The organism is Bradyrhizobium sp. SZCCHNR1051 (assembly GCF_032489615.1).
GTDB lineage: Bacteria > Pseudomonadota > Alphaproteobacteria > Rhizobiales > Xanthobacteraceae > Bradyrhizobium.
Window position 1 is genome coordinate 1 of sequence record NZ_JAUEYJ010000023.1, and the last position, 57,020, is coordinate 57,020.

At 65.6% G+C, this 57,020-nt stretch carries 51 protein-coding genes, 1 tRNA gene and 3 pseudogenes (1 of these 55 running past the window's edge); 32 read left to right on the plus strand and 23 right to left on the minus strand.

Translation table 11 applies throughout. The annotated features are described in order from the left end of the window. Window positions 1–547 precede the first annotated feature (547 nt). Entirely contained in the window at window positions 548–943 is a 396-nt protein-coding gene (locus QW868_RS25755; protein WP_316231838.1) for a GFA family protein, read from the minus strand. Window positions 944–1,302: 359 nt separating this feature from the next. Between QW868_RS25755 and QW868_RS25760 the strand changes: the two genes are divergently transcribed. Further along, a complete protein-coding gene (locus tag QW868_RS25760) occupies window positions 1,303–1,866 on the plus strand; it encodes a hypothetical protein (protein WP_315734861.1) in 564 nt (187 codons plus the stop codon). Window positions 1,867–1,977: 111 nt separating this feature from the next. Here QW868_RS25760 and QW868_RS25765 read toward each other — a convergent pair whose 3' ends face one another. Then, window positions 1,978–2,565 (minus strand): LysE family transporter, encoded by a 588-nt coding sequence (locus tag QW868_RS25765; RefSeq protein WP_315772663.1) that lies wholly within the window; start codon window positions 2,563–2,565, stop codon window positions 1,978–1,980. A gap of 282 nt (window positions 2,566–2,847) precedes the next feature. Here QW868_RS25765 and QW868_RS25770 point away from each other — a divergent pair, with 282 nt between their 5' ends. From QW868_RS25770 to QW868_RS25795, 6 genes are all read left to right on the plus strand, one after another. Beyond that, window positions 2,848–4,323, plus strand: coding sequence for an amidase (locus tag QW868_RS25770; protein WP_316231839.1), 1,476 nt, complete (start codon window positions 2,848–2,850; stop codon window positions 4,321–4,323). Window positions 4,324–4,427: 104 nt separating this feature from the next. Beyond that, window positions 4,428–5,177 carry an aspartate/glutamate racemase family protein gene (locus QW868_RS25775; protein ID WP_316177387.1) on the plus strand — a complete coding sequence of 250 codons (750 nt, stop codon included), beginning with the start codon at window positions 4,428–4,430 and terminating at the stop codon, window positions 5,175–5,177. A gap of 228 nt (window positions 5,178–5,405) precedes the next feature. Continuing rightward, the gene (locus tag QW868_RS25780) at window positions 5,406–6,491 is read left to right on the plus strand and encodes an ABC transporter ATP-binding protein (protein WP_315734869.1); all 1,086 of its coding nucleotides are present in this window, start codon (window positions 5,406–5,408) and stop codon (window positions 6,489–6,491) included. Window positions 6,492–6,516: 25 nt separating this feature from the next. Then, window positions 6,517–7,563 carry an ABC transporter substrate-binding protein gene (locus QW868_RS25785; RefSeq protein ID WP_315772671.1) on the plus strand — a complete coding sequence of 349 codons (1,047 nt, stop codon included), beginning with the start codon at window positions 6,517–6,519 and terminating at the stop codon, window positions 7,561–7,563. Between the two features lie 2 nt (window positions 7,564–7,565). Beyond that, window positions 7,566–8,435, plus strand: a complete 870-nt coding sequence (locus QW868_RS25790) for an ABC transporter permease (RefSeq protein ID WP_316231840.1) — start codon at window positions 7,566–7,568, stop codon at window positions 8,433–8,435. Continuing rightward, complete coding sequence (locus tag QW868_RS25795; RefSeq protein WP_316231841.1) at window positions 8,432–9,247, plus strand: ABC transporter permease; 816 nt, start codon at window positions 8,432–8,434, stop codon at window positions 9,245–9,247. Before QW868_RS25790 ends, QW868_RS25795 begins: the two co-directional genes overlap by 4 nt. A gap of 213 nt (window positions 9,248–9,460) precedes the next feature. Here the strand turns inward: QW868_RS25795 and uraH (QW868_RS25800) are convergent, their stop codons facing one another. Next, entirely contained in the window at window positions 9,461–9,802 is a 342-nt protein-coding gene (uraH, locus tag QW868_RS25800) for a hydroxyisourate hydrolase (protein ID WP_315753966.1), read from the minus strand. Between the two features lie 29 nt (window positions 9,803–9,831). Here uraH (QW868_RS25800) and QW868_RS25805 point away from each other — a divergent pair, with 29 nt between their 5' ends. Next, window positions 9,832–11,025, plus strand: a complete 1,194-nt coding sequence (locus tag QW868_RS25805) for an MFS transporter (protein WP_316231842.1) — start codon at window positions 9,832–9,834, stop codon at window positions 11,023–11,025. Then, the gene (locus QW868_RS25810; RefSeq protein ID WP_316231843.1) at window positions 11,012–12,364 is read left to right on the plus strand and encodes an amidase; all 1,353 of its coding nucleotides are present in this window, start codon (window positions 11,012–11,014) and stop codon (window positions 12,362–12,364) included. Before QW868_RS25805 ends, QW868_RS25810 begins: the two co-directional genes overlap by 14 nt. On the opposite strand, the gene puuE is transcribed toward QW868_RS25810, so the two are convergent. The 3 genes from puuE to QW868_RS25825 form a co-directional block, all read right to left on the minus strand. Beyond that, the gene (gene puuE / locus QW868_RS25815) at window positions 12,355–13,782 is read right to left on the minus strand and encodes an allantoinase PuuE (protein WP_316231844.1); all 1,428 of its coding nucleotides are present in this window, start codon (window positions 13,780–13,782) and stop codon (window positions 12,355–12,357) included. The two genes, QW868_RS25810 and puuE, sit on opposite strands and share 10 nt — an antisense overlap. A gap of 5 nt (window positions 13,783–13,787) precedes the next feature. Then, entirely contained in the window at window positions 13,788–14,144 is a 357-nt protein-coding gene (uraH, locus tag QW868_RS25820) for a hydroxyisourate hydrolase (RefSeq protein WP_315783850.1), read from the minus strand. A gap of 83 nt (window positions 14,145–14,227) precedes the next feature. Further along, a complete protein-coding gene (locus QW868_RS25825; RefSeq protein ID WP_315783852.1) occupies window positions 14,228–15,133 on the minus strand; it encodes a LysR family transcriptional regulator in 906 nt (301 codons plus the stop codon). A 131-nt stretch (window positions 15,134–15,264) separates the two neighbouring features. Here QW868_RS25825 and QW868_RS25830 point away from each other — a divergent pair, with 131 nt between their 5' ends. The 3 genes and pseudogenes from QW868_RS25830 to QW868_RS25840 all read left to right on the plus strand — a co-directional run bounded on the left by QW868_RS25830 (window position 15,265) and on the right by QW868_RS25840 (window position 18,149). Further along, on the plus strand, window positions 15,265–16,203 hold the full coding sequence (locus tag QW868_RS25830; protein WP_316231845.1) for a ring-cleaving dioxygenase: 939 nt from the start codon (window positions 15,265–15,267) through the stop codon (window positions 16,201–16,203). Continuing rightward, on the plus strand, window positions 16,200–16,832 hold the full coding sequence (locus tag QW868_RS25835) for an alpha/beta hydrolase (RefSeq protein ID WP_315783856.1): 633 nt from the start codon (window positions 16,200–16,202) through the stop codon (window positions 16,830–16,832). The genes QW868_RS25830 and QW868_RS25835 overlap by 4 nt, the downstream gene beginning before the upstream one ends. A 112-nt stretch (window positions 16,833–16,944) precedes the next feature. Then, window positions 16,945–18,149: pseudogene (locus tag QW868_RS25840) on the plus strand (amidohydrolase family protein). Between the two features lie 7 nt (window positions 18,150–18,156). Here QW868_RS25840 and QW868_RS25845 read toward each other — a convergent pair. From QW868_RS25845 to QW868_RS25865, 5 genes are all read right to left on the minus strand, one after another. Next, window positions 18,157–19,389 (minus strand): carboxylate-amine ligase, encoded by a 1,233-nt coding sequence (locus QW868_RS25845; RefSeq protein ID WP_316231846.1) that lies wholly within the window; start codon window positions 19,387–19,389, stop codon window positions 18,157–18,159. A 20-nt stretch (window positions 19,390–19,409) separates the two neighbouring features. Beyond that, complete coding sequence (locus QW868_RS25850; RefSeq protein WP_316231847.1) at window positions 19,410–21,182, minus strand: N-acetylglutaminylglutamine amidotransferase; 1,773 nt, start codon at window positions 21,180–21,182, stop codon at window positions 19,410–19,412. 25 nt (window positions 21,183–21,207) lie between these two features. Continuing rightward, a complete protein-coding gene (locus tag QW868_RS25855; protein ID WP_315753968.1) occupies window positions 21,208–22,035 on the minus strand; it encodes a class II glutamine amidotransferase in 828 nt (275 codons plus the stop codon). 121 nt (window positions 22,036–22,156) lie between these two features. Then, window positions 22,157–22,369, minus strand: coding sequence for a hypothetical protein (locus tag QW868_RS25860; protein WP_316231848.1), 213 nt, complete (start codon window positions 22,367–22,369; stop codon window positions 22,157–22,159). 238 nt (window positions 22,370–22,607) lie between these two features. Beyond that, window positions 22,608–23,489 carry a LysR family transcriptional regulator gene (locus tag QW868_RS25865; RefSeq protein ID WP_316231849.1) on the minus strand — a complete coding sequence of 294 codons (882 nt, stop codon included), beginning with the start codon at window positions 23,487–23,489 and terminating at the stop codon, window positions 22,608–22,610. Window positions 23,490–23,597: 108 nt separating this feature from the next. Here QW868_RS25865 and QW868_RS25870 point away from each other — a divergent pair, with 108 nt between their 5' ends. After that, a complete protein-coding gene (locus QW868_RS25870; RefSeq protein ID WP_316231850.1) occupies window positions 23,598–24,017 on the plus strand; it encodes a CidA/LrgA family protein in 420 nt (139 codons plus the stop codon). Beyond that, window positions 23,992–24,702 (plus strand): LrgB family protein, encoded by a 711-nt coding sequence (locus QW868_RS25875; protein ID WP_315775576.1) that lies wholly within the window; start codon window positions 23,992–23,994, stop codon window positions 24,700–24,702. Before QW868_RS25870 ends, QW868_RS25875 begins: the two co-directional genes overlap by 26 nt. 11 nt (window positions 24,703–24,713) lie before the next feature. Here QW868_RS25875 and QW868_RS25880 read toward each other — a convergent pair whose 3' ends face one another. From QW868_RS25880 to QW868_RS25895, 4 genes are all read right to left on the minus strand, one after another. Beyond that, complete coding sequence (locus tag QW868_RS25880) at window positions 24,714–25,538, minus strand: type 1 glutamine amidotransferase (RefSeq protein WP_316231851.1); 825 nt, start codon at window positions 25,536–25,538, stop codon at window positions 24,714–24,716. A gap of 23 nt (window positions 25,539–25,561) precedes the next feature. Next, a complete protein-coding gene (locus QW868_RS25885; protein WP_315812580.1) occupies window positions 25,562–26,392 on the minus strand; it encodes a hypothetical protein in 831 nt (276 codons plus the stop codon). A gap of 131 nt (window positions 26,393–26,523) precedes the next feature. Further along, window positions 26,524–26,988, minus strand: coding sequence for a hypothetical protein (locus QW868_RS25890; RefSeq protein ID WP_316231852.1), 465 nt, complete (start codon window positions 26,986–26,988; stop codon window positions 26,524–26,526). Between the two features lie 148 nt (window positions 26,989–27,136). Further along, a complete protein-coding gene (locus QW868_RS25895; RefSeq protein WP_316231853.1) occupies window positions 27,137–27,829 on the minus strand; it encodes an HAD-IA family hydrolase in 693 nt (230 codons plus the stop codon). Window positions 27,830–27,935: 106 nt separating this feature from the next. On the opposite strand from QW868_RS25895, the gene QW868_RS25900 reads away from it, so the two are divergent. Both QW868_RS25900 and QW868_RS25905 read left to right on the plus strand, forming a co-directional pair. Beyond that, window positions 27,936–28,610, plus strand: a complete 675-nt coding sequence (locus QW868_RS25900; protein WP_316231854.1) for a hypothetical protein — start codon at window positions 27,936–27,938, stop codon at window positions 28,608–28,610. Window positions 28,611–28,742: 132 nt separating this feature from the next. After that, the gene (locus tag QW868_RS25905) at window positions 28,743–30,767 is read left to right on the plus strand and encodes a YgiQ family radical SAM protein (RefSeq protein WP_315797147.1); all 2,025 of its coding nucleotides are present in this window, start codon (window positions 28,743–28,745) and stop codon (window positions 30,765–30,767) included. A gap of 902 nt (window positions 30,768–31,669) precedes the next feature. Here QW868_RS25905 and QW868_RS25910 read toward each other — a convergent pair. Beyond that, entirely contained in the window at window positions 31,670–33,100 is a 1,431-nt protein-coding gene (locus QW868_RS25910) for a hypothetical protein (protein WP_316231855.1), read from the minus strand. A gap of 180 nt (window positions 33,101–33,280) precedes the next feature. On the opposite strand from QW868_RS25910, the gene QW868_RS33610 reads away from it, so the two are divergent. Further along, window positions 33,281–34,150: a DUF3800 domain-containing protein gene (locus QW868_RS33610; protein WP_410051325.1), complete on the plus strand. Its 870-nt coding sequence runs from the start codon at window positions 33,281–33,283 to the stop codon at window positions 34,148–34,150. Between the two features lie 251 nt (window positions 34,151–34,401). On the opposite strand, the pseudogene QW868_RS25915 reads toward QW868_RS33610, so the two are convergent. Then, window positions 34,402–34,706: pseudogene (locus tag QW868_RS25915) on the minus strand (HigA family addiction module antitoxin). On the opposite strand from QW868_RS25915, the gene QW868_RS25920 reads away from it, so the two are divergent. The 3 genes from QW868_RS25920 (at window position 34,690) to QW868_RS25930 (ending at window position 36,469) form a co-directional block, all read left to right on the plus strand. After that, complete coding sequence (locus QW868_RS25920) at window positions 34,690–34,857, plus strand: hypothetical protein (RefSeq protein ID WP_316231904.1); 168 nt, start codon at window positions 34,690–34,692, stop codon at window positions 34,855–34,857. The pseudogene QW868_RS25915 and the gene QW868_RS25920 overlap by 17 nt on opposite strands. 174 nt (window positions 34,858–35,031) lie before the next feature. Continuing rightward, entirely contained in the window at window positions 35,032–36,219 is a 1,188-nt protein-coding gene (locus QW868_RS25925) for a TCR/Tet family MFS transporter (RefSeq protein WP_316231856.1), read from the plus strand. A gap of 34 nt (window positions 36,220–36,253) precedes the next feature. After that, entirely contained in the window at window positions 36,254–36,469 is a 216-nt protein-coding gene (locus QW868_RS25930) for a hypothetical protein (protein WP_316231857.1), read from the plus strand. A 216-nt stretch (window positions 36,470–36,685) separates the two neighbouring features. Here the strand turns inward: QW868_RS25930 and QW868_RS25935 are convergent, their stop codons facing one another. Beyond that, complete coding sequence (locus QW868_RS25935; protein WP_316231858.1) at window positions 36,686–37,924, minus strand: NF038122 family metalloprotease; 1,239 nt, start codon at window positions 37,922–37,924, stop codon at window positions 36,686–36,688. A gap of 250 nt (window positions 37,925–38,174) precedes the next feature. On the opposite strand from QW868_RS25935, the gene QW868_RS25940 reads away from it, so the two are divergent. Next, complete coding sequence (locus tag QW868_RS25940; RefSeq protein ID WP_316231859.1) at window positions 38,175–39,125, plus strand: aldo/keto reductase; 951 nt, start codon at window positions 38,175–38,177, stop codon at window positions 39,123–39,125. A 292-nt stretch (window positions 39,126–39,417) separates the two neighbouring features. Further along, window positions 39,418–40,581: a hypothetical protein gene (locus tag QW868_RS25945; protein WP_316231860.1), complete on the plus strand. Its 1,164-nt coding sequence runs from the start codon at window positions 39,418–39,420 to the stop codon at window positions 40,579–40,581. Window positions 40,582–40,623: 42 nt separating this feature from the next. Here the strand turns inward: QW868_RS25945 and QW868_RS25950 are convergent, their stop codons facing one another. Then, a complete protein-coding gene (locus QW868_RS25950) occupies window positions 40,624–42,075 on the minus strand; it encodes a HAMP domain-containing sensor histidine kinase (protein ID WP_315797150.1) in 1,452 nt (483 codons plus the stop codon). A 5-nt stretch (window positions 42,076–42,080) separates the two neighbouring features. Next, window positions 42,081–42,752 (minus strand): response regulator transcription factor, encoded by a 672-nt coding sequence (locus QW868_RS25955; RefSeq protein ID WP_315734907.1) that lies wholly within the window; start codon window positions 42,750–42,752, stop codon window positions 42,081–42,083. Between the two features lie 468 nt (window positions 42,753–43,220). On the opposite strand from QW868_RS25955, the gene QW868_RS25960 reads away from it, so the two are divergent. Beyond that, window positions 43,221–44,777, plus strand: coding sequence for a glycosyltransferase family 39 protein (locus QW868_RS25960; RefSeq protein WP_315812532.1), 1,557 nt, complete (start codon window positions 43,221–43,223; stop codon window positions 44,775–44,777). A 101-nt stretch (window positions 44,778–44,878) separates the two neighbouring features. On the opposite strand, the gene QW868_RS25965 is transcribed toward QW868_RS25960, so the two are convergent. Further along, a complete protein-coding gene (locus tag QW868_RS25965; RefSeq protein WP_315812533.1) occupies window positions 44,879–45,202 on the minus strand; it encodes a hypothetical protein in 324 nt (107 codons plus the stop codon). 781 nt (window positions 45,203–45,983) lie between these two features. Here QW868_RS25965 and QW868_RS25970 point away from each other — a divergent pair. Beyond that, entirely contained in the window at window positions 45,984–46,808 is an 825-nt protein-coding gene (locus QW868_RS25970; protein WP_316231861.1) for an NAD(+)--dinitrogen-reductase ADP-D-ribosyltransferase, read from the plus strand. Between the two features lie 12 nt (window positions 46,809–46,820). After that, window positions 46,821–47,711 (plus strand): ADP-ribosyl-[dinitrogen reductase] hydrolase, encoded by an 891-nt coding sequence (gene draG, locus QW868_RS25975; protein ID WP_316231862.1) that lies wholly within the window; start codon window positions 46,821–46,823, stop codon window positions 47,709–47,711. Window positions 47,712–47,798: 87 nt separating this feature from the next. On the opposite strand, the gene hisC is transcribed toward draG, so the two are convergent. Continuing rightward, entirely contained in the window at window positions 47,799–48,866 is a 1,068-nt protein-coding gene (gene hisC, locus QW868_RS25980) for a histidinol-phosphate transaminase (protein WP_316231863.1), read from the minus strand. Between the two features lie 93 nt (window positions 48,867–48,959). Next, window positions 48,960–49,028: transfer RNA gene (locus QW868_RS25985), tRNA-Arg, on the minus strand. 154 nt (window positions 49,029–49,182) lie between these two features. Here QW868_RS25985 and QW868_RS25990 point away from each other — a divergent pair. From QW868_RS25990 to QW868_RS26020, 7 genes and pseudogenes are all read left to right on the plus strand, one after another. Next, a pseudogene (locus QW868_RS25990) lies at window positions 49,183–50,539 on the plus strand (tyrosine-type recombinase/integrase). A 454-nt stretch (window positions 50,540–50,993) separates the two neighbouring features. Further along, window positions 50,994–51,287: a helix-turn-helix domain-containing protein gene (locus QW868_RS25995; RefSeq protein ID WP_315773686.1), complete on the plus strand. Its 294-nt coding sequence runs from the start codon at window positions 50,994–50,996 to the stop codon at window positions 51,285–51,287. A gap of 12 nt (window positions 51,288–51,299) precedes the next feature. Next, complete coding sequence (gene hyfB / locus QW868_RS26000; RefSeq protein WP_316231864.1) at window positions 51,300–53,315, plus strand: hydrogenase 4 subunit B; 2,016 nt, start codon at window positions 51,300–51,302, stop codon at window positions 53,313–53,315. Continuing rightward, window positions 53,306–54,259, plus strand: coding sequence for a respiratory chain complex I subunit 1 family protein (locus tag QW868_RS26005; RefSeq protein ID WP_316231865.1), 954 nt, complete (start codon window positions 53,306–53,308; stop codon window positions 54,257–54,259). Before hyfB ends, QW868_RS26005 begins: the two co-directional genes overlap by 10 nt. 2 nt (window positions 54,260–54,261) lie before the next feature. After that, complete coding sequence (locus tag QW868_RS26010) at window positions 54,262–54,927, plus strand: hydrogenase-4 component E (RefSeq protein ID WP_315734917.1); 666 nt, start codon at window positions 54,262–54,264, stop codon at window positions 54,925–54,927. Then, on the plus strand, window positions 54,927–56,375 hold the full coding sequence (locus QW868_RS26015; protein WP_315735705.1) for a hydrogenase 4 subunit F: 1,449 nt from the start codon (window positions 54,927–54,929) through the stop codon (window positions 56,373–56,375). The genes QW868_RS26010 and QW868_RS26015 overlap by 1 nt, the downstream gene beginning before the upstream one ends. A 5-nt stretch (window positions 56,376–56,380) precedes the next feature. After that, a protein-coding gene (locus QW868_RS26020) for an NADH-quinone oxidoreductase subunit C (RefSeq protein WP_316231866.1) crosses the window boundary here: on the plus strand, window positions 56,381–57,020 show its 5' end (the start). 872 nt of this gene lie beyond the right edge of the window; the window shows 640 of its 1,512 coding nt (coding positions 1–640); its start codon is at window positions 56,381–56,383; its stop codon lies off the right edge, out of view.

The following is a 57,020-nucleotide window of genomic DNA, read 5'->3' on the forward strand; positions in this document are numbered from 1 at the left end:
AACTCCAGCAGAGGCGCTTGACGAGCTGCTGTCACGAATGAAAACACTGGGTGTTGCGACCACCGCTTGAGCCCGCCTCCGGCCCTCCCTGCGCGATGGCTTTAACGGCCGCTTCGCATTCTCCCCGGTGCGCCGGGCTTTCTGGTCACCGTCACCCACGCGGCGCCGTTGGCGCCGGCGCAGGCTTGATACTGGCATCGGAGTATCAGGACCACGCGACTTGACCGTGCGAGCCGATGTTGTTCGTCCGCGCGAATGACCACGCTGCAAACCGGCCCGCCCATCACATCCCACCTCCACGCTTCGTGACGACCGCGCAGCGCCCCTCGTCGATGAGGCGGGACAGCGACGAACAATCATGATTTTCCGAAATCGACAAGCGGGATATTTTTTCTGGCGGGACTGGACAGCCCAAATCAGCCTGAACTTGCACGTGAAATCGGGCTCCAGACGCAGCGTCGATCGAGCGGATCTGAAGCCTCGACAGGCTTGTCCGATCTCCGCACGAGGGACATGAGTCGCCCGACGAGCGGCATTCTTGATCTCGTCAGTCCTCGGCGCGCAGCCCATCACCATCGACGTACCAGTCGGCGCGTGACGCCCAATGCACGTGGCGATCGGGAACGGCGCCGAGCGGCTCATCGAAGCCTCCGGCGGGAATGATCGCCTCGGGGCCGCTGCGCGTCAGATGTGGCATCGGACTGCCGCAAGTGCTGCAGAAGGCGGTGGCGAAGCTGCACGCCCGGGGCAAGTCGAACCGCGTGACGTTCGCCTCGCCGCGCAGCCAGCGAAGCGCCGACGCCTTGACGATGACCTCACAGGAGTGCGCCGTGCCGCTGGCCTTGCGACAGCGCGAGCAATGGCAATTGAGGAATTTGTCGAACGGCCCGTCGACCTCGAAGCCGACCTGGCCGCAGAGGCAGCTGCCGCGGAACGTGGTCATGACGATCTCCTGTCGTGGTCTGGAATGGAATGTCCAAGAGCGCCGCACGCGTGGAGGATGTTACTTGTCCTGATTGCTTATCCTGATTGCATCCTTGCAGCTATCAGGACGACTGAAGGCCAGCTGCGGTCGCCGCGCTGTTAGTCGGTAGTCTGACCTTCCCAAAGCGGAACATTCATTTGTTGTGAGTCATCCTCGACGTCGAGAGTCAATCATTCCGAATGATTTGGAACCAGTCTGAGCGGGCAGCGCCGTCCCGCATTTGCATGGCTCAGGGGTGATTCGGTCACCTTGAAGACATGTTTAGACGTTGATTGGCGCGCGGCAGGGGGATTTCACAGCGTACAGGAGTCCTCCGAATGTACCGCGTTGTTATTGTCGTCGCCGCATTGCTGGCTCTCTCCGTTCAAGCCGAGGCGCGTCCTCGTCACCATCATCATCACTACTCGCACCGTCACCACTCCTACATGAACGCGATGGCCTCGATTCCCGGCGAAGGTCGCGTCGTCGGCGGCCGCCCATCGGGATGTCCGCATGCCTTTTGCGGCTGCGAAGCGTCGCTCTACACGTTCGGCCGGGTCGTTCCCGAGCTGAATCTCGCATCGAACTGGCGTCGCTTTCCGCGCGCAGCTCCCGCACCGGGAATGGCTGCCGTCCGGTCCGGCCACGTCATGATCCTGCAGCAGCAGGTCGCCGGCAACATCTGGTATGTGCATGACGGCAATTCCGGCGGCCACGTCACCCGCGAACATCCCCGCTCGATCGCCGGCTACACGATCGTGAACCCGAATGGCGGTTCCGCGATGTTCGGCGCGGCGGCTCGTGTCACGCGCGAGGCCCGTGCGCCGAGCTACCAGCGGCTCGCCCGCAACACGCGGCCGGACGGCTGGATGGCCAGCGCGGCGCCGATGGCCTTCAACTAGGTCCTTGATAGCTTCGCGACGCGGCCTGCGGCATCCGGATCGAATGCTGCAGGCCGCGTCGTCTAGCCTGCGCGCGCGTCCGCTGGCAGCACCAGTAACAAGCGGAACCGTTCACAGCGCGCCAAGGGCGGGCGCCAGGATCACACAGGCCAGCAGCGCCAGGGCCGCAGCGCTACAGCGATAGCCGAGCGACGCCGGCACGACATGCCCGAGGCCGCAGCGCAGCGTCGCGCCGAGCACGATCCAGGCTCCTCCGATCGTCGCAGTCGAGAGTCCGAGCACGACCAAGAACGGCCATAGGCTCGCCGCATCGCCTTCCGGCGGCAGCAAGGTGAAAGCGAAGATGATGGCCTTTGGATTGAACAGCGTCGTGATGAACACGCCGCGCAGGGTGACCGGCGCCGCATCGCTTGCGCTGCTGCTGCTGCCGTGGCGCCAGAGCGCGGCAGCGAGGTGCAGCAGATAGAGCACGACCACGACACGGAGAGCCTGTCCGACCAGCGGCGCGGTCGCGACGAGCGGACCGAGCGTGATGCGCAGCGTCGCGATCGCGAGCAGATAGCCGGCAAGCTCGGCGAGCAGCAGATGAACGGAGGCGCGCACGCCACGACTCGCACCGGCAGTGGCGAGCAGCGTGTTCGTTGGGCCGGGCGTAACGAGCAGCGCTGCGCCCGCCGCACCGAAGGTCAGGATATCCATGACCCCATCAAGCACGCGCGCCATGCGCTGGCCTTGACGAGCGTCAACGTCCGGCGCCGCGGGCTGCGGTCCCGTTTTCCGGAACGGCTCGTATGTCGGCTTCATTGTGGACGGTCGTCGGCCGCGCCGCATGATAGGATCGTATGGCAGCATGCAGGGCGACTGATTGACTTGGCTCTCGTGCAAACTAAGGTTCGCGGCGCCGGAAGTGGAACAGCGCCTGATCATCGCACCGTTCGAACGCGTAGCATCGATGGTCGGCGCGCAAGGATCGGAAGACAGATGACGTTGGCGATGAGCTGGGACGAGTGGGCCCGGCATGATGGCATGGCGCTGGCGGCGCGCGTTCGCAGCGGCGAGCTGACGGCGGCGGAGCTGGCAAGGCAGGCCGCCGAGGCAATCGCAAAAGTCGATCCCGCGCTGTCCGGCGTGGTCGAAGTCTTCGCCGATGCCGTGGAAGATCCGGGCAAGGCCGGCGCCAATCTCGCAGGCCCCTTCGCCGGCCTGCCGTTCCTGATGAAGGATCTCGGGCCGACCATGGCCGGACGGCTGCAGGAGCAGGGCTCGCTGTTCATGCGCGGCAACCGACCCGCCGCCGACACGCACCTGACGGCGAAGATGCGCAAGGCCGGCCTCAATCTGATGGGCCGCACCACGACGCCGGAGTTCGGCGTCTGCAGCTCGGCCGAGAACCCGGCCGTCTACGTCACGCGCAACCCCTGGAATACCGACTATACCACCTGCGGCTCGTCGGCCGGGAGTGCGGCGATGGTCGCCGCCGGCGTCGTGCCGATCGCGCACGCGACCGACGGCGGCGGCTCGATCCGCATTCCCGCCGGCGTCAACGGCAATATCGGGCTGAAGGTCTCGCGCGGCGTGTTTTCGATCGCGCCGCATCTGTCGGATCTAAGCGGCCTGGTCTCGATCCAGGGCTGCCAGTCGCGCAGCGTGCGCGACACCGCGGCGTTCGTCGATCATTGCCGCGGCGGCGCGCCCGGCGAGTTCATGCCGTATTGGACCACGCCGGAGCCCTATGTCGAGCTGATCAAGCGCGATCCCGGCAAGCTCAGGATTGCGCTGTCGCATCAATGGGGCGACTACCGCGCCACGCCGCATATTGCTTCTGAGCTGGAGCGTGTGGGCAAAATCCTCGAGGGCCTCGGCCACCACATCGGCTACGCGCTGCCCGACGTCGATTACCGCCAGGCGTTCGCGGCGCAAACCACCTGCTACATCTCGAACTTCGCGATCGTCATCAACAACCTGCTCGCGGCGCGCAAGCTCGGGCGGCCGCCGGCCGACCTGATCGAGCCGATCAACATCCGGGTCTGGGAAGCGGGCAAGGGCACCAGCTTCGCCGAGCGTGCGGCGATGCAGGCGGTGTTCAATACGACGTCGCGCGCCTTCGGCGCGTTCTTCGAGGACTGGGACATCATCCTGACGCCGATCACGGCACTGCCGACGCCGAAGATCGGTACCACCGAATACCTGACCATCAGCGACAATCCCGACGTGCTCGACTGGTTCGAGAATCTGTGGCGCAACTTCGCCTTCACGCCGCTCGCCAATCTCTGCGGCGTCCCGGCGATCTCGCTGCCGCTCGCCACCAATGAGCACGGCCTGCCGCTCGGCATCCAGGCGATCGGCAAGCAGGCCGACGACGGCCTGCTGCTGCAGCTCGCGGCCCAGATCGAGCGCGCGATCGGCGGTCAATGGAATGGCGGCGCGACGCCGGCCGTGCATGTGACCAGCAAGTGACCGACTCACGCGCCTGATCCTGATGACATGATAGGCTGCGCCGGGCGTGGACAAGGCGCTCGCATTTCCGGCAATCTTGCATTTCCGACCATCAGGCGCGCCCGATGAACATCCTGCTGCTCAATCCCAACATCCGCTCCGACATCACCGACCTGATGCTGCAGGTCGGCCGCGACGCCGCCGCGCCCGGCACGACCCTGATCCCCTGCACCGCGCCGCGCGGTGTGCCCTATATCGCGACCCGCGCGGAGGCGCAGATCGGCGGCGCCGTCGCGCTGGAGATGCTGGCGGAGCGCAACGGCAGCTTCGACGCCGCGATCATCGCCGCGTTCGGCGATCCCGGCCTGTTCGCGGCCCGCGAGCTGTTCGACGTGCCGGTGATCGGGCTTGCCGAGGCGGCGATGCTGACCGCCTGCATGGCCGGACGCCGCTTCGCCATCGTCACCTTCGCGCAGGCGCTGGGTCCCTGGTACGAGGAGTGCGTGCGCATGCACGGCCTGATGGAGCGCTGCGCCGGCATCCGCATGCTCGACGGCAGCTTCAAGCAGATCTCCGACGTGCAGCACGAGAAGGAAGAGCTGCTGGTCGAGCTGGCGCTGCGCGCGGTGGAGGAGAACGAGGCCGACGTGCTGATCTTCGCCGGCGCACCCCTCTCCGGGCTCGCGGCCCGCGTCGCGCACCGCATTCCCGTGCCCGTGGTCGATCAGGTGATCGCCGCGGTGAAGCAGGCGGAGGCGCTGCTGGCGTTGAAGATGCGCAAGGCCACGGCCGGCACCTTCCGCCGCCCGGCCGCGAAGCCGACGACGGGCTTGCCCGAGGCGCTGGCCGCCCGGCTGGAGCATCGCGACGGGTAGTTGGGCCGTGTGAGTCGCAACGCTCTCTCCCCACGTCATTCCGGGACGCTGTCGGCGCGAGCCCGGAATGACGTGGGGAGAGAGCGAGCCAGATCTTGTTAGCTGCGAGCTCGGGCGGAACCCGTCATACTCCCATACCCCCACCTCCTCTTCTGTACACAAGCCGCCTTCGTTGCCTGAAAAGGCGGCACGCTTCTTGCTTTTTCAGATCAGTTGAGCAGGAAGCCCATGGCCAGCGTATCGGAAGCCAAGTCGCTCGTTCTGGATCGGATCACCCACCGCTTCGCCAGCGGCACGATGGCCGTATCCGATATCAATCTCGACGTGAAAGGCGGCGAGATCATCGCCCTGCTTGGGCCCTCGGGCTGCGGCAAGACCACCTTGCTGCGCATCATCGCCGGCTTCATCGGCCAGAGCGAGGGGCGCGTCATCATCGGCAACGACGTCGTCGATGCGCTGCCGCCCAACCGGCGCGCGGTCGGTATCGTGTTCCAGAACTACGCGCTGTTTCCGCATCTCTCGATCACCGAGAATGTCGGCTACGGCCTCGCCGCGCGCGGCGTCGACAAGGCCACGCGCAACAGGGAGGCGCAGCGGCTGCTCGACATGGTGCAGCTCGGCCCGTTCGGTGAGCGGCTGCCGCGGCAATTGTCGGGCGGCCAGCAACAGCGCGTGGCCCTGGCTCGCGCGCTCGCGATCAAACCGTCGATCCTGCTGCTCGACGAGCCGTTCGCCGCGCTCGACAAGAATTTGCGGTTGGACATGCAGATCGAGGTCAAGCGGCTGCAGCGCATGGCCGGGATCACAACTTTGATCGTGACCCACGACCAGGAGGAGGCGCTGTCGATGGCCGACCGCGTCGCCGTGCTGAGTCACGGCCATCTCGAGCAGTTCGGCACGCCCTCCGAGATCTACGATCAGCCACAGACGCTGTTCGTGAACAGCTTCGTCGGCACCGCGAACAAGATGAAGGGGACGGTGATCGCGACCGACGCTGATAGCGTCAAGGTCGGCCTCGAGGCCGGCGGCGAGATCATCGCGCGCGCCCCCACCCCGGTACGTGCCTCAGACAAGGTCACCGTGTGCCTGCGTCCCGAGCATCTCACCTTCGTCAGCGACGACACCGGCTTTGCCGGCGAGATCGGCATGGCGCTGCCGCTCGGCGCGACCGTGGTCCATGAGATCAAGGCCAGCGACGGCTCGAGCATCAAGATTTCGCAGGCCCGCACCGGCGACACGCCACTGCGCGATGCCGGCGCGCCGGTGCGGGTCGCACCGATCGCACCCGGCCTCGCCACCGTCTTCCCGCAATAGACCAACAGACACATCGGAGTGAAACATGATGCTTGATCGCCGCCGGCTCCTGACCAGCGCCTTGACGCTGGGAGCCATGCACGCCTTCCCGGGCCTGAGCCTCGCGCAGGCGCGGCCGCTGGTGTTCGCGACCTTCACCGGCAGTTGGGAGGAGGCGCACAAGGCGGTCCTCGTGCCGGCGTTCCGCAAGGCCAATGCCGATGCCGCCATCGTGCTCGACCCGATGCTGTCGGTCGATCAGATCGCCAAGGTCAATGCGGCCAAGGCCAATCCGCCGATCGACGTCATGCTGCACGATCCGGGTCCGGCGCTGGTCGCGATCGGTCAGGATCTCGTCGATCCGTTCCCGGCCGACAAGAGCGCGTACTTCAAGGACCTGATTCCGGAAGCGCAGGACGCGATGGGCCCGGCGCCGTTCTTCCAGGTCGTCGGCCTGACCTACAATCCAGAGACGGTGAAGACGCCGCCAACCTCCTGGGCCGATCTGTGGAAGCCCGAGTTCAAGGGCAAGGTCGGCATCACCAACCTGAACTCCACGCTCGGCACCGGCTGGCTGGTCGAGATCGCGCGCATGCGCGGCGGCTCCGAGGCCAATGTCGACGAGGGCTTCAAGGCGCTGGAGGAGCTGAAGCCGAACCTCGCCGCGGTCGCCGCCAATCCCGGCGCCCTGGCGACCCTGTTCCAGCAAGGCCAGATCGACATCTCGCCCGGCAATTTCAACGCCATCCAGATCCTGAAAGCGCGTGGCGTGCCGGTCGAGTTCGTGGCGCCCAAGGAAGGCGCCATCGCCTTCAAGACCACGATCCACATCGTCAAGAACTCGCCGAACAAGGAGCTCGCCTTCAAGCTGATCGAGGCGGCGCTGTCGCCGGAGGTGCAGACCACGCTGATGAACTCGCCCTATCTGATCGTGCCGACCAACACCAAGGTCGCCATGACCGGCGAGATCGCCAAGGTGCTGGCCAAGGACACCGCGGAGCTGAAGAAGAAGTTCGTGTTCCAGGACTGGAAGAAGATCAACGAGCAGCGCGCGTCCTGGATCGAGAAGTTCAATCGCGACATCAAGATCTAGCCATGAAGAGCGCCACGACCGCACCGGGAGACGTGACCAGCTTCAGCCTGGGGCTTGCGCTGCCCCTCGCTGCTGCGTTCGCGATCTTCTTCGTGCTGCCGTTGGCGCAACTGCTCTATCTCTCGCTGCACAACGACACCGCCGCGACGGTGTGGGGGCTCGGCCAGTACATCAAGTTCCTGACCGACCCCTTCAGCCTCGCCGTGCTCGGCTCGACCTTGCTGCTCGGCGCCGAGGTGACGCTCGCCTGCCTCGTGCTCGGCTATCCCATCGCCTGGCTGTACCAGCGCTCGGGCAGCCGGGTGCAGACCCTGATCATCATGATCGTGCTGCTGCCGCTGCTCACCAGCGTCGTCGTCCGCACCTTCGCCTGGATCGTGATCCTGGGCCGGCAGGGCATCATCAACTCCGTGCTGCAATCGCTCGGCCTGATCGGCACGCCGCTGCGCATGATCTACACCCAGGGCGGACTGATCGCGGCGCTGGCGCAGGTGCAGATGCCGCTGATGGTGCTACCCCTGATCACCGCGATCGGCCGCATCGATCCCAATCTCTCCGACGCCTCGGCCTCACTCGGCGCCGGTAGCTGGCGCACCTTCGTCAAGGTGATGCTGCCGCTGTCGATGCCCGGCATCATCGCCGGCTGCACCCTGACTTATGCCGCCGCGATCACCGCCTTCATCACGCAGTCCCTGGTCGGCGGCGGGCAGATGCTGTTCATGCCGATGTATCTCTACCAGCAGGCCTCGACCCTGCAAAACTGGCCGTTCGCCGCGGCGATCTCGATCATCTTCCTGTTCGCGGTGCTCGCGATCGTTGCGCTGTTCTCGACCCTCGGGCGGCGTGCCCGCGGCTATGGAGACGCCAGATGAGCCAGCGCCAGCGCAACTGGGAAGCGCTGAGCTTCCAGATCGTGATGACGGTGGTTGCCGTGCTGGCGCTGATCCTGATCGTGTCGCCGTCGCTGGTCGTGGTGATCGTCTCCTTCACGTCCGGCTTCTCGCTGAAATTCCCGCCGCCGGGCTATTCGGCGCGCTGGTACGTCGAATTGTGGAACGCCTGGCAGCTGCAGTTCGCCGCGCGCAACAGCGTCGTTGTCGCGCTGTGGTCGACGGGTCTGTCGATCGTGCTCGGCGTCGCCGCGTCGCTGGCGATCTCGCGCTCGAAGACGCTCACGGCGAAGCTCCTGGACTCGTTGTTCATGTCGCCGCTGGTGCTGCCGGCACTCGCCTTCGGCCTGGCGGCGCTGATGTTCTTCTCGCTGATCGGCCTGCCGGTGTCGCTGCTGACGCTGGTGATCGGCCACACCATCGTCTGCGTGCCTTATGTCGTCCGCAACACCGTTGCCGCGCTGGCGCAGCTCGAGCCGACCCTGCTCGAAAGCTCGGCGATCCTCGGCGCCAGCAGGCTCTATACTTTCCGCCGCATCGTCTTGCCGCTGATCCGTCCCGGCATCATCTCCGGTGCCTTCATCGCCTTCATGTCGTCGTTCGACAACGTGCCGGTGTCGCTGTTCCTGCGCGATGCCGCCACCGACATGCTGCCGATCCGGATGTGGCAGGACCTCGAAGGCAAGCTCGACGTCACCATCGCCGCGCTGTCGAGCGTGCTGATCATCGCCACCATCGCGCTGATGGCGATCATGGAGCGCGCCACCGGCCTGTCGAAGCGGCTGACGGGTTGAGGCTGAGTGCCCCTTCCTGAAATTGGGAGTTCGTGCCCGTCCAACTCCAAGCCGTCATGGCCGGGCTTGTCCCGGCCATCCACGTCGGCTGGCGATCGCGGAGGGACGTGGATGCCCGGGACAAGCCCGGGCATGACCAGCGACTGATTGACGGGCTCGACCGTCGGGGCAACTTATTCGTGGAGTTTACGATATAGCGTCAGACGCGCTTCCCTAAGCGCCGCGGAAGATCGAATAGCCCCAGGGAGTGAATTTGAGCGGCAGGTGAAAGTGCTCCTCGACCTTGTCGATCGCGAAGCGAAACGGCACTGTGGTGAGGAATTTCGTCTGAGCGCCAGCCCCGAAGAACTCGCCGACATGAAACAGCACCTCATACTCGCCGGCGATGACGCCGTCGCCCTTGACGACCGGCGCCTGCAAGGTGCCGTCGGCGCCGAGCTGTCCCTCCGCGAGCAGCGTGCGATCCGGCGTCACGCGCCAGATCGCGACGCGCAGGCCACGCGCGGGGCGCCCGTTCGCCACATCAACCGCATGAACCGAGATTCCACCGGCCATTTCGCGCTCCGCCATCAGGTTGTCGCGGCATGATAGCCGTGAAGCAAGCGTCAGCACCAGCGGCGCCGCTGTGGCCTGCGGTCGCTGCGATGACCGCGCTGCAGGCCCTGGTGTCGCTGGCGCTGATCGCGCCGGGCGTCGTCGCGCCGCGCGCCGGCCTCGGCATCGAGCAGCTGTCGCTGTTCTCCACCGCGGCCTTCACCATCAGCCTCGTCTCCTCGTTCTGGGGCGGCACGCTGGTCCAACGCGTCGGCTCGCTGCGCGTCGCAGCGCTGTGCGCGGTCGCCGTCTGCGCCGGCATGTCGCTGGCCCTGTTCGAGGGTGGATGGGCCCTGCTCGGCGCCGGGCTGATGCTGGGGCTCGCGGTCGGACCGGAGACACCGGCAAGCTCAGCGCTGCTCGGACGTCTCGTGCCGGCCGAGAAGCGCGCGATGGTGTTTTCGATCCGGCAGACCGGCAGCCAGATCGGCGCGGTGGTCGGCTCGCTGCTGCTGCCGCCGATCGCCGTGCTGCTGGCACCGAGCTCCGCCTATGCCGCCGTGATCGTCTGCGCCGCCATCGCCTTCGCCGGCTTCGAGCGTCTGCGGCCGGCCTATGCGATCACGCCGCCGGCCATGCCGCGGCTCGGCCTGTTCGATCGATTGCGACTGATCAGCGCCGACCGCCGCATGGCCGCGCTCGCGGTCGCCTCGATTCCGTTCAGTGGCATGCAGGTCATCCTCAACACCTGCTTCGTCAGCTTCGGCACGTCAGAGCTCGCGCTCAGCCATGTCGAGGCCGGCTGGGTGCTGGCCTCGGCGCAAGGCGCCGGCCTGATGGGACGGCTGGGCTGGGGCGTGGTCGCGACGCGGCTGCGCTCGGCGCGGGCCGTGCTGGTGATGGCAGGCGTCGGCATGGCGGTCTGCGCGCTGCTGCTCGGTCTCTGGGGGCCGCTGCTGAGCCGGTCGATCCTGGTCCTGCTCACGATCGTGTTCGGGCTGACGGCGAGCGGCTGGAACGGCGTGTTCATCGCCGAGATCGCCAATCTCGCCAAGCCCGGACGCGTCGCCGAGGCGACAGGTGCGGTGCTCACCGCCTCGTTTCTCGGCCTCGTCGCCGCGCCGCTGCTCGTCGCCTTGCTGACGCCCCGCGTGGGACTCGGCGGCAGCTTCGTCGCACTCGGATTGACGGCGGCCGCGGGCGCGGCCGTGCTGCTGATGGAGCGATCCCATGCGCGCAAGTGACATCGCACGCGCCGTCATGGCGCGGCAAAGCACCGCCAGAGAGATGGCCGAGCAGGCGCTGGCGCGCATCGCCGCGGCCCGTGACCTCAACGCCGTCGTCACGACAGATCCGGCGCGAACGCGCGCCGAGGCCGATGCCGTCGATACGCGCGTGGCCGCCGGCGAAGCAATGCCGCTCGCCGGCGTGCCGGTCGTGGTCAAGGACAATATCTGGGTCGAGGGCTGGCGCATCACGCAGGGCTCGCGGCTGTTCGCTGATTTCATCGCGCCCGAGGATGCGATCGCGATCGCGCGGCTGCGCCGCGCTGGCGCCGTGATCGTTGGCATCGGCGCAACCTCCGAGTTCGCCTGCAAGGGCGTGACGACCTCGCGGCTGTTCGGACCGACTGTTCATCCGCAGGACCCGCAGCTCACGCCCGGCGGCTCGTCGGGCGGGCCCGCCGTTGCGGTGGCGGCTGGGCTCGTGCCGCTCGCGATCGGCACCGATGCCGGCGGCTCGAGCCGCCGGCCGCCGGCCCATGTCGGCGTGGTCGGCTTCAAGCCGTCGTTCGGTGCCATTCCCTACGGGCCGGGATTCCCCGAGCCATTCTGGCGCATCTCGGTGATCGCGCCGATCGCGACCGATGTCGGCGATGCCAGGCTTGCGTTCGAGATCATGGCCGGCGCCGACCCGCGCGATCCCGATACGTTCGACGTGGCCGTGGCGGATCATGCAACGCCGCTGCGCGTGGCGTTCTCGCCGCGGCTCGGGCTGGACGTCGCGGTCGATGGCGACACCAGCGCTGGCCTGCAGCGGGCGGTCGACCGCCTCCGCGCCGGCGGCATGCCGATTGTCGACAAGGATCCCGTCTGGCCGGCCGGCCTTGCCGAGGACGCGGTGATGCCGCTCCAGCATGCCGGGCTGGCCGCGCTCTACGGCGACGCCTTCCACAATGATCCGGCGCAATTCGATCCCGATATCGCCAAGCAGATCGAGCGCGGGCTCGGCCTTAGCGGCGCCAACGTCGCGCGTGCGCTCGAGGCAAGCGCGCAGATCGCGCGGGCCTTCGCAAGCTTCTTCACGCAGGCCGACGTGCTGCTGGCGCCGACCGTGCCCTGCGTCGCCTGGCCATTCACGCAGCTCGGCCCATCCAAGATCGGCGGCAAGCCGGTGAGCCCGCGCGCGCATGCGGTGTTCACGCCTTACGCCAATCACGCCGGCGTGCCGGCGATCTCGATCCCCTGCGGCACCAACGTTCACGGACTGCCATTCGGTCTGCAACTCATCGCGGCCCGCGGCCGCGACCGCCTGCTGCTCGATGTCGCTGCCGACGCCGAGCGGATCCTCGCTCAGTCCTGATCGAACTTCTTCGCCAACCTCGCCCGCGTGATGTGACCGATCTGGTCGATGGCGTTGGCGATCTCGGTGTCCGGGTCGTTGCCGATGCGACGCTCCATCTCGGCGATGACCGAGGGGCGGTCGGCGTGCAGCGCCAGAGCGACGATCAGCGGCATGCCGAACTTGTCGCGATAGCGGCGGTTGATGTCGGCGACGCGCTCGAACTCGGCGCGCGAGAGCGAGGTGAAGCCGAGCCGACCCTGCTCGCCGATCGAGTCGTTCGTCATCTCACCCGCCAGCGCCTCGCGGCCGGCGAGCTCCGGATGGGCGCGGATCAGCTTCAGCTTCTCGTCGCGGCTCATGGCGCGAACGACGTTCATGAGCGTCGTATGCAGCGCATCCGCGGCGTCGTCGAAGGCGGACAGGCCGGCGCGATAGGCGCGGTCGGCGATTTCAGGCGAATGCTCGAAGATGTCGCCATAGCGCTCCACGAACAGCACGCGCGACATCTGCGACGGCCGCCACACGCCGGCCGGCGGATGCGTCCGGATCCAGTGCCGGGCGATGTCGAGCCGGGTCGCGACCCAGACCTTGTCATGCCCCGTGATATAGTCGAGGAAACGGGCCAGCGCGGCCGCGCGCCCGGGGCGGCCGACCAGCCGGCAGTGCAACCCGATGGACATCATGCGCGGGCTCTCCGCACCCTCTGCGTAGAGCGTATCGAAACTGTCCTTCAGATAGGCGAAGAACTGGTCGCCGGAATTGAAGCCCTGCGGGGTGGCGAAGCGCATGTCGTTGGCATCGAGCGTATAGGGCACGATCAGTTGCGGGCCGTGCGGCCCCGCGATCCAGTACGGCAGCTCATCGGCGTAGGAATCGGCGCTGTAGACGAAGCCCTGCTGATTCAACACGATGTCGAGCGTGCGCTCCGACGTGCGGCCCTGGTAGAAGCCGAGCGGCCGCTCGCCCGTCAGCTCGGTATGGAGCCGAATCGCCTCCTCGATATCGGCGCGCTCGTCGGCCTCGGGGACATCGCGGTAGTCGATCCATTTCAGGCCGTGGGAGGCGATCTCCCAGCCGGCTTCCTTCATCGCGGCCACGGCGTCTGGATTGCGGGCCATCGCGGTGGCGATCGCGAACACCGTCACCGGCAGCTTGCGCGCGGTGAACGTCCGCCACAACCGCCAGAAGCCGGCGCGCGAGCCGAACTCGTAGATCGACTCCATGTTCATGTGGCGCTGGCCCGGCCAGGGCTGGGCGCCGACGATCTCGGACAGGAAGGCTTCGGAGGCGGCGTCACCGTGGAGGATGTTGTTCTCGCCGCCCTCCTCGTAGTTGATCACGAACTGCACGGCGACGCGGGCATCGCCCGGCCAGCGCGGATGCGGCGGCGTGCGGCCGTAGCCGACCATATCGCGGGGATAGACGTCAGCACTCATCCGGCTCAGCTCCCGCGATAGGTCTGGTAGCTCCAGGGCGTCGCGAGCAGCGGCACATGGTAGTGCGCGCCAGCATCGGCGACGGAAAAGCGGAGCGGGATCAGATCGAGAAACAGCGGATCGCCCGAGGCGAGGCCGTGGGTCCTGAAATAGGCGCCCATATGGAAGGTCAGCATGTAGGTGCCGGTGGCGAAGTCATCGTCCGCCAGCATCGGCTGGTCGGTGCGCCCGTCGGCATTGCTCCGGACCTGCTTGACGCGGCGCCAAGAGCCGTCCGGTTCGAGGACATCGAGATCGATCGCGACGCCGGCCGCGGGCTTGCCCCTGACCGTATCCAGAATATGCGTGCTCAGCCGCCCCATGCATCGTTACCTCTCTGCTGCCGGCTCGGAACACTATCAGCGCCCGGTTAAAGGTTCGAGGCGATTTGCGGTTCAGTTGCAGCCTACGGTCTGGTCACGTCGCGCTCCTTGCCGAAGCGCTCGACCAGGAAGTCGATGAACAGCCGCACCTTCACCGAGAGGTGCCGCGTCGGCGGATAGATCGCATAGAGCGCGAGCGGCGGCGCGGCGTAATCGGCGAGGATCGCGGTCAGCGCGCCGCTCTCGAGCGCGTCCGCCGCGATGAAGCGCGGGATCAGCGCAATGCCCTGTCCCTTGATGGCGACGTCGCGCAGCACCTCGGCATTGTTGACGCACAACGACCACGCCGGCTGGACCCAGTGGTCGCCGTCGCGGCCGGTGAGCTTCCACTGATTGCCGGTCAGCAGGAAACCGTAGGTGAGAGAGGTGTGGCGACGCAGCTCCTCCGGGCTGCCAGGCGTGCCGTGCCGCGCGAGATAGGCCGGCGCGGCGCAGATCACGCGCTCCACCGGCATGATCCGCCGCGCCACCAGGCTCGACGATTCCAGCTCGGCGATCCGCAACGTCACGTCGAAGCCGTCCTGCACGGGATCCAGCAGATCGTCGCTCAGCACGATCTGCAACTGCAGCTCGGGATAGCGGGCCATGAAATCGGCGACGACGGGACCGAGCCGCATGGTGCCGAACGACATCGGCGCGTTGACGCGCAAGAGCCCGCGCGGCGCGGCCTGCGACTGACTGACGGCCTGATCGGCGGCGTCGAGCTCCGCGAGGATCGAGACCGCGCGCTCGAAATAGAGCTGGCCGGTCTCGGTCGGGCTGGCATGGCGCGTGGTGCGGACGATCAACTGGACGCCGAGGCTCGCCTCCAGCTCGCCGATATATTTCGAGATCGCCGAGCGCGACAGCCGCAGCTGCCGGCCGGCCTCGGCGAAGCTGCCGCTCTCGACCACCTTCACGAAGGCCCGCAGGCTGCTCAGCTTGTCCATAGGGCCGCCATTGTCGCCAAATCGTAGACAGAGACGTCACAAGAGCACGGATTGTCTCCAAATCAAAGCGAGCCAATATTGCGCCCAGGAATTCAACGGCCCTTTCGGGGGTCCATCGACAGGAGACCCATATGCCCGGACTGCACCACGTGACTGCGATTGCCGGCGATCCGATCCGCAATTTCGGCTTCTACACCCGCGACCTCGGCCTGCGCTTCGTCAAGAAGACAGTCAATTTCGACGATCCCGGCACCTATCATTTCTACTACGGCGATGAGACCGGCCGCCCCGGCACCATCCTGACCTTCTTCCCCTGGGCCGGCGTGCGGCCGGGCCGCCGCGGCGTCGGCGAGACCCACCAGACCGCGTTCCGGGTGCCGCAGCGCTCCCTTGGCTACTGGACGCAGCGCCTCACCGAGAGGGGCATCGCCTATGAGGCGCTGGAGAAGCGCTTTGGTGAATCCGTGCTGCCGTTCACCGATCCGGACGGCATGGCGCTGGCGCTGGTCGGCGTCCCCGGCGCGGAGAACGAGCCCGGCTACAGCAACGGCGACATCCCGGCGGAGCACGCGATCCGCGGCTTCCACGGCGTGACCCTGCTGCTCGACTCCGCGGAAAGGACTGCCGCCGTGCTGACCGACGTGTTCGGCTTCGAAGAGACGGGCCGCGAAGGCTCGGTCATCCGCTTCAAGGCGCCCGGCGACGCCGAGGGCAGCGTGGTCGACATCTACGAGGCCAGGGGCTTTCTGCGTGGCGCGCAGGGCGCCGGGTCGGTGCATCACATCGCCTTCCGCGCCGCCGATGACGCCGCACAGGGCGTGATGGCACAGCGGCTGGTCGATCGTCACGGCCTGCATCCGACCGAGCAGAAGGACCGCAACTACTTCCGCTCGATCTACTTCCGCGAGCCGGGCGGCGTGCTGTTCGAGATCGCAACCGATATCCCGGGCTTCGCGGTCGACGAGCCGGTCGCCGAGCTCGGACGAAACCTCAAGCTGCCCGCTTTCCTCGAATCGCACCGCAAGCAGATCGAAGGCGTGCTGCCCAATCTCGAGGAGGCCGCATCGTGACCGAGGCATTGTCCTTCACCCACCGCTTCCAGCCCGGACACACGCTGGGAGCAGCCCCGCTGCTGCTCCTGCACGGCACCGGCGGCGACGAGAACGATCTGCTGCCGCTCGGCGCTACGCTGTCGCCCGGCGCCGCCCTGCTGTCGCCACGCGGCCAAGTGCTCGAGCATGGCATGCCGCGCTTCTTCCGCCGGCTTGCCGAGGGCGTGTTCGACGAGGACGACGTCCGCCGGCGCGCTCTGGAGCTCGGCGCCTTCATCGACGCGGCGCGGCAGCACTACGGGATCGGAGCGCCGCTCGCGGTCGGCTACTCCAACGGCGCCAACATCGCCGCCGCGCTGCTGCTACTGCAGCCGGAAGCGCTGACCGGTGCAGTGCTGTTCCGCGCCATGGTGCCGCTGGCGCATCCTCCGGCCGCCAGGCTCGCGCGCCGGCCGGTGCTGATGCTGTCCGGGCTCGCTGATCCGATCGTGCCCGCCAGCAATTCGGCGAAGCTGTGCACGCAGCTCACCGAGGCCGGCGCCGACGTGACCCACACGACGCTTCCGGCGGGGCACCAGTTGTCGCAGGCGGATGTGACGCTAGCGCGCGACTGGCTCGCCGGACTGCCGCAGGCGATCGCCGCCTGAAGACGCTTGCGGCTGTCGCGGCTCCTGGCCAAGAATGTGGTCTCATCGGCACCAGCATCGGGCCGCCCCTCCGGCGGCTCCGATGCTGGCGGATGGATGGGAAGGATTGTGCATGGCCGTCGACAAGCTGTTCATCAATGCGCGGCTCGACCGCAGCGCGCGCCATGCGATTACGGTCGACGGCGGCCGCATCAGCGGGCTTCTCGCTGAGACCGAGCGCCCCGAGGCGCGCGAGGTGATCGATCTCGGCGGCGCACTGGTCGTGCCCGGCTTCGTCGAGGGCCACATCCATCTCGACACCAGCTTCTACGGCGATGCCTGGAAGCCGCACAAGCCCTGCACCAACGGCTTCGACGTGCATGAGCGCGTCACGTTCCAGGCGCAGAACATGGCCGCGGCTGCACCGATGGACGTGCGCGCCCGCAACCAGCTCGATCTTTGTATCGGCCACGGCACGACACGGATGCGCAGCCACGTGATGGTGGACGGCTCCGTCGGCCTCACATCGCTGGAAACGATCCTGCGCGTCCGCGACGATTATCGCGAGCTGATCGAGATCCAGCTCGTCGCCTTTCCGCAGAGCGGCATCCTCAAGAGCCCGGGCACACCCGAGCTGCTCGACGAGGCCATCAGGCTCGGCGCCAACCTCGTCGGCGGGCTCGATCCCGCCAGCTTCGACCGCGACGTCGAAAGGCATCTCGACGTCGTGTTCGGCACAGCCCACAAGCACGGCGTCGATGTCGATATCCATCTGCACGATCCGGGCATGCTCGGCCTGTTCGAGCTGGAGCAGATCGCGGCGCGCACGCGCGCCCTCGGCATGCAAGGTCGCGTCGCGGTCAGCCACGCCTACGCCCTCGGCGACGTGCCTGCTGACCCGCTGAAGAAGATTGCCGACGTCCTGGCGGCGTCTGGCGTCGCCATCATGACCAACGCGCCGGGCGCGCGGCCCTTCCCGCCCGTGGCGCTGTTGCGTGCGGCGGGGTCACCGTGTTCAGCGGCAACGACAACATCCGCGACTCCTGGTGGCCCTATGGCGACGGCGATCTGTTGAACCGCGCCATGATGGTCGGCTATCGCTCCGGCTTCTATGTCGATGACGAGCTGCGGATGGCCTTTGACCTCGTCACCGAGGCCGGCGCCAAGGCCTTGAGGCTTGCGGACTACGGCCTGCGCGTCGGTGCGCGGGCCGACTTTGTCACCCTCGATGCCGAGCACGTTCCGCAGGCTGTCGTCGCCGTGCCAAAGGGCCGCTCAGTCTACAAGGACGGCCGCCTCATCGCGCGCGACGGCCATGTGATCAGGCAGCCGACCTAGGCCCGCGTCATTGTGCCGGCTCGACCGGTGCCTGTGAGCGCGGCGGCTCGGCGCGCGACACCGTCGCCGCCTCGATCCAGCGCGTCACGGCCGACAACTGTCCGCCGGACTCGCGATAGGCCTGCAGCTGATAGTCGGCCGAGCTGCCGAACTGCATGATGATGCGGCAGTGCTCGACCTCGGCGAGACATCCCAGAGCCTCCGCATGCGGTGCGACATCCGCGATCATGCGGTTGAGGATCTCCTGGCCCGTCACGGGACCGTCCTCGGTCACGAACAGACAGTCGGTGCCATAGCGCTGCGCCCGCCACTTGTTCTCGACCGCGATCGCGCGCTCGACATTGCCTACGGTCTCCGCAAGATCGGGATTGAGATAGAGGTAGCGTGCCAAAGCGCGATAGAGCGAGGCAATCGCCACGGCGTCATCCACCGACGTGCAGACGTCGGGCGCACGCAACTCCAAGGTCGGATGCCGCAGCGACGGCCGCATCGCCCACCAGACATGACTCTCGTCCGGCATCACGCCGGACTTCGTCAGCGCCGCGACATAGCGATCATATTGCTGCTTCGAGGTGAACAGCTCGGGCAGGCCGCTGCGCGGCAGCTCGTCATAGGCGGCAAGCCGATAGCCCTTCAGGCCCGTCTCGCGCGAATTCCAGAACGGCGAGGACGCAGATAGCGCGACGAACACCGGGATATGCGGGATCATCGCCCGCATGACCGCGAACCGCCGCTCGGGGTCCGGCAATTGGACGTGCACGTGCATGCCGCACAGCATGTTACGCTGGCCGACGATCCGAAGGTCCTCCATCATCTCCGCGTAGCGCGGCTTGGGACTCGGCTGTGAGCTGCGCCACCTCGCGGTCGGATGCGTGGAGCAGGCCAGGATCGTCAGGCCATACTGACTCGCCACGCTGGCAACCTCGCGCCGCAGGAATTTCATCTCCTCGCGCGCGTCGCCGACATCGACATGCACGTTGGTGGCGACCTCGAGCTGCGCCTGCAGCATCTCGCGCATGGCCTGTCCGCCGGTCGACCAGTTGGCGGCCTCGAACAGATCGTCCGGGGTCCGGATCGCGACATCGTGCGTCTGCGCATCGACGAGAAAGTACTCCTCCTCGATGCCGAACGAATATTCCGTGACTTCCTCGCTGCCGCTGGCCGAGCGGATCACCAGACGACGCTCGTCATCGCTCAGGCCGAGCCGCAGCTTCTCCAAGATGCGTGGATCCAATCCCATGTGATCAATCCTGTCAGACGTCAAATGCCGTGAGTCTGCAGCCATGCCTCGAGCAGGGCCGCCTGCCACAGCCGCGAATGTCCCTTGGGGCTCATCTCGGCTTCGGGGTTTTGCAACATGTGGTCGATAAAGTCGCGCTGGTAGAGGCCGCGTGCGCGCGCCTTCTCGTCGTTGAGAACGTCGCGGACATAGTCGAGGAACGGGCCGCGCAGATAGCGCAGCGACGGCACCGGAAAGTATCCCTTGGGACGGTCGATCACCTCCGCCGGCACGCAGCGGCGTGCCGCCTCCTTGAGAATGTGCTTGCCGCCGTTCTTCACCTTCAGCTCGGCGGGCATGCGCGCGGCGAGCTCCACCACGTCGTGATCGAGGAACGGCACGCGGGCCTCCAGCCCGAACGCCATCGTCATGTTGTCGACCCGCTTCACGGGATCGTCGACCAGCATGATCTCGGTATCGATCTGCAGCACCTTGTCCGCCGCCGAGGCGCCGGCATGATTTCCGAAGAAGCGCTCCACGAATGCCAGGCTCACGTCGTCGCCGAGCAACTCCGGCGCCAGCAGCCGCTGCAGATCCGAATGCGTCCAGTCGAAATAGACATTCTGATATTGCTGAACGGGATCGTTGGCCGAGAGGAAGCCTGGATACCAGCTGTAGCCACCGAACACCTCGTCGGCGCCCTGCCCGCTCTGCACCACCTTGACGCGCTTGGCGACCTCCGACGACAAGAGATGGAACGCGACCGCGTCGTGGCTGACCATCGGCTCAGACATGGCGGCGATGGCATCGGGCAAGGCGTCGAGCGCGCGGTTGCCGCCGATCCTGATCTGCTCGTGGTTGGTGCCGAACGTCCGTGCAATGATGTCGGAGTAGTGGAATTCATCGCCGGTGTGCTTGCCCACCGCGTCAAAGCCGATCGAGAAGGTGCGGATGTCCTCGTGTCCCAGCTTGGACAGCAGCGCGACCAGCAGCGACGAATCCAGCCCGCCTGACAACAGCACACCGACGGGCACGTCAGCGACACGGCGACGGTCCACCGCCGATGTCATCGCGTCCAGCAATGCATCCGACCATTCTTCTTGACTCATGGCGCGATCGGTCGGACGCGGCGCGCCGACGCTGAACTGCCAGTAGCGTTCGCGGCGCTGCGCTCCATCGGGCTCGATCGTCAGCAACGTCGCCGGCTCGAGCTTCTTCACGCCATTGAGGATCGTACGGGGCGCCGGAACGGCGGCGTGAAAACTGAAGAAATGATGCAGCGCCGTTCGGTCGATCGAGGTGTCGACATCACCACCGGCGAGCAGCGCCGGCAGGGACGAGGCAAAGCGGAGGAAGCCCGGCCCCTCGGTGTAGTACAGCGGCTTGATGCCGAGACGGTCGCGCGCGATCACGACGCGTCCGCTGTCGCGCTCCCACAGCGCGAAGGCGAACATGCCCTTGAAGCGCTGAACACAGGTCTTGCCCCAGGCATGATAGGCCTTGAGGATCACCTCGGTATCGCCGTCGGAGAAGAAGCGATAGCCCTTCGCCTGCAACTCGGCGCGCAGCTCGCGGAAATTATAGATGCACCCATTGAACGCGATGCCGAGACCGAGCGCGGCATCGATCATCGGCTGCTGCGCGGCGGCTGATAGATCGAGAATGCTGAGACGACGGTGGCCGAGCGCGATTCCGCCCTGCACGTAGAGGCCGGCGGCGTCGGGACCGCGCGCCTGCATCGCATCGTTGACTCGGCCGAGCGCCGCGAGCGCGGGCTGTCCGGAAGTCCTGACTTCACCACAAATGCCGCACATCGCGGATCATCCAGTTTCTGTTGTGTTATGTGCCGCCGACAACCCTCTGTGATCGTTTGCGTTCCGCGACGAAACCGGCAGAGTCCGTGGCAAATAGCGGAACGATTTCGGCGGGTCTGGACGCGCGCGCGACCAGCACGTGATCGGGCGGAACCTCGATCCAGTCCGGCTCCTTGTCAAAAGGCTCGGAGACGACGATCACTTGATCGCCATCTTCCCGGTAGTAGAGCGAGTTGGCGCGATCATTCTCAGCGAAGCGAAACGCGTAGAGATCGTGGCCATTCGACAGGGCGGACGTGAAGCGCAGGTGCTCACGCAGGCCGTCCTCGTTGACCAGCTGGCGGAGCGCGCGCAGCACGTTCGATGTCGCACCGATCGGATCCTGATCGATGCCGGCGCCGACGATGGCGAGGAACACGGCTTCGGAGTCGGTGGTGCCGAGCCGCGAAGGATACAGCGCGTCCGGAATCATAGCCTCGATCTTGCGGCGTAGCCTGTTCCAGCTCCCGACGAAGCCGTTGTGCATGAACAGCCAGCGGCCGCAGGCAAACGGATGGCAGTTCTGACGGGTCACGGCCGTGCCGGTCGCGGCGCGCACATGCGCGAAGAACAGATGTGAATGCAGGTGCCGGCAAAGATAGCGGAGATTCTCATCGGACCACGCCGGACGTGTCTCGCGATACAGGCCGGGCTCGGGATGATCGCCGTACCAACCGAGACCGAAACCATCGCCATTTGTGCCTGCGGTGGATTCCAGCGCGCGGATGCTCTGCGTCACCAGCGAGTGTTCGGGCTCGGTCACATAGTGCTCGAAGGCGGTCGTCTCACCGCGGTACGCGATCCAGCGGCACATCCTTGCCCTCCGGTTCAATCAATGAGCGCGCGGCACGCCTGCGCGTGTCACGTTCTTTCGGAGCAGGCGGAAACGCGTCAAAGCACCCCTGGTTCCCGCGCACTCAGTCACGCACGGGACGTCAGCCTGTGGGACTGGGATTGGCGTCGCCCGGCTCCGGCAACATGCCAGTGCCGGGAGTCTTGTCCTTGTCGGTCAGGTCGGGCCGCGCATGCGGGCCAGCCGAAGGCATGCTTTCCGGGCCTGGCCGCTTCGCCGCCGGAGCATCCGCGTCGCGCAGCTCCCTGCGATCTCGCGATTTGCGATCTGGGTGCTCGTGATCTTCCTCACTCATCGATTGTCCTCTCGCGCAGATCAACGAGTCAGCGCGCGAAGGCAACCTTCGTCAGCTCTTGCCGTTCCCGTCCGCACGTCCGAGATCGCCTCTCCGGGCTCCGCTTTCGCGTCGTTGCGACAGGTGCTCGATCATTGCGAGTTGTGCGTACAGCTCAGGTCCTAGCCAATCGTCATGGCGACACCGACCGTCTCGCCGCACGTTCCTCGCAGATGAAGCGACATCGCCGCACTCATGCTCACGCCTCGCCGCGCTCGCGCACCAACCGGAGCCACGCCGCCGCGGCCGGCGACAGATAGGCGCCATGACGCCAGGCCATCGCCAACGTCCATTCGGTGCCGGGCTCGTCGAGCAGGACGAGACTGATCGGCACCTGCGTGCGCTGGGTCGCGATCATGCGCGGCAGGAAGGCAACCCCGAGACCGGCGCCGGCGAGCTCGGCAATGAAATCGATCTGCGTGCTGCGTGCAGCAACCACCGGCTCGAAGCCATTGCGGCGGCAGGCCTCGCGGAGGATACGGTTGAGCGCGAAGCCGGCTTCGAACAGCACGAACGGCGTGTCGCGGAGCTCGGCGAGCGTGATCGTTTTGCGGCGGGCCAGCGAATGATTGACAGAGACGAGCGCCATCAGCGGCTCGCGGCGCACGATCTGCGCGGCAAACTCATCGGCGATGGGCGGCAGCAGGCCGGCAAAATCGATATCGCCTGCAGCCAGCAATTCGCTGAGCCGGTCGCTGCCGTGCTCCACCAGGCGGATCTCGATCTCGGGATAGAGCTGGCGGTAGAGCGCGAACAACGGCGCGAACAGCGTGCTCGACCCGATCGGCGGCAGGCCGAGGCGCAGCACGCCGCGCTTCAGGCCGCGCAGTTCGGCAAGCTCTGCCTGCAGGTCGTCGCGCTCCGCCAGCAGCCGGATCGCGCGGCGATAGACGATCTCGCCGGCCGCGGTCATGCGGCTCTTGTGGCCGAGCCGGTCCAGAAGGGGCAGGCCGAGCTCGTCCTCGAGCTGCTTGACGGCCTTGCTGACGGTAGACTGGGTCGCAAACACCACCTTGGCAGCCTGCGAGAAGCCGCCTTGGCGGACGACCTCGACGAAGGTCCTGAGGGTTCGAAGTTCCATAATCAGGCTCAGTATTCGATTTTTGACTTGATATCATTCATTCAATTCGCTTTCTACATGTTGCGATGCGGCATACCTTGATCGCGCAATCACTTACGGACGCCGCACATGATGCATCGCAGCATTTCCATTGGGGCTCATCGCCTGCTCCGCCGCAACCGGCTGGTGCAGATCGGTCTGCTCGGCCTGTTCTGGGCTGCCGGCGAGGCGCTGGCCCGGGCAACCGGCCTGCCGCTGCCAGGCGGCATCATCGGAATGGCGCTGGCGCTCACTCTGGTCCTGGCAGGCGGATTGAAGGTCGCCAGCATCAAGCGCGGCGCAAATTGGATGCTGGCCGAGATGCTGCTGTTCTTCGTGCCGGCGGTGCTGGCGCTGCTCGACCATCGCGAGCTGTTCGGCCTGCTCGGCCTGAAGATCTTCGCCTTGATCGTCGTCAGCACCACCGCCGTGATGTGCGTGACCGCGCTCACCGTCGACCTCTGCTACCGTTGGACCGAGCATCATGACCCTCGCCGCGCTGTGGCGTGAGCCGCTGATCCAGGCGGCGGTCTGGTCGCTCGCGACGATCCTGCTCTATCTGCTGGCGAAGCGCGTGCACCGGCGCTGGCCGCGCTGGTGGCTGATGCCGCTCGCGGTGGCCCCCGCGCTGCTGATGATCGCGGCGCTCGCGCTCAACGTCTCCTATCGCGACTACATCCGCGGCACGCATTGGCTGGTGGCGCTGCTCGGCCCGGCCACCGTCGCCTTCGCCGTGCCGATCTATGAGCAACGCGCGCTGATCCGCCGCCGCTGGCCGCTGCTGTTGGCCGGCATGGTCGCGGGCAGCCTCACCGCCGTGGCGACCAGTTGGGCACTGGCCTATGTCCTCGGCATCGATGGCGAGCTGCGTCTGAGCCTGTTGCCGCGCTCGATGAGCACGCCGTTCGCGATGGAAGTCTCAGGCGAGATCGGCGGCATCCCCGATCTCACGGCCGTGTTCGTCGTGCTCACCGGCATCATCGGCGCCGCCGTCGGCGACGTCGTGCTGGCGCGGCTGCCGCTGCGCTCGACGCTCGCCAGAGGCGCGCTGTTCGGCGTCGGCGCGCATGGTGCGGGCACCGCGCGCGCCCACCAGATCGGGCGCGAGGAAGGCGCGATCGCCGGCCTCGTGATGGTGCTGGTCGGGCTGATGAACGTGGCGCTGGCGCCGCTCATCATTCAGTTCATGCGGTAGTGTTCTCAGCGTCACGCGAGCGAGGCGATCCAGTTGCTGATCTCGGCCTGCCGGACCCCGTCATTCGCGACGTCCTGGTCGAGCCCGAGCCGCCACAGAATGTCGCGCCGGGCACGGTCGTGGTGCAGGATCGCGAGATCGGCTGCGTAGCGCTCGAGCTCGGCCGGATCGACGAAGAAGCCCTCCTCGACCAGCGGCTGGCCGATGCGGCGGAGCACCCAGGCGACGTCCTGCAGGCTGAATTCGGGATGATACTGCACGCCCCAGAACCGGCCGCGGCCGCTGCGGATCTCCGCGGCCTGCACCTCGCTCATCGCATTGCGTGCGGTGACCGTCGCATCCGCCGGCAGCCGGGTGACGATGTCGCTATGGATCGCCGGGGCATCGAACACGGCGCCCCGCGCCGCATGCATCGGATGATCGCGGCCCGCCTCCGTCAGCGCGATCTTGCGCGCAAAGCCGACCTCGCGGCCGGCCGGATTGAGCGACACCTCGCCGCCGGCCGCCACGGTCGCGAGCTGGAGTCCCCAGCATGAGCCGAACATCGGCACGCCCCGCGCGAAGATCGTCCGCACCAGCTCGATCTGGCGCAGCGCTTCCGGCTCGCGCTGATAGATGTTGAGCGCTGATCCCGTGATGACGATGCCCTGATAGGCCTCGATCGGCTGCGGCAGGCGCGCATCCGCATCGGCGGGTGTGGCGATGTCGATCGCCGCGTCCGGCGCCAGCGCGCGCAGCACGGCCGCGTAGCTCTCCGACGGCGTGGCGCCGGCGACCTCGGCCCAGCGGCGCCGGCCGTCCAGCGAGTTGCCTTCGAGCACGAGCAGTCTCAGCACTCGTCAATCCTCCGCCCGCCCGATCAGGGCTCCAGCACGCCGCGCAGGAATCGAGCGCTCCGCTCGCGCACCTCCGGCCGGTTCAGGATCGTGTGCACGTCGGCATCGATCACCATCACCTCCGCCTTCGCATCGTCCTTGAGCGCGGCGGCGCAGGATCCGGTGACGGGGCGGTCCTTGTTCCAGGGATTGGCAGCCGAGAAATACGGATCGCGCGCCGAGATCGCGTTCAGCACCGGCTCCTTTGGGCCGATGCCGAGCCTGGGCGCGGTGACGAAGTAGTTGTCCTCGCACGACCACGAATAGATCAGCCGCGCCGCCACATCCTTGCCGGCGTAGCGGCCGACCGCCACCGCGCCCTCGCTGGTGCCTGCCAGCACGATCCGCAGCCGGTCCACCCAGCTCCAATCGCGCGACGCCTTCAGCGCGTTCTCCAGTTCGGCCAGCCGCAAGGCGTGGACGCGCTCATAGATCGCGACGTCGACCGGCGAGGCGTAGGTCAGCCGGTCGGGAATCGCGAGGCTGTCGGGCGCCACCGACGCCACGCCGAGCTCATCGGCGAGCCAGGCCTGGAACTCCTTCACCGCCGGCGCGACGCCGCTCGACCCGTGCATCACGATCACGAGCGGCGCGATCCCGATCACGTCGGGCGCGTCCTCCGCATGCCCCTCCCAGCGCCGTCCGCCGACGAGCGCCGCCGGCAACACCACATGGGCCAGGCTCCAGGTCAGCGCGAGATTCGCCGACGACGGCTCCAGCACCGTGCCCCTGGTCTCGCCGGGCGTGTCGGCCGCGAGGCAAGCGGTCACGAGCAGCAGGGCGGCAGCCACCGACAGGACACGCGCCACGAACATGATCGATCCGTCCTCCTGCGAGGCGAGCACAGCGAGCCTGGCGCGCACCGTCCGTTTCAATCACGGCATCGGGCTGCGGACAAGCAAGGTGCGACGGACAGAGCATGCAGGGCACGCATGCGGTGACGCGATCAGCGCGCGCGCAGCCGCCGGCGCTGGGCGCGTGGCGTGTCCATCGACCGGACGTGATGGCGGGGCGTGGCCGCAGCGCAGAAGATCGCATTGGGCGCGGCGGCCGGCACGGCGGCGGCCTCGCGCGCTCCTCCGCAGCCGCTGACGACGCGAAGCCGCGGCACAACCGGCGACATGTCCCGCAAGCTCTCCTGCCGTACGCTCACATCGCTCGGGATCTCCACGGGAGAGAGAGCCAGCAGCGTCGCCCGCAAGCCGCGAAGGATGGCGGCCATTGCGCGCAACGGCCGCGCCCAGCGAAACCGCCGGGCCGACCGCTTGGCGCGGCCCTCGGCGCGCTTGGCTCGCCCGGCTCCGCTGCCGCGCCGGCCGCGCTGACTGGACGCGGATCCCTCTTCATCGACCTGCAGCATCGGCCGGAACGACAGTTCCGAGGGACCAGCCGCGATCAACAACTTGCGCATGCGTCTCACCTTGATCTCGTGACGGCCAACCCGACGGCCTCGTTCGTCGAGACCATCGCGCAAGGACGGTGACCGCAAGCTGTTGCCCGATGTCAGCGACATGTCAGCTCCGCCGCCGGCGGTATCGTCGCCGGAAGCGGGTCATGGCTCACATTCTCTCTCCCAGCCGCGCCATCACCAGATCGAGCACGTCGGCCTCGTCGAACGCCGCCGCGGTGAGCGCCGCGCCCGCCGCGATCAGTTCGTCGTGACCGAGGTTGGTGCGCATGCCGACGGTGGCGATGCCGGCCGCCGTCGCCGCCGCGATGCCGGCGCGGGAATCCTCGAAGGCGACCGACCTTTCCGGCAAGGCATCGATCGCACGCAGGCCTTCCAGATAGGGCAGCGGGTGCGGCTTGCCGTGCGGCAGCTCGTCGCCGATGATCACGGCGCGAAACCGGTCCATCAGCCCGAGCCCGTGCAGGATCAGCTCGGCATTGGCCCGCGGCGCGTTGGTCACGGCCACCACCGGAATCGCCGCCGCCGCGGCCCGATCGAGCAGCGCCGTCAGGCCCGGCAGCGGCTGCACCGCGCCGGCGGCGAGGCTGCGAAACACCTCCTCCTTCTGCGCCATGACCGCCGCGCGCCGCTCGGGCGCCTCATCCGGCAGAAATTGGGCGGAGATCGACAAATTGGATCGGCCGAGCAGTTCGCGGGCCGCCCGCGCGCGGTCGAACACGTGGCCATACGGCCCAAACACCGCGTTGAAGGCCTGCAGATGCAGCGCATCGGTGTCGGCGAGCGTGCCGTCGATGTCGAACAGCAAAGCCCGCCCCTTATTGATAACGCCTCGCATCAGCAAATTGACCTCAACTCATCCGGATGTTGACGCGATCTGATCCAACTCTCGACCATTCCGCCTGTCGTTATTCCCCAAACGGCGTGAAACCGCGACGGGGGAAATTGCGATGATCGGCCAGTTGAGCGCATTGCCTGTTTTGACACCGTCGAGGCTCGGAGCGGCCGCCGCGCTGGTCTCAGCCATCTGGATTGCCGCACCCGGCGCCGCGCAGGCCGGATCCGCCAACGGCGACATGGTCAACGGCCAGTACTGCAACGATCTCTGCAAGGCCTATATGGCCTGGTCCAACCGCATGCTGGCCGTCACCCAGCCGGCGTCCTATTCGCGGCCGCAGGTGCGGGTCGCGGTGCCGCAGAGCATGACGCCCAAGAAAATGGACAAGGCCGAGAAGCCGGACCGGATGGCGCAGCACGGACCGAAGCCGCATCGGCCGGCCAACCTGAACTCCTTCGCCCAGCTGCCCTCCGGCAGCCAGGCCGCGCAGTCTTCGATGGAGCCGCCGCCGAGCGACCTCGCCGCGTCCGACGCGCCGGCGACAGGTCGGCTGTTCGCCGCCGACCCGCTGCCCCACTCCGCCATCGCCGACATGCGCCGCGCGACCGACGCCGCCGGCCTGCGGCTGGTGTCGATGACCGAGCCCGTCACGGTCGGCGAGGCCGGCGGCAGCCCGCGCTCGAAGATGCCCTCGATCTGGATCATGCTCGCCGCAGCCGCGCTGCTGGCCTATTTCGGCCACGGCTGGCTCAAGCGCCGCAACGGCGCGTCGCATCACCTCAACTGAGACGGCAGGAACTGCGACGTCAGATCGCCCGCGCAACGCCGCGGGAACCATTCCGGACAAATTGACCACCTGCCCTCGTCTGCGACCGGGGCTTCGGTTGAACTCGCAGCGCCGCGGCTCTATGCGTGGGCGATGAACATCGCCCTCACCGCTCCACCGCTGAGTTCCTGGCCGCGCCATCGCGCGGACCTGAAGCCTGCGCCGTTCCTGCCGATGAGCCGCAAGGAGATGGACGCGCTCGGCTGGGACGCGTGCGACATCGTGCTGGTGACCGGCGACGCCTATGTCGACCATCCCTCGTTCGGCATGGCGATCATCGGCCGGCTGCTCGAGGCCCAGGGCTTTCGCGTCGGCATCATCTCGCAGCCCGACTGGCACTCCGCCGAGCCGTTCAAGGCGCTCGGCAAACCACGCGTGTTCTTCGGCGTCACCGGCGGCAACATGGACTCCATGGTCAACCGCTACACCGCCGACCGCCGCATCCGCAGCGACGACGCCTATACGCCCAATGGCGAAGGCGGCAGGCGGCCGGACCGCTGCACGCTGGTCTATGCCCAGCGCTGCCGCGAGGCGTTCAAGGACGTGCCGGTCGTGCTCGGCGGCATCGAGGCGTCGCTGCGCCGCATCGCGCATTACGACTACTGGTCCGACAAGGTGCGCCGCTCGGTGCTCGCCGACGCCAAGGCCGACATCCTGATCTACGGCAATGCCGAGCGCGCCGTGATCGAGGTCGCGCACCGGATCGCCGGCGGTGAAGCGCCGAAGGACATCCAGTCGGTGCGCGGCACCGCGCTGTTCCGGAAAGTGCCCGAGGGTTTTGTCGAGCTGCATGCCGACGATCTCGACTCCGCCGACGAAGGCGCTGCGCGCGAGAAGGGCGACGTCGTGGTCCGGCTGCCGTCCTGCGAGCAGGTCGAGGCGGACAAGGAAGCCTATGCCCGCGCCTCGCGCGTGCTGCACCGGGAGAGCAATCCGGGCAATGCGCGTCCCCTGGTGCAGCGTCATGGCGACCGCGACCTCTGGCTCAACCCGCCGCCGATCCCGCTGACCATGGCGGAGATGGATAGCGTCTACGATCTGCCCTACGCCCGCGCGCCACACCCGTCCTATGGCGATGCCAAGATCCCGGCCTGGGACATGATCAAGTTCTCGGTGACGATCATGCGCGGCTGCTTCGGCGGCTGCACCTTCTGCTCGATCACCGAGCATGAGGGCCGCATCATCCAGAGCCGTTCGGAAGGCTCGATCCTGCAGGAGATCGAACGTATCAGGGACAAGACGCCGGGCTTCACCGGCGTGATCTCCGACATCGGCGGCCCCACCGCCAACATGTACCGGATGGCGTGCAAGGACCCCAAGGTCGAGGCCGCCTGCCGCCGGCCAAGCTGCGTGTTTCCGGAGATCTGCCCGAACCTCAACACCTCGCATGACGATCTCATCCGGCTCTATCGCAAGGTGCGCGAGGTCAAGGGCGTGAAGCGCGTGATGGTCGCCTCCGGCGTGCGCTACGACCTCGCGGTCGAGAGCCCGGCCTACATCAAGGAGCTGGTCACGCATCACGTCGGCGGCTATCTGAAGATCGCGCCGGAGCATACCGAGCGCGGCCCGCTCGACAAGATGATGAAGCCGGGCATCGGCAGCTATGACCGCTTCAAGCAGATGTTCGACGCCGCCGCCAAGGAGGCCGGCAAGAAGTACTACCTGATCCCGTATTTCATCGCCGCCCATCCCGGCACCAGCGACGAGGACATGATGAACCTCGCGCTGTGGCTGAAGAAGAACCGCTACCGCGCCGATCAGGTCCAGACCTTCCTGCCGTCGCCGATGGCCACCGCAACGGCGATGTACCACACCGGCGTCAACCCGCTGCGCGGCGTCCGCCATGGTGGCAGCGACAAGGTCGAAGCCATCAAGGGCTTGCGCCAGCGCCGCCTGCACAAGGCGTTCCTGCGCTATCACGACCCGGACAATTGGCCGGTGCTGCGCGAGGCGCTCAAGGCGATGGGCCGCAGCGATTTGATCGGCTCGCGCCCCGAGCAACTGGTGCCGGCGCATCAGCCGCCGGGCACCGGCAAGGCCGCAACGACACGGCGGCCGGTGCGCCCGGAGCAGCGACCGCAGCGTTTCACGACGAAGGGTGTGCGGATCAGGAAGTAGTCCGCGCTGGACGACCTCCGATCTCGGCGTCAAGGGCAAGCCCGCGCCCCACACTCCCCCGTCGTCCCGGACGAGCGCGCATCGCGCGCGAAGATCCGGGATCCATAACCACAGGGAGACGTGTTGGCACATCCTGAGCCACCTGCGTGCCTCACACATCCGCCGGTGGTGATGGGTCCCGGCTCAAGGCCGGGACGACACTGAGTGTGTCGCATGGCCGTTCCACCTCACAGGCGTGATGAGCATCGCGAGCGCGACGTATCCGCTCCCACGCACCACATCCACTGCACGATTTTCTCCAAACAGCCCACCGAAGCCCCGCGACGCCATTCGCGCCCAGGTCATGCTGCCGACATCGCCCTCGACAAACGAGAGGGCGCGGGGAAGACCGGACCTCGACTGAGGCCCGTGGCCCGCCTGCAGAAAAAAATGCAGGCGGCAGGTACCACGAGTTCAGCCGGACGACCCGGCCTTCCCCGCGCGCTGGTTTTAACGGCTGCTTCGCGATCTCCCTGGGGACCGGGCTTGTCTTGCCCCCATCACCGGCGAGACGCGTCTCCGCTTCATCAACCGGCTTGACCTCAGCATCGGGAGGCCAGGACCACGCGACTTGACCGTACGCATCCGGCTCATTCGTCGGCCCGCTTGCGCGAAAGCCCCGAGCCCGACACGTCCACCGCTCCCCGCTGCTACGCTCCGTGACGATCGGCCGAAACGCCCCTCTTCATCGCGAGCGGGATGGCCGAGAGGATCGTCGCGATTTGCCCGACGATGCAAGCCGAACGACGTGCGACAAACTGGCTCGACGGGCAATCTGCGCATGACGGGGATGCGGGAATTGCCCGTCGGGCGTACTAGTCCAGGGCCACGAATGGCAGCTCGATTAAAAGTCCCGGCATCAATTAGTTTTCGTCGGCTTGTTCTTCATATTCGCGAATAATCGTGTGATTGAGATGAGCAAGGTGCTCAATGCTTCGGATAGCATTTACACTCTCATACGAAATGAACGTACAGCTCCTTGCGAGAGGACGCCCATTCAAGAGCGAGAAGACCGGCCGTCTTATCTCTCTAAAGAACTTTTCCCGTCTTTCTGATGGAGCGACGATATGGAACTGGATTGCAAGATTCGGCTGGAGAGCTAACAAGTCAGCCATACGCAGTAAGCCGGAGTAAACTGTTGTGGTGTGCTCCACCTCGAACGCCCGCACGATGGTCCGCCCAGACAGCCAGATGACATCAATCAGCTCAATTGTACTCAGTGTGGCCCCTTCATTGACAAGCGGCAGCTCGTCGAGAAGCGCCAGCTGATCAACTGAGGACATGAAAGAACGAATTCGCGCCCGATCGCTTGGTGGCAACCAAATCTTGAATCCTATTCGCGCACCGATTTCGGCAAGCTTTGCTTGAATTTGGTAGGATGGGCGCAGCTCCGTTGATGTATCGGCAAGAAATTCATCCGTAACAACTTCTTCGTCATCGTCGTTATCGACTGGGACAACAACGGTCACCTCACCATCGGCTGTTCTTATTTTTTGGTCTTTTGACCAACGGGGCTTTAAACTTGAACTGTAGAAATCGACGATTTCGTCTGGGTGTTTTTCTTCAAGGCTCTCCCGAAGCGTTAAGAGCGCTTTGTCCAATTGGATATCCGACCAGCCCTTGACTTCGTTGGCAGGGGCCACACCAAAGCCGATCAGAACCTTACGTCGGTCATTGTTAGACGAGATACGTTCCACAAGATCGGGAAACGCAAAGAAGCGGAGCATATGCCTAAACTGTCGACTCCCCTTTCGAGGAACCTGGGCAATCCACAGAACGAATTCATCATAGTCGCCTAGTATCTTAATGCGATCCGCGGAAGGTCGCGCCTTGAGATCTCTCACGAGTGCCAGGAGGTATTCAAGCTCGCTCGGACGATAAGCGTTAAAACCTGGCCCCCCAGACCCCACGCCTCTCAGCACGCCTTCCTCAAGTAGCGGCTCCGACTCATGCAAGCCAGACCCGCCAAGAGCCCAGATCTCTCTTATTTGCTGCCGCTTTGTTGCGGCCTTCATATTGGAAGGAAACAGCAGCAGACTCCATATCATCTCTGCCATGAGCCTACGGGCTTCCGGCGAAGCCGGATTTATCTGCCCTTTGAGCTTAGTCAGGAAATCATCGTCTCCGTGATCCGGATGATCGACAAACGCCTTTGATACCTCTTCGACGTTTGGCAGGGTCCAGAGGGCTCCAGGCAGGAACAGGGAGCCGTCATTGATGAGGCATCGCTCAATCCATTGCGTCGCAGCAAGTAGAGTTGGAGAAATATCGCGGTGGTGAGCCTTACGAGCCATGACCGGTGTCCACTCCCTTCGCCAAACCTAAACGTCGACCTTAGGAACGCAAGGTCGTAGGCTTAAGCCTGCAGGCTTCTCAACAACGTGTCGCCTAAGCTAAGATCTCTACCTCAGATTTCAGCAGAGCATCACACCTGACTATGGATAGAATAGCAACACGTACAGAGCCTAAGAGCCATGAGCTGTGGATTTCTTCTTTTCATTGATGAGGCTGGCGATGAGGGCCTCGATCGCATTCGCCCGCTCAATGAGGACGGCGCCTCTGAGTATTTCGTTCTCTGCGGCGTCCTTGTGCGAACCACTCGCTATCAAGCATTGATCCGCTCGTTTAACGATATCAAACGCGAGATTGGGCTAGCCCCGCACGACGAGGTTCACTTCCGAGACTTAGATGACAACCAAAAACTTGCGTTACTGAAAGCACTAGCCCGAACTCAGATTGGGCTGGTGGCGATCGTGTCAAACAAGCGGAATATGGCGCGCTACAGAAATCTTCGATGCGAAGCCCGAAACATGGAGTTCGTACGAGGCAAGTATCGACCTCGTCGATACAATTGGTTTTACAACAACTTGACTCGGTACTTACTTGAACGAGCCAGCGCAGAGTGTCGGCGCTGGACGGTACAGGCATATGGCGAGATACGATCAATACAGATCACATTCTCTCTTCGAAAGGAATTCTCTTACTCCCAGACGCGAGCTTATCTACTAAAACTCAAGACAGAGCGCCGCAGCAGAGACTACTTCAACAATAGAGGACAGATCGATTGGGCTGTAGTCGACCCAAAGACCATTGAAGCTCGACGCAACCGCGATGAAGCTGGGTTGCAGGTCGCGGATTGCGCTGCCAGCGCAGTGTACCGATCTCTCGATGAATCTTGGCTTGGGAACTGTATGCCGGAGTATCTAGAAATACTAAGTCGCAAGTTTATCCGCAAAGGATCGAGTCCGCGAGACTACGGATTTAAGCTACTCCCCGACGGATTTCGTGGACCAGTTTCCGCTGATCAAAGGCGCGCATTCAATTCGGTTGGGTACAGCCTATGACACTGCTCGGCGCTGCATTTTTTTGAAGAGCCCCCAATCTCGGACAGGATCGGCTTTGCCGAGATCGCGCTCGCCATCTCGGCACCGTAGTCGTCTGTAGGTTAAGCCAAAGCTGAGCGGGAATTACAGTGACGCTGCACATAACTGACGCCGTCGCGCCCCGCACGCTCTGCCGGCTCATCACCATTGGGCACGCGTCGCCTCAAGGCAGCGCTGTACCAAATGGCCAGAGCCTAAGGGCATCTCCCATCTCAGGCCGCCCGCGACTTGTTCACGGTCTCGATGCGATCGAGAGCCTTACCGGGATCGCGCCTCGCGATCTGAACATCGTAGTCCGTCTGCAGATTGAGCCAGATCTCCGGCGTCGTGTCGAGCGCCTTGGCAACCCTGAGCGCTGTGTCGGCCGTGATGCCGGTCTGCTCGCTGGCGATCCGCTCGATGCGGGTTCGCGGCAGGCCGCATACCTTGGCGACGGCACCGGCCGACATTTCGATCGGAATAAGGAATTCCTCGCGCAGAACCTCGCCAGGATGCGAGGCTTGAGCTTCTTGGTCATCGCCGCGGCCGATCCCGGCGACTTGAGATCGCTCCCGGCAGTCCCTGCTCCGGCGGAGGCGCTCACTGACTGGCCTTCGCCTGAATATGCATTGAATGCACCGATCGTCGTTCGGAAAAAGCGGCTTGCGCCGCCCGATCTCGGCGTGTAGACGGCGCCTGTCGCGAAAAGCGGTCGTTGCCTGCGGCCGAGTACAAGCCGTCCATCTGCCTTCTGGCATGGACCGCCCAGCGTCTCCCACACATCAATCGCCTGACGGATCGTCAGGCTCCAGCGAGCGGTCGCGCGTGTTTGCGCCATCGGCTCGCGTGGACCGGAGCGCGCCATGACCAGGGCTGTTGCCGTCATCTATCTCACCATCGTGCTCGATGCCGTCGGCATTGGGCTGATCTTTCCGATCCTGCCGTCGCTGCTGCACGACGTGACGCACGCCGACAACGTGGCGTCCCTTCTCGGCGTCATGACGGCGCTCTACGCCGCGATGCAGTTCATCTGCGCCCCGGTGCTGGGCTCGCTGAGCGATCGGCTCGGCCGGCGCCCGCTGCTGCTGGTCTCGCTGGCCGGCGCCATCGTCAACTACCTGTTCCTGGCCGCGGCGCCTGATCTCTGGATGCTCCTGCTCGGCCGCGCCATCGCCGGCGTCACCAGCGCCAACGTCTCGGTGGCCACCGCCTACATCACCGACGTCTCGCGCGAGGACGAGCGGGCCCGCCGCTTCGGGCTCCTCAATGCGATGTTCGGCATGGGATTCATCATCGGGCCCGTGCTCGGCGGCGCGCTCGGCGACCATTGGCTGCGGCTGCCGTTCGTCGTGGCGGCGGCCTTGAACGGATGCAACGTCCTGCTGGCGTTGCTGATGCTGCCGGAATCGCGACCACCGGACCCTGGCAAGATCGAGATCGCAGTTCTGAACCCGCTGCGGCCACTGCGCTGGGTGTTCGCCGTCAAGAGCCTGCTGCCGGTCGTTCTCCTCTTCTTCCTGTTCAGCGCGACCGGCGAGGCCTATGGCGTCTGCTGGGCGCTGTGGGGCGGCGACACCTTCCACTGGAGCGGTCTCTGGATCGGCCTGTCGCTCGGCGCCTTCGGGGTGTGCCAGATGCTGGCCCAAATATTCCTTCCCGGTCCGGCGGTGAGATTGCTGACCGAGCGCGGCGCGATCCTGACCGGAGTGACCTGTGTCTGCACGGCCCTCACCGCCATGGCGTTCGCCAACCAGAGCTGGATGGTCTTTGGCGCCATGCCGCTGTTCGCGCTCGGCGGCATGGGCATGCCGGCCCTGCAGTCGATCGCCACCCGGCAGGTGGACGAGGATTTGCAGGGGCAACTCCAGGGCGTGCTCGCCTCCACGGTCAGCCTCGCATCGATCGTTGCGCCGCTCGGCTTCTCGAGCCTGTACTTCGCCGTCAGGGACGAATGGCCCGGGGCGATCTGGCTGTCGGTCGTCGCCATCTACGCGATCGCCATTCCCGTCGTTGTCACCTTGCGCCCGGCCAAGCCGGCGTCTGCGCCCTGATCGGAACGATCGCCGCCGGCTTCCGTTGACTTCGATGCCTCGGATCGAACTTGCCAAGCCGCTCTCGCGAGCGATGCAGATCTATCGCCGCATGGCCAGACACGATCTGGACCAGGCGACGCGGCGCGCGCTGGCGCGGCACCTGCGCGGGATGGCCGATCAGGGCGAGGATGATCCCGGCCGGCTGACCGTGTGCGGTTTGAGCTATTTGCGTCAACTCAACCGACAACGCGACCGCGAGCGATCCTGACCTGTCGCGGCGGACACATGGCGATTGATCGTGAGCGGACCGCACCTCCGATCCGCCCGATCGCTTGGCTACATCACGCCTTTCAGTTCAGGCGAGTGCGACGGAGATGACCGGGGCAAGCCCGGCCATGACGACGATGAAATGGCGGGCATGACCTAGATCGACTACGCGATGACCTTCTCGCGCCCAATCAATCCTCTGCTGGTAGCGACCGCCTCAGTTCGCACTGATCGCGTGCAGATGCATCGCGAGCATCATCGGATCGTGGTGCGGCTCGGCGGAATAGGACGCATAGGCCGTTGTGTGGTCGTGGTTCGCGCCGGCATCGGTGCCATTCAGCGCAGCAGCATCGGCCTGGGCATTCGCCAGCACCTGCGCGGCGCCGGCGGCATCACCCAGCTTGGTGAGGCTGGCGGCCGTCTCGGCGGCCACGGCGGAGGCGATCGCGACGGCCTGCTGCGGCGTCTGCACCGGTGCGGCGACCCCGGCGGCGTGCGGGATCTGGGCGAGCAGCGCCTGCGTGTCGGGGGTCGAGATATTGTAGCCGAGCGTCTCCAGCACCACGAGATCGATCGGCGACAGTGTCTGCGACGTGGTCGGATTGTAGAACTCGTTCAAGGGATCGCGGGCGCCCTGGATGCCGGTGTTGAGGAAGTCGGCCGGGTCCGACATCTGGCCGTAATCGGCGATCTTGGTGACGCCGCCGTCGAGCGAGAAATACGCGGGAGGCGCCGAGCTGATGCTGTTGTTGATCAGATGCTGCCCCGGCTTGGTGAAGTCGAACAGGTCGAAGATGTCGAGATTGCCCGGCGACGGCACGCGTCCCAGCGCATGCGACAGCTCGTGCAGTGCGACGCCGACCAGCGACTGCGTCGGGATGTCGGTGTTGAAGACGGCGAAGCCGTCCTCCGTCGTCGTGCTGTTTGGATCGATGAGCCCGAGCACCTTGGCCTGGGCGTTGGCGACGAACACCTGGGAATGGCCCTGCACTGCCCGCCCCGTCGGCAGGTTGTCGAACACCGTGTCGCCGGCCGCCGCGTGGTCCTGCAGATCGGTTCGGAGCTGCGCGTAGTTGGCGAGGACGCCATTGGAGACATTGGCGCCGGCGCCGCCGCCGGTGCCGGCGAAATCGATCGCGAGGTTGACCGTGGCCTGATCGGTGATCGCCGAGGACAGAATCGCCGCAGCCTGCTCGACGCCGGCGCGGAAGCTTTCAGGCGCGGCAGCAGCGGCGGCATCGAAGGTGAGGTTGAAGGTGAGTCCGCCGGTATGAACCGAGACGGTCTCGGAGCCGTCGGCATGCACCACCGGATCCGACACCGCGCCGGGCGGCAGCACGACAGGCGAGGCGGCCGCAGCCATATTGGTCGTCGTGTTCTTCGCCGTCGCGGCCGGATCGGGCATCATGAGGCCATCTGAGCTCAGCCCGAGCTGGTCATAGGTCAGCGTGTTCATCAGACGGACTCCTCACTCATGGCCTCGAGTCTCCAGCTGCGAGGCATTCGCAGGCTGCGACCATCATCGGCAAGTGAGTGAAAAGTCTGACGCTGCCGGACCCACTTCGGGGCAGCCGCGCCACGGTTTGGATGCGGCCGGGCGGGCCCGCCATGCTCCTGCCGCGCTGGTCTCGCGCGACGAATGACGGCAATCTGCGGCAGGCGTCCGCGATGGATGCAGCCAACATCATTCAGATCGAGAGCCTCCCATGAAGATGCGCCCGCTCGGCCGTTCCGGCCTCAACGTTCCGCCCCTCTGCTTCGGCTGCAACGTGTTCGGCTGGACGGTGGACGAGGCGGCCTCGTTCCGCCTGCTCGACAAGGTGCTGGAGTCCGGGATCAACTTCCTCGACACGGCGGACGTCTATTCGCGCTGGGTGCCCGGCCACAGCGGCGGCGAGTCCGAGACCATCATCGGCAAGTGGATGAAGCTGCGCGGCAACCGCGATCGCATCATCCTCGCCACCAAGGTCGGCATGGACATGGGCGACGGCAAGGTCGGGCTGAAGGCCGACTACATCGCGCGCGCGGTGGAGGACAGCCTGCGCCGGCTGCAGACCGACGTGATCGATCTCTATCAGTCGCACAAGGACGACGAGACGACGCCGCAGGAGGAGACGCTGGCGGCCTACGACAGGCTGATCAAGGCCGGCAAGGTGCGGGTCATCGGCGCCTCGAACTTCTCGGCCGAGCGGCTGCAGGCCGCGCTCGAGCTGTCGGCGAAGAGCGGCTTGCCGCGCTATGAGAGCCTGCAGCCGGAATACAGCCTCGCCGAGCGCGCATCCTACGAAGGCGCGCTGCAACGCGTCTGCGAGAACTACGGCGTCGGCGTCATCACCTTCTTCTCGCTGGCCGCCGGCTTCCTCACCGGCAAGTATCGCTCGGAGGCCGATTTCGGCAAGAGCCCGCGCGGACAGCGCGGCATCCCGAAATACATGAACGAGCGCGGCATGCGCATCCTCGCCGCGCTGGACGCGGTCGCAAGGGAGACCGGAGCGCAGCAGGCATCGATCGCGCTGGCGTGGCTGCTGGCGAAGCCGTCGGTGACGGCGCCGATCGCCAGCGCCACCAGGCCCGAGCACGTCGACATCCTGGTGGCGGCGACGGAGCTCGCACTGACCGCGGATCAGGTCGCGCGGCTCGACGCGGCCAGCGCGTGAGCGCCGGCGCGCGGCGCCATCATTCAGCGCCGAGCATGCGACGTTTCGACACGCACGCAGTACGATCGTTCTCCACCGAACACGGCCTGTGATCGAGGATTCGGCGCGCTCAGCGCCGGTCCTCGATCGCGGCACTTGATCACGCTGCTCCTGCACCGCATTTTCAGCACAGCCGTGAAGCGGGCCGGGCGACTTTGCAGCATCTCGCGGATCGCCACCTCACGGCCAAACTTCGGCCGGGATCGAACTGCTAAGTCCACTGTCAAGTTAAAATGTATCGAGGAAGCGTTCGGTGAATCGTGTCGCGCGCGTAGCTGTTGGCGCATTCGTATTTGCACTTGTTCTGTCATCCCTCGTGGCGCTGGCTGGCAGCGCCCGGGCGCAGCAATTGCCGCAGCGCCCGCCGGCCGGCGGCGCCGTCGGTACGCTGCCGGACCGCGAGGCGCTGAACTCCGGCACCGTCACCGTGATCACCGCGCCGATCGGCGGGCCGATGTCGGTCATGGGCTCCGACATGGCCGCGGTGCTCGACGAGGGCGAGAGCCTGCGCGTGCTGCCGATCCTCGGCAGGGGCTCGGCGCAGAACCTCATCGACATCATCATGTTGAAGAACATCGACATGGGCTTCGTCACCACCGACGCGCTGGAATTCGTGAAGACGGAATACAACATTCCAGACATTGCGCAGCGCGTGCGCTACATCGCGCAGCTCTTCCACAACGACGTCCACATCGTCGCGCGGCGCGAGATCCGCTCGCTGGAGGATCTCAATGGACGGCGGGTGTTCGCCGAGCGCTCGATCGGCCTGCCGGCGGCGCGCACGATCTTCCGCCGGCTCGGCATCCGCGCCGACATCGACTCCCAGACTGATCCGACCGGCGGGCTGCAGAAGCTGATCGACGGCCAGGGCGATGCCTGGATCGCCTCGGTGTCGAAGGACGCGCCGATCATCAAGGGCATCAAGAACGAGGGCGGCCGGCTGCATCTCCTGACGATCCCCTATGACCACGCGCTGCAGGACATCTATCTGCCGTCGTCGTTCTCGTCCGAGGAATATCCGAACCTGGTGCCGCCCGGCACCAAGGTCGAGACCGTCGCCGCCTCGACCGTGCTGATGGTCTACAATTGGCCGGAGAACAGCGAGCGCTATCGCCGCACGGCGCGGTTCGTCGACGCGCTGTTCGGCAAGATCCAGGTGCTGCAATCGCCGCCGCGGCATCCGAAATGGCGCGACACCGTGCTGTCGGCGCCGGTGCAGGGCCTGGTCCGCTTCAAGGCGGCGCAGGAATGGCTCGACGGCGCCCGCACGATGCAGTCGCCGGGTCAGGATGCCAACCCGGCCGAATTCCGCAAGTTTCTCGACGAGCGCAAGGCGCAGGCGCGGATGTCGCCGGACGAGGCCGCGAGACTCTACAGCGACTTCCTGAAGTGGCAGCGGAGCAGGGAGCCGCGCTGAGCGCGGGCCGCGCGAGGCTCGCGAGGTCGGGCCGCGGAATCGTTAAACGGAGCGCGACAGCGGCGCGGCCTTCTCGGCTGTGCGGCGGACCGCCGGGATTGCCGCCTCGGCCGCCGCCGGTGCACCGCCCGGCTGAGGCGCGGCAGGCGCGAAGCTGAGCTCGACCGTGGTGCCGCCACCTGGCGTCTCACGCAACGCCACGCGGCCGTGATGCGTCGCCATGACCTGCGACACGATCGAGAGCCCGAGCCCCATGCCGTCGCCATGGGCGCGGCCGCGCTCGAACGGCTGCAGCAGGCGCTCGGGCTGATCGGCCTGCAGGCCGGGCCCCGAATCGATCACGCTCAGGCGCGCCGACGCATCGACCTCGACGAGAATCGGACCGCCGGCGCCGGCATGCATGACGGCGTTCCTGATCAGGTTGGAGAGCGCGACCGCCAACGCGGGCTCCGAGCCGAGGATCGAGACCGGCGCATCGCATCCGGCGAAGCCGATCTCGAGGCCGGCCTTCAGCGCCATCGGCACATGCTCGGCCGTGACGCGCCGGGCCAGCGCCACCAGATCGATCTCGGTCAGCTCGACCGGCTCCATCGAAATGCGCGCCAGTTGCAGCAGCATGGTGACGATCGACGACAGCTTCTGGTTCTCGCCGACGAGACGTGCCCGCAAGCCAGCATCCGGGATTGCCTCGAGCATGGTCCGCGCATTGGTCAGCGGCGTCCGCAGCTCATGCGCCGCGTTGGACAGGAAGTTGCGCTGCGCCTCCGCGGCATGATCGATGCGCGACAGGGCGCGATTGAACGCGGTGACCAGCGGCAGCAATTCCGCCGGCGCGTCCCGCTCGGGCAGCCGTCGGCCGTCCGGCACGCCGTCGATCATCTCGGCCGCGCGCGCCACCGCACGAACCGGGCGCGCGATCAGCGTCGGCACGAACACCAGGGCCGCGAATACCGTCACGACCAGCACCAGGATGATTGGAAGCGCAACGACCGTCGCGTCGGTCAGCGTGCCCAGCATCAGCTGCGTCGACGTATAGGCGACGCCGCCGGTCTCGATCCAGACCTCACCGACCGGCGTATTCCGAACGGCCGTCATGCGTTTGAAATTCCGCGTCTCGCCATCGATCGCATAGGCCAGAAAGCTGGTGCCGTCCTGCGACGACGGAGGCTTGTGCGGACGCCATTTCGGAATCGGCCCGTAGCTGACCTCGCCGCTCTTGTCGGAGACAACGTACCAGAAAGTCGGGAAATCCTGGATGATCTTGTCGAGACGCGACGTCTGCTTGATGAGCAGGTGGCCGCCGGCATCGCGGGATACGGCCTCCTTCAGCGCATCGGCGACGTCGGCGGCGCCCCATGTGCCGTCATCGTCGCCGCCGAACCGGATCAGCAAGGCGGCCGCGCAGATCAGCATGATGGTGGTGACCACCCCGATCAGCGTCGCCGAGAGCAACGTGATCGAGCGGCGGATACGGCTGAGCTTCTGCCACCTCACCTGCGTCACTCGCCGCTGAGGAGATAGCCGAGGCCGCGCACCGGCCTGATGGCGGCCTTGCAATTGGCCTCGCGCAGCCGGCGGCGCAACCGCGAGACGTGGGCCTCGATGGCATTCGACTGGATCTCGTCCTCAAAGCCGTAGGCCGCGGCTTCGAGCGTCTCGCGCAGGACCACCCGCCCGCTGCGGCGGACCAGCGCCTCAAGGATTGCCAGCTCGCGCCGCGGCACCACGATGGGCACGTCCTCGACGCAGACGGCGCGATTGACGATGTCGTAGCTCAGATTGGCGATGGAGACCGTCGCGCCGCGGTCGAGAAACAGCCGGCGCAGCACCGCCCTCGCCCGTGCCACCAGCTCGATCGGCTCGAACGGCTTGGCGACGTAGTCGTCGGCGCCTTCGTCGAGCGCACGCGCGATGTCGGCGGGGTCATCGAGCGCGGTCAGCACGACCGTCGCCGGGCTCGGCTTCTGCTGCCGCAGGTCCGGCAACAGCGCCAGCCCGTCGCCGTCCGGGAGGCCGCGGTCGATCACCACGAGCTCAAAATTGCGCACGGCGATCGCCGCACGCCCTTCGTCGAGTGTCGTGACGATGTCCGACGAGCCGAACGCCGTCGCGAGCGCATCCCGCAGCCAGATCCCCAGCTGGGGGTCATCCTCAACGACCAGAACGCGCACGCGATTCTCCCGCATCATCGACAATCGGCTGTTCCTATCATTACGGAGGGATTACAATAGGATTACGTCGGCGGTGTTCTGATACTTTTGTTTGATCGCGCAAGCGAAGTTGACTCGTTCTGCCAGCGCCGATCGCGCGCAGCTCATATACTCCACGCTGCTGGCGGGCACTGGCCCTATCGCGACATCTCCGATTGCAAGCTGAACCGCTTCTCGGCTGGCGCGATTGCGGTCGTATGACGTGTCCCGCCGCGATGATCCGTTTTTCCATCGGCCGGCAAGCCGGCGGCGTCAGCCTTTCGTAATCGTCTTGGCCGAGACTGGCACACTCAAACAAACGCCGAGGATTCGCTCGCATGGAGCCTGCCGCATGATCGACCGGACACACCGGACGGTCCGCCCCCAATTATCGGCCGCGGCCGCTCACCGAACGTCCCGTTCGACGCACCATTTTTGATGCACACCGGCATGTTCCACGAGTTTGCGTTCTCGACCGTCGCTGAACGGTCGGACAGCCATCCGGCGGCCTGGCGCATTCCATTCCTGCGCTGGCTGGACGGCATCGAGGCCGGCTGGGCGGTGCCGCTGCTGCTGACGTGCTTCGTGGCCGTGTGGACGGCCTATCTCTCGATCGCCTATGCCGGCGCCGGCCTGCATCCCGACGTTCTCGAGACCTGGACATTCGGACGGCAGTTCGCCTGGGGCTACGACAAGCATCCGCCGCTGATGGGCTGGATCGCCGGCGCCTGGACCGCCGTCTTCCCTCTCTCCGACTGGTCATTCCACCTGATGGCGATGACCAACGCGGCGCTGGCGCTGTGGTGCGTCGATCTCGTCTCGCGCCGTTTCGTCACTGGGGACAAGCGGGTGATCGTGCTGCTGCTGCTGATGCTGACGCCGGCCTATCAGTTTCACGCACAGCGCTTCAACGCCAACTCGGTGCAGCTCGCGACGTGGCCGCTCGCCACCTACTGCTTCCTGCGCGCGTTCGAAACGCGAACGCTGCCCTGGGCGGCGGCCGCCGGCCTGACGGCCGCGCTCGCGCTGCTCGGCAAGTACTACTCGATCTTTCTGGTGATGAGCTTCGCATTCGCCGCCATGGCGCATCCGCAGCGACGCGCCTACTTCACATCGGCATCGCCGTGGATCTCCGGCGTCGTGGGCCTCGCCGCGCTGTCGATGCATCTCGACTGGCTCGTCGCCAACGATGCGGCCCCCATTCAGTACGCGCTGCTGCACGCCAGGTCCAACCTGTCTACGTCGTTACGGGATTCCCTGTTCTTCCTGCTGGGGCTCGCGGCCGCGATGGCCGTGCCGGCCGCGACCTGGCTGATCGTCGCCGGCGCCAGGATCAGGTCTTTCTCCACGGAGATGGCCACGCTGAACGACGGCCTCCGGCTGTTGTCATATATCGCCATCGGCACGCTCGGCCTGCCCGTCATCAACGCGCTGGTCATGGGCACCGACCTGCCGTCGCTATGGGCGCTGCAGGGACTGTTCTTGTTCGTCGTGGTCGTCGTCTGCGCCACCAGCTATCCGATCGCGCGCTTTCATACCGTCAACATCGCGGTGCTGACGGCCGGGATCGCCGTCCTGGCTGCGATCGTTGCGGCGCCGCTCCACGCCTTCTATCGCAACAAGCACGGCTATGAGGAAGGTCGTACCTTCTACCAGCAGACCGCACGGGAAGCGACGCGACAATGGCGGGAGTTGACGGGGAAGCCGCTCGAGCATGTCGGCGGCACCGAGAGCCTTGCGCTCGCAACCACCTTCTACAGTGCCGATCATCCCGCTTACGGTCTGCCCACCACAGCCCACCAGACCGGTGCGGACTCTGGCAGCGGAGGCTGGATTTCGCTGTGCTTCCGCGACCAGGCGGATTGCATCGGCGCCGCGGAAGCGGCGGCCGCCGGATCCGGCAACTACGTCAAGCGCGAGTTCGCGGTGCAGGCCCGGCTGCTCGGCTGGACGGGATGCACACGAACGGTGGTGGCATTCCTGGTGACACGGCCGAAGGAACCGTAGGTCGAGGCAACGCTGGACGCGGCAGCCTCGTCAGCGGATCCGAACATTCGGATCAAGGACAAGGTCCCGCGTCGGCGGGACCTTGCGCTTGGGCGGCGGTCTCAGTCGTTGTCCCAGGATCCGTCGGAATAGCCGTCCCGGTAGCCGGACACATAGCCGTCGCCATAGTTGCCGTATTCCGCGTCGTACTCATAGACGCGGTGACGACGATAGACGACCCGCGGCGGCGGATAATCCTCGTAGCTGTAGACATAGGTGGGCGCGGAACGGGCGGTTGCCGCAGACCCGATCAGGGCTCCGATCGCCAGACCTCCGACGACGCCGGCCGCCACCGCCGCTCCGCGGTTGCCACCGGCATTGGCCGGCGTCGCGATCGTGCCTGCGATGGTCGAGGCCACGATCATAAGCGCGCAAATTCGTTTCATTGGGTTCTCCTTGCGATCAGCTCAGCCGTCGCTGCGGGAGACTCGCGGCCGCGGCTTACCGTATCATTACAGACGCAAGACGATGCGACCAACATGTGAGCGCGAGTGTCACCACGAGGTCCATCATGGCAGGCCGTTCGGACGTGTGGGGCTGGGACACAAACCGAACGGCCCGCTCACTGGACTCCGACGACGTTCGAAGCCATGCGGTGCCAGATCATGATGGAAGGTGCCGCAGGTGGGACGGAGCCGACCTGATCAGGCCGGGCTTTCGGGTCTGCGGCGGCGCTCCAATGTCCTTCCGATCGAACACCACATCGAGAGACTGCGAGCCATGGCTCATCGTGACACGCTGTCGATGGCGAAACCGATGTGATGCCGCTCGTAAGGACGCATTGAAGCTAGCGTCACGGCCTTACCGCAGCATTACAGTGGACGCAGATGACGCGGGCATCTCACCAGTGTACGGCCGGGAAGAATTCAACGCGATCGTGCTGATTGCCCTCCGTGCTGACACACTGCGCGCGATCGAGCAGCCGGTTTCGAATAGATCGAAGACAACGCTCTCGGCAGGCGCGCTCGATGCACTTCACAGACGAACCGCTCCGACAGCGCAACAGCGACGCAGTTGCCTGCTGGCGATTTCGAAGGCGCCAAGCGGCGGGGTTGCGGTGGTCATGGTAGCACCGGCTGGGGCGGTTGCAGCTGACAATCAGAAGCTCTCCGCCATGTCAGTACCGACGGCTTCCCTTACACTGCGCGACCCGGCATCATGCCGGTCATGAACGACGCAGTACAGCGCGCCCGCCGCGGCATCGGCCATTCGACCAACCTCGTGGGGCGTCCTTCCGAGTGGCTGGCGAGCGCTGCCTTCAACGAGGCGGCGGTGCCGCTGCACATCTGGGGCGTCACCGAGATGAACCCCAGCCTGTTCACGATGCTCGATCAGGCCGAACATCTCGCCGAAGCCGGCGAAGCCTTCACCACCTACATGATGGCGATGTTCGGGCTCGATCCCGAGCAACGCGCCGCGACGTCCGGCGGCCAGCGGCGTTTCCGCTCGTCCTTCCTGCGGCTGATCCAGGGCTGGGGCTTCGACAGCAACGGCCCGGAAGGCGCCGTGCTCAAGGGCTGGGTCGAGAGCCGGTTCGGCCTCGGCCCATCGTTCCACAAGGAGGCTATCGAAGCCGTGGCAAGCCGGGCCTGGACGACCTATGTCGAGGAGAAGATGTCGAGCCGCTTCCACAACAATGCGATCTGGGTGCAGCTCGATCTGCTGTTCGAATTCTGCCAATGGGCCATGCGCCGCTTCACCTTCCCCGACCAGACGCATCTGACGCTGCATCGCGGCGTCAATTCGTTCGACGAGCATTGGATCGTGGAGCGAACGACGCGGCGCGAGGCGGTGGTCCGGCTCAACAATCTCGTCTCGTTCTCCTCCGACCGCGACACCGCCGGCTGCTTCGGCGACATGATCCTCACCGCGCACCTCCCCGTCAGCAAGATCGTGTTCTTCAACGGCCTGCTGTCATCACATGCGCTGAAGGGCGAAGGCGAATACCTCGTAATCGGCGGCGACTACCGCGTGAGCGTCGACTATGTGTGAGCGGATCGCAGCATGACCGCACTCGATGTCGAGGAACGCGCGCTCGCGGCCTATCTCGGCTTTACCATCGGCGACGCGCTCGGCGCCACCGTCGAGTTCATGACCCGAGACGAGATCGCCGCGCAATATGGCGTGCATCGCGACATCATCGGCGGCGGCTGGCTGAAGCTGAAGCCGGGCGAGGTCACCGACGACACCGAGATGTCGCTGGCGCTGGGACGCTCGCTGATCCGCAATGGCGGCTTCGACGCACGCGACGTCTGCGAGGAGTTCGCGGCATGGCTTCGGACCCGGCCGGCCGATGTCGGCAACACCTGCCGCCGCGGCATCCGCCGTTACGTCATGCGCGGCACGGTCGAAGGTGTCTACGCCGAAGGCGACGCTGGCAATGGCGCGGCGATGCGCGTACTGCCCGTGGCGCTCGCGACGCTCGAGGCACCGGACAACGCCGAGACGTGGACGCTGGCGCAGGCGCGCGCCACGCACCATCATCCGTTGTCGGACGACGCCTGCGTTGCGCTGGTGCGCATGACTCATGCCTTGCTGCAGGGTGAGGGCCAGGACGCCGTCCGCCGCGAAGCCGAAGCTCTGATCGGCAAGCACCGCGCCTTCAGCTTCGTCCCCTACCCCGGGCAGAGCTCGGCCTTCATCGTCGACACCATGCAGACCGTGCTGCACCACTATCTCGCCATCGACTCGTTCACAGAATGCCTGGTGCAGACCGTCAACCAGGGCGGCGACGCCGACACGACGGGCGCTCTCGCGGGCATGCTGGCCGGCGCCACCTATGGGCTGGCGGCGATTCCTGCGCGCTGGCGCGACAGGCTCGACCGCGACGTGGCTGCAGCCATTCACGCGCAGGTGCCGCGGCTGCTAGAAATCGCGCGCGTGCTTCGGGTCTGATGTCTGGGACCAATGGCATCCAGACTTCGCAGAGTGTGCCGGTCGTGGCGGATCGGCTCCGACCGATCGTCATCTCAGCCACAACTCTCAACCATTCTGCGCCAACACCTCGCGCAGCGCGTCCGTCAGCCGCGCGAGCTCCGTCTCCGAGCCGATGGTGATACGCAGATAGTCCGCGATCCGCGGGGCGGTGAAATGGCGGACGAGCACGGCGCGCTGACGCAAGGCCGTGGCCAGCGCCTGGCCGGAATGATCAGGATGACGGACGAAGACGAAATTGGCGCTGGACGGCAGGACCTCGAAGCCGAGACGGGCCAGCGCGGCGGTGAGGTCGGCGCGGTTCTTCACGATGACCGAGCGCGCCTGTTGGAAATACGCGTCGTCCTCGATCGAGGCGATCGCGCCGGCCTGGGCGGGCCGACCGAGCGGGTAGGAGTTGAAGCTGTCCTTGACCCGCGTCAGGCCTTCGATCAGGCCGGCGGCGCCGATCGCGTAGCCGACGCGCAGCCCGGCCAGCGCACGCGATTTCGACATCGTCTGCACCACCAGCAGGTTGGGATGCTCGGAGATCAAAGGGATCGCAGTCTCGGCGCCGAAATCGACATAGGCCTCGTCGATGACGACGGCCACATCGCTGTGGGCAGCAGCCAACCGTGCGATCTCGGCACGCGACAGCGCAATTCCGGTCGGCGCATTCGGATTGGCCACGATCACGGGGCCGGGGCGGTCGACATAATCGTCGATACGCACGCGCATCTCGGCATCGAGCGGAACGGTCGCGTAATCGATTCCGAGCAGCCGGCAGTAGACCGGATAGAAGCTGTAGGTCACGTCAGGGAACAGCAGCGGCGCAGCTTGCTTCAGGAGCGCCGCAAAGGTATGCGCGAGCACCTCGTCCGAGCCGTTGCCGACGAACACCTGCTCGGGTGAGACCTTGTGATAGGCCGCGAGCACCTCGCGCAGCCGCGTTGCCTGGGGATCTGGATAGAGCCGCAAGGTGTCGGCAGCGGCGGCCCGTATGGCCTCGATCGCCTTCGGCGACGGCCCGAACGGGCTCTCATTGGTGTTGAGCTTGACCAGGCCCGGGATCTGCGGCTGCTCGCCAGGCACATAGGGCGACAGCCCATGAACGAGCTCTGACCAGAAGCGACTCAAGATTGTTCTCCTGCGCAACCGAGATCCGCCAATCGACGCATCGACCGGAAGTGATGGACGTGCGAATTGAACGTGCTGTGGTTCATCGGCAAATGGCGCGCCCGGAACGATTCGAACGTCCGACCCTCAGATTCGTAGTTCAAAAGCATTGCTTCGCCACGCTATCCGACTGTACGCCACAGCGCAACGATAGACGCAAAAGTCCTTAATTTCGAGCCTTTTATCGCACATCCTCCTACAAGGTCGGGGTCGAACCGTCGAACTCCCCGATTTGCTAAAATCGTTTGAAAAACCGTTTTTGTTTCGGAGCGCTCCGATGGCCGATGTCCGCCTCCTGCTGACCGACAAAGAAATCGCTCGCCTGCCGACCCCGAGGAAGGGCTGGTATCTGGCGCGCGACACCGAACTGAAGGGCTTCTTCGTCGTCGTCGGAAAGCGGAAACGAACCTTTACCGTCCAAGGCGACCTTCGCGAGGACGGCAAGCGAGCGACGTCGATCCGGTCGCAATCGGCGACGTCAAAGAACTCTCGACAAGGACGGCCCGAGCGACTGCCAAGGAATATCTTGCTCAGATAAGCCGGGGTCAGCATCCCAAGGCCGGGTCGAAACCGAGTCGCGTCGCGGCCAGCGGGGATAGCCCGACCGCGCATCAATCCGGCGGCATCACGCTCAGGCAAGCGTGGGAGCGATATCGCGACGCCCACATGATTAGGAAAGGCCGTAGCGAGCGCACAATCGAGAGCTATCGGGATCACGTGGAACGAATCTTCATCAAATGGCTCGATACGCCATTGGAAGATTTGGGCCGCCACCCTGCAAAGGTGGTCGAGAGACATGACGAAATCACCAAGGAGAACGGGCCATATATTGCGAATGGAAGCATGCGCACTCTCCGGGCCATCTATTCCCACGCCCGAAAAGCCAACAAGACCTTGCCGCCCGATAATCCCGTCGGGGCTATCGACTGGAATGGAGAGAAGCGACGCGACACCGGAATGGGGCCCGGTGATCTGAGGGCCTGGTTTTCCGAATTGTCGGCTTTGGACAATCCGATCCGCCGTGAATTCCATCTCTTCACGCTGCTTTCGGGATGTCGGCCCACCGCGTTGCAGGAAACCACTCCGGGCAATATCGATTTCAAGAGACGGATCCTGCACATTCCCAAGCCCAAGGGCTGCGCGAAGCGGGCCTTCGACATCCTCTATCTCGGGAAATGATCCGCTGCCTGATCCGAGTCATGCGTTTCGGACATCAGGTGCATCCGTCGCATGCCCGCCAATGGATATTCCCGGCCGACAGCGTGTCGGGGCACATCGTCGAGCAGAAAGAAGATCGGGCCACGCTGTCGAAATGGGGTAACGATCTACGGCAGAGCTTTCGCACCATCGCCGCCGCAGCCGGCGTGTCGGAGTTCGATGCGAAGCTGCTGATGAACCACGCAATTCCCGGCGTGAACGCAGGCTACATCACTCGCCCTAAGCTGCTGGAGGATCACCTACGACGCCAACAACAAGCGATCAGCAGTACGGTATTTGCGGCATCGAATGCGAATAGCCCAAGTATCCGTCGGTGGCTGAAATCCACCAACTCGCAACTTCTCAACCCACGTGCGAATGTTATCGCTGACGACATTCGCGGGCAACAAGGGCTGAAGTCAGCGATCGCGGAATAGCAAGAGCGCGCTCCGTGGGAGAGAGGTGCTTAGTGTCGGCTCCTAGACGCGCGAAACGCGTGTAGCGATCCGCTCTTCTGCATAGATGACGGCACAAGCTCCCCTGTGGCGGAGAGAGTATCAGTCAATCTCCATTGAAAGAGAACGCATTTTCGTTCTTCCCCGACCCAAACCCACCGATTGAGCTACGGCCGGAGAATAGGGTTTCGCCCCCGACAACGACCTGTTCCGCCGATAATCCATCATCGCCGAAAATCCATCAAGCGAGTCGATCAATGGCGGCCTGCAATACGCACCCTCCAATGCGTTGACGCCTGGGACAAAGTCCTCGGCAAATGAGGTCTCGAACATCAATATGGCTATACAAAACAACTTCATTGGTATAATTGATCGAACAGCTAGCACTTTTACGTGCAGTATTGATGCACAAAATATCAGTACTGGCATCTCGACGATGATCACCGCAGCACAGCTCCGCGCGGCCAGGGCGCTTCTTGACATCGACCAGCGCCAGCTTGCCGAACTGTCTGGCCTTTCGGTCCCCACGATCCAGCGTATGGAAGCAAGCGAAGGCGTCGTGCGCGGCAACGTCGATTCCTTGATGAAATTGATCGAGGCGCTGATCCAGAGCGGCATCGAACTGATCGGCGACGGAGCAGCCAGTCAGACCGGAGGGCGCGGAGTCCGGCTCAAGGAGCCCGCACTCTCCGACTCGCGCCACGTGAAGGGTATGGCGAAAAGGGCATAGGATCCAATTCAGATGAGTGTCGTTGCATTCCTCATGCTCTGCGCAGCGGCGATGTTGGGGGTTGCGCTGTTGGCGGTAGCCATCTCGCACAAGTATGCGGCGACTCGCATCATCTACGGCGCCATGCTGGCGCTGTGCAGCGCGGCGACGGCTTTTTCGCTTCTCGCGCTTGCCGGCCATGCCGGCGCTCCGACTGACCTCGTTCTGCCGCTCGGCCTGCCCTGGATCGGCGCACACTTCGCGATCGATGCGCTCTCGGCCTTTTTTCTCGTTGTCGTGAATATCGGCGGCGCCGTGGCAAGTCTCTACGCGCTCGGCTACGGCGCGCACGCGGAGGAGCCGCATCGCGTGCTGCCGTTCTTTCCGGCCTTCCTCGCCGGAATGAATCTGGTCCTGCTGGCGGCTGATGCCTTCAGCTATCTGTTGTCCTGGGAGTTCATGTCACTGGCCTCCTGGGCGCTCGTAATCGCGCATCATCGCGATCCCGAGAACATGCGCGCCGGCTACGTGTATCTGATCATGGCGAGCCTCGGCACGCTCGCGCTCCTGCTCGCCCTCGGCCTGCTCGCCGGGCCGGGCGGCAGTTACGACTTCGAGACGATCAGACATGGCGTGCGAACGCCGCTGACGGCTGCGATGGTCCTCGTGCTGGTCCTGATCGGTGCAGGATCCAAGGCCGGGCTGGTGCCGCTGCATGCCTGGCTGCCGCTTGCGCATCCGGCGGCGCCAAGTCACGTTTCGGCTCTGATGAGCGGCGTGATGACGAAGGTCGCAATCTACGCCTTCATCCGCATCGTGTTCGACCTTGCCGGCGACCTGCCCTGGTGGTCGGGCGCGCTGCTGCTCGCGATCGGCAGCCTGAGCGCAGTCCTCGGCGTGTTGCAGGCCCTGATGCAGGACGACGCCAAGCGGCTGCTCGCCTATTCGACCATTGAAAATATCGGCATCGTCTTCATCGGGCTCGGCCTCGCGCTGTCGTTCCGAGCCGACGGCATGAATGCGGCGGCCGCGCTGGCCATAACGGCGGCCTTGTTGCACGTGCTCAACCATTCCCTCTTCAAGAGCCTGCTGTTCTTCGGCGCCGGCGCGGTGCTGACCGCAACCGGCGAGCGCGACATGGATCGTCTCGGCGGATTGATCCACCGCATGCCGGTGACGAGCTTCCTGTTCCTGGTCGGCTGCATGGCGATCTCGGCGCTGCCGCCACTGAACGGTTTCGTATCGGAATGGCTAACCTTCCAGGCCGTGCTTCAGAGTCCCGACCTGGCGCGATGGTTGCTGAAGGTCATGGTCCCGGCGGCAGGCGGCCTGCTCGCGCTCGCAGCAGCGCTGGCGGGCGCGACCTTCGTCAAGGCCTTCGGTATCACCTTCCTCGGCCGTCCACGCAGCACGGAAGCGGGACAAGCAGCGGAGGTGGACCGCTTCTCGCTCTCGGCCATGGCGACACTTGCCTTGCTCTGCCTGATCACCGGCATCGTTCCGGGCTTCATCATCGATGCCATCGCCCCGATCACGCACCAGCTTGCCGGCACGGCGCTGACGCCGCAGGGGAGCCGGCCCTGGCTCACGATCGTGCCGGAGGCCGAAACCGGCAGCTCCTATAACGGCTTGCTCGTCTTTCTCTTCATCACCACGTCCGCGCTGCTGGCGGTGTGGGCCATCCACCGCTTCGCCTCGCACGCGATCCGCCGCGGCCCGGCATGGGATTGCGGCTTTCCCGATCCCAGTCCGCTGACGCAATATTCCGGCTCGAGCTTTGCCCAGCCTATCCGCCGCGTGTTCCTAGCGCGGACTCCTGTCACGAGTGAAGAGGTCACCATGCCCGCGCCCGGCGACACACGCGCCGCCCGCTTCACGCTGACGATCGCCGATCCGGTGTGGGACTGGCTCTACGAGCCGTTTGCCGGCGCCGTCGAACGCGCCGCGCTCCAGCTCAACAAACTGCAATTCCTCACCATCCGCCGATACCTCAGCCTTGTCTTCCTCTCCCTCGTGCTGCTCTTGCTGGTGCTGGCGATATGGAGCTGATCTCCGCCCTTCTCGTTCAGGTCTCGCAGATGATGCTGGTGCTGCTGGCGGCGCCGCTGCTGACCGGCTTCATCCGCAAGGTGAAGGCGCGCCTCCAGCGCCGCCGCGGCCCGCCGATCGTGCAGCCCTATCGCGATATCCTACGGCTCCTGAAGAAGGAGGTCGTGGTCGCGGACAATGCCTCGTGGATATTCCGCGTCGCGCCCTATCTGATCTTCGCGGCGACCTGGGTCGCCGCCGCGCTGGTGCCGACCTTCGCCAAGGGTTTGCTGTTCAGCTGGTCCGCGGACCTCATCGCCATCATCGCGCTGCTCGCCAGCGCGCGGTTTTTCCTCGCGCTCGCCGGCATGGATATCGGCACCGCCTTCGGCGGCATCGGGGCGAGCCGGGAAATGATGATCGCCTCGCTCGCCGAGCCGGCCATGCTGCTGGTCGTCTTCACCATGGCGCTGGTTGCGCACTCGACGCAGCTCTCGGCCGTGGCCGATCTGCTCGCCTCGGGCGTCGGCCTGCGTGTCTCGCTGGGCCTTGCGATGGTCGGGCTGATCATCGTCGCCATCGCCGAAAACGGCCGCGTTCCGGTCGACAACCCGGCGACCCATCTCGAACTCACCATGGTGCATGAAGCCATGGTGCTGGAATATTCAGGTCGCCACCTCGCCATGATCGAACTCGCGGCCGCGGTCAAGCTGCTGCTCTACATCTCGCTGATCGGCTGCATCTTCGTGCCGTGGACGCTGGCTGCGCCCAGCGCGAGCACCGCAAGCCATCTGACCGGATTCACCGGCTATCTCGCCAAGCTCACTGTGTTCGGCTTTCTGCTCGGCGTGTTCGAGACCGCCATTGCGAAGATGAGGGTGTTCCGCCTACCGGATTTCGTCGGCGCTGCCTTGATGCTCGGCCTGCTCGGCACGCTGCTGTTGTTCGTATCGAGGAGCCTCTAGCAATGGCGCACGGACTGACATTCGACGTCGCGCACCTGTTGGCGGGCAGCCTGTTGCTGGTCAGCTTCCTGATGATCACACAGCACCGGCTCTATGCCCTGCTCAACGCCTTTGCGCTCCAGGCCGTGCTGCTCGCGATGTCGGTCGCCTGGCAGGCCCACGTCCAGAGCGCGCCGCATCTCTATGTCACCGCCATGATCGCGCTGGTCTTCAAGGCCGTGGTCGTGCCGGTCGGACTGCATCGCATCATCCAGCGGCTCGGCATCCATCGCGAGATCGAAACCGTGATCGGTTCCGGAACGACCATGCTGACCGGCATGGGACTGGTCGCGCTCTCGATGACGGTCATGCTGAAGGTCACCCCCGCCGCCGATCCGCTCGCGCGCGAGGACCTCGCCTTCGCGCTGTCGGTCGTACTGCTCGGTCTGTTGATGATGGTGAGCCGGCGTAACGCCGTGAGCCAGGTGGTCGGCTTCATGTCGCTTGAAAACGGGCTGGTGCTCGCGGGCACCGGCGCGCGCGGCATGCCGCTGGTGGTCGAGATCAGCGTCGCCTTCTCGATCCTGATCGCCTTCTTCGTGATCGGCGTCTTCCTGTTCCGGATCCGCGAGCGCTTCGATACCGTCGATGTCCAGGCGCTGGATCGCTTTCGCGGAGAGCGCCGATGATGTTGTCCACCAACGAGGGCGTCGTCCTCGTCACCGTCATTCCGGTCGTCTCGGCCGCTGTGCTGGCCCTGCTTCCCGGCTATCGGCTGTCCGCGCGCCTCAACGTGCTGGCGTCGGGGTTGACCTTCGCGGCCTCGCTCTCGATGTTCTTCGCCGATCACATCCAGCCCGGCTCTTACCTGTTCGTCGATGAACTCAACATCGCGTTCATCGTGCTCAATACCTTCGTCGGCTTCACCACCAGCGTGTTTTCGGCAAGCTATATCGGCCACGAGCTGGCGACCGGGCGGCTGACGCCTGCATACTTGCGTTTCTACCACGCCATGTTCCAGGTCATGATGGGCGGGATGAATCTCGCGCTGACCGCCAACAATATCGGCTTGATGTGGGTCGGCATCGAACTGGCGACGCTGACGACCGTGCTGATGGTCGGCATCTACCGCACCCATGAAGCGCTCGAAGCCGCCTGGAAATATTTCATTCTCGGCAGCGTCGGCATCGGGCTCGCGCTGTTCGGCACCATCCTGGTCTACATGGCTGCGCTCCCCGTGGTGGGCGAAGGCATCAACGGCATGGTTTGGACGGTGCTGGTCGCGCATGCCTCGCAGTTCGATCCGGCGCTGATCAACGTCGCCTTCATATTCCTGCTGCTCGGCTACGGCACCAAGGTGGGGTTGGCGCCGCTGCACGCCTGGTTGCCGGATGCGCATGCGGAAGGGCCGACGCCGATCTCCGCGGTGTTGTCCGGCCTCCTGCTCAACGTCGCACTCTACGCAGTGCTTCGTTTCAAGATCGTGCTGGCAGCCAATCCGAGCGCGGTGGCTCCTGGACCCCTGATGGTAACACTCGGTCTGGTGTCGCTGGTGTTCGCCGCCTTCATGCTCTACCGGCGGCGCGACATCAAACGCCTGTTCGCCTATTCCTCGATCGAGCACATGGGGATCATCACCTTTGCCTTCGGGATGGGCGGCCCGGTCGCCAATTTTGCCGGGCTGCTGCACATGGTGATGCACAGCCTTACCAAGTCGGGAATCTTCTTTGCCGTTGGCCATGTCGCGCAGATCAAGGACACGCAGAAGATCGCCGATATCCGCGGCCTGACCGCGACCCATCCGGCGCTCGGCTGGAGCCTCGTGATCGGTGTCGTGGCCATCGCCGGATTGCCGCCGTTCGGCGTCTTCATGAGCGAATTCCTGGTCGTGACCTCGACCTTCGCGCGCGAGCCACTGCTTGCCATCCCGCTCGTGTTCGGCATCCTGCTCGCGCTCGGCGCGCTGTTCTATCATCTCAACGGTATCGCCTTTGGCGTGCCGACCGGGAGCACTGCACCATCGGATGCCTCCTACATGCCGATGATCGTGCATTTCGGTCTCGTGCTGATCGCCGGAATCTTCCTCCCGCCCACGCTGGTCACGTGGTTCCGGCACGTCGCCGATATTCTGGGGTGATCGCAATGGGCCTCGACGAACTCCTGCGCCAAGGCGAGCTTGCATCGAGCCCCTGTCCCTGGCCGCGCGCCGTCGTCGGCGTCGCGACCTGGAACGAGGCGATCGCGGGACTTGCCGGCGCCGACTGGGAACTGCTCGGCCTTTGGGGCGAGGCGGATCGCGTTCACATGGCGCTGCTCGATGCGCCGAAGACTGTGGTCGGCATCATCACGCTCGATTGCCCGACCCGCCGCTATCCGTCGGTCGGTCTGCACCATCCACCGGCACTTCGGCTGGAGCGGACCATCCGCGATCTCCGCGGCCTGGAGCCGCAAGGCCTGCCGGACCCGCGCGCCTGGCTCGATCACGGCAATTGGGGCCTGCGGCATCCGCTCGCTGCGAAGGCCGAGCCGACGCCGATCGACAAGACCTATGCGTTCCTTCCCGTCGAAGGCGACGGCCTGCATCAGATTCCGGTCGGCCCGGTCCATGCCGGCATCATCGAGCCCGGCCACTTCCGCTTCACAGCCAACGGCGAGACCGTGGTGCGGTTAGAGCCTCGGCTCGGCTATGTGCACAAGGGTATCGAAGGCCTGATTGCGGGCGCGAACCTTGCGAAGGCGGGCAAGCTCGCAGCTCGCGCCTCCGGTGACAGCACAGTCGCCT

Bases quoted from the DNA above. Each gene is read 5' to 3' on its own strand.
- QW868_RS25755 (WP_316231838.1), bottom strand. From the start codon at position 943: ATGACCACGTTCCGCGGCAGCTGCCTCTGCGGCCAGGTCGGCTTCGAG.
- QW868_RS25760 (WP_315734861.1), top strand. From the start codon at position 1,303: ATGTACCGCGTTGTTATTGTCGTCGCCGCATTGCTGGCTCTCTCCGTT.
- QW868_RS25765 (WP_315772663.1), bottom strand. From the start codon at position 2,565: ATGGATATCCTGACCTTCGGTGCGGCGGGCGCAGCGCTGCTCGTTACG.
- QW868_RS25770 (WP_316231839.1), top strand. From the start codon at position 2,848: ATGACGTTGGCGATGAGCTGGGACGAGTGGGCCCGGCATGATGGCATG.
- QW868_RS25775 (WP_316177387.1), top strand. From the start codon at position 4,428: ATGAACATCCTGCTGCTCAATCCCAACATCCGCTCCGACATCACCGAC.
- QW868_RS25780 (WP_315734869.1), top strand. From the start codon at position 5,406: ATGGCCAGCGTATCGGAAGCCAAGTCGCTCGTTCTGGATCGGATCACC.
- QW868_RS25785 (WP_315772671.1), top strand. From the start codon at position 6,517: ATGATGCTTGATCGCCGCCGGCTCCTGACCAGCGCCTTGACGCTGGGA.
- QW868_RS25790 (WP_316231840.1), top strand. From the start codon at position 7,566: ATGAAGAGCGCCACGACCGCACCGGGAGACGTGACCAGCTTCAGCCTG.
- QW868_RS25795 (WP_316231841.1), top strand. From the start codon at position 8,432: ATGAGCCAGCGCCAGCGCAACTGGGAAGCGCTGAGCTTCCAGATCGTG.
- uraH (WP_315753966.1), bottom strand. From the start codon at position 9,802: ATGGCCGGTGGAATCTCGGTTCATGCGGTTGATGTGGCGAACGGGCGC.
- QW868_RS25805 (WP_316231842.1), top strand. From the start codon at position 9,832: ATGATAGCCGTGAAGCAAGCGTCAGCACCAGCGGCGCCGCTGTGGCCT.
- QW868_RS25810 (WP_316231843.1), top strand. From the start codon at position 11,012: ATGCGCGCAAGTGACATCGCACGCGCCGTCATGGCGCGGCAAAGCACC.
- puuE (WP_316231844.1), bottom strand. From the start codon at position 13,782: ATGAGTGCTGACGTCTATCCCCGCGATATGGTCGGCTACGGCCGCACG.
- uraH (WP_315783850.1), bottom strand. From the start codon at position 14,144: ATGGGGCGGCTGAGCACGCATATTCTGGATACGGTCAGGGGCAAGCCC.
- QW868_RS25825 (WP_315783852.1), bottom strand. From the start codon at position 15,133: ATGGACAAGCTGAGCAGCCTGCGGGCCTTCGTGAAGGTGGTCGAGAGC.
- QW868_RS25830 (WP_316231845.1), top strand. From the start codon at position 15,265: ATGCCCGGACTGCACCACGTGACTGCGATTGCCGGCGATCCGATCCGC.
- QW868_RS25845 (WP_316231846.1), bottom strand. From the start codon at position 19,389: ATGGGATTGGATCCACGCATCTTGGAGAAGCTGCGGCTCGGCCTGAGC.
- QW868_RS25850 (WP_316231847.1), bottom strand. From the start codon at position 21,182: ATGTGCGGCATTTGTGGTGAAGTCAGGACTTCCGGACAGCCCGCGCTC.
- QW868_RS25855 (WP_315753968.1), bottom strand. From the start codon at position 22,035: ATGTGCCGCTGGATCGCGTACCGCGGTGAGACGACCGCCTTCGAGCAC.
- QW868_RS25860 (WP_316231848.1), bottom strand. From the start codon at position 22,369: ATGAGTGAGGAAGATCACGAGCACCCAGATCGCAAATCGCGAGATCGC.
- QW868_RS25865 (WP_316231849.1), bottom strand. From the start codon at position 23,489: ATGGAACTTCGAACCCTCAGGACCTTCGTCGAGGTCGTCCGCCAAGGC.
- QW868_RS25870 (WP_316231850.1), top strand. From the start codon at position 23,598: ATGATGCATCGCAGCATTTCCATTGGGGCTCATCGCCTGCTCCGCCGC.
- QW868_RS25875 (WP_315775576.1), top strand. From the start codon at position 23,992: ATGACCCTCGCCGCGCTGTGGCGTGAGCCGCTGATCCAGGCGGCGGTC.
- QW868_RS25885 (WP_315812580.1), bottom strand. From the start codon at position 26,392: ATGTTCGTGGCGCGTGTCCTGTCGGTGGCTGCCGCCCTGCTGCTCGTG.
- QW868_RS25890 (WP_316231852.1), bottom strand. From the start codon at position 26,988: ATGCGCAAGTTGTTGATCGCGGCTGGTCCCTCGGAACTGTCGTTCCGG.
- QW868_RS25900 (WP_316231854.1), top strand. From the start codon at position 27,936: ATGATCGGCCAGTTGAGCGCATTGCCTGTTTTGACACCGTCGAGGCTC.
- QW868_RS25905 (WP_315797147.1), top strand. From the start codon at position 28,743: ATGAACATCGCCCTCACCGCTCCACCGCTGAGTTCCTGGCCGCGCCAT.
- QW868_RS25910 (WP_316231855.1), bottom strand. From the start codon at position 33,100: ATGGCTCGTAAGGCTCACCACCGCGATATTTCTCCAACTCTACTTGCT.
- QW868_RS33610 (WP_410051325.1), top strand. From the start codon at position 33,281: ATGAGCTGTGGATTTCTTCTTTTCATTGATGAGGCTGGCGATGAGGGC.
- QW868_RS25925 (WP_316231856.1), top strand. From the start codon at position 35,032: ATGACCAGGGCTGTTGCCGTCATCTATCTCACCATCGTGCTCGATGCC.
- QW868_RS25930 (WP_316231857.1), top strand. From the start codon at position 36,254: ATGCCTCGGATCGAACTTGCCAAGCCGCTCTCGCGAGCGATGCAGATC.
- QW868_RS25935 (WP_316231858.1), bottom strand. From the start codon at position 37,924: ATGAACACGCTGACCTATGACCAGCTCGGGCTGAGCTCAGATGGCCTC.
- QW868_RS25940 (WP_316231859.1), top strand. From the start codon at position 38,175: ATGAAGATGCGCCCGCTCGGCCGTTCCGGCCTCAACGTTCCGCCCCTC.
- QW868_RS25960 (WP_315812532.1), top strand. From the start codon at position 43,221: ATGTTCCACGAGTTTGCGTTCTCGACCGTCGCTGAACGGTCGGACAGC.
- QW868_RS25965 (WP_315812533.1), bottom strand. From the start codon at position 45,202: ATGAAACGAATTTGCGCGCTTATGATCGTGGCCTCGACCATCGCAGGC.
- QW868_RS25970 (WP_316231861.1), top strand. From the start codon at position 45,984: ATGAACGACGCAGTACAGCGCGCCCGCCGCGGCATCGGCCATTCGACC.
- draG (WP_316231862.1), top strand. From the start codon at position 46,821: ATGACCGCACTCGATGTCGAGGAACGCGCGCTCGCGGCCTATCTCGGC.
- QW868_RS25995 (WP_315773686.1), top strand. From the start codon at position 50,994: ATGATCACCGCAGCACAGCTCCGCGCGGCCAGGGCGCTTCTTGACATC.
- hyfB (WP_316231864.1), top strand. From the start codon at position 51,300: ATGAGTGTCGTTGCATTCCTCATGCTCTGCGCAGCGGCGATGTTGGGG.
- QW868_RS26005 (WP_316231865.1), top strand. From the start codon at position 53,306: ATGGAGCTGATCTCCGCCCTTCTCGTTCAGGTCTCGCAGATGATGCTG.
- QW868_RS26010 (WP_315734917.1), top strand. From the start codon at position 54,262: ATGGCGCACGGACTGACATTCGACGTCGCGCACCTGTTGGCGGGCAGC.
- QW868_RS26015 (WP_315735705.1), top strand. From the start codon at position 54,927: ATGTTGTCCACCAACGAGGGCGTCGTCCTCGTCACCGTCATTCCGGTC.